This window comes from Roseomonas sp. KE2513, assembly GCF_016107305.1.
Classification (GTDB): domain Bacteria; phylum Pseudomonadota; class Alphaproteobacteria; order Acetobacterales; family Acetobacteraceae; genus Roseomonas.
This window is the reverse complement of the sequence record NZ_RCVR01000033.1, coordinates 1-52,163: the sequence shown is the minus strand read 5'-3', so window position 1 is coordinate 52,163 and position 52,163 is coordinate 1. Positions and strand designations below refer to the sequence as shown.

Here is a 52,163-nt window from a genome sequence, read left to right as displayed (position 1 = left end):
CAGTAGCTCAGCGGCGGCGCCGTTTCTGCACTCAGCCCCTGGCGCGCCGCCCTCGCGCGCACCGCACTGAATCGCACCGCTATGGCGCAGGAAGCCGTATAACACGCCTGCCCATCCCCATTATCGTCGATGCTAAGACCGTTGCGGCGGCGCGACGGCCCGCACAATCTAGGCTTCGAGGGCGATGCGGTAATGGCGGCCCTGCGCGAGGCCTTCGCGGCGGAGCACGCCCTGTAATGCGGCTATTGCACGCCGGGGATGCTGGTCACGGCGTACGATATGGTCCGCCGCCTGCCCAATGCCGACGAAGCGCGCGTGCGCGAGGAGCTTTCAGGCAATCTCTGCCGTTGCACGGGCTCTCGCGGGATCGTCGCCGCGGTCAGGCGGGTGCTGACAATACGGCTCGGCCTCGCCGAACAGGCCGCATCGCACGCGACCTGAAGCGGTGTGGCTTACCAGAGCGGGCGCATGCGCTCCGCCACTACGGCCGCGTAGGGCACGTCGGCGTCGAGAATGCCGATCGCCTGGGAGAAGCGGTTCATGCCCGCCACAAATTCCGGCGTCAGCTCCGCCCGGTAGAAGGGCAGGTCCTGGCGGATCAGCGCTTCGATGCGGTCTGCCTCCTCCGGGAAAAGCTTCTGGCCCACCTCCCGCGCACGTGACGCATCGGTGCGAAGGATGTTCTGCGCGTCCACGATGGCGCGCACCGCGGCCTCGGCCGCCTCGGGCCTCTCCGTGATCAGCCGGTCCGTCGCGGCGACCGTCGGCATGGTGTAGTTGAAGGCCTCCTCCGGCCCGTCGCCGCGGCGCACATCGAGCACGACGGTGCCCACGCCGCGGCTCACCGCGATCTCCGCGCCCATGCCGTTCGCCCAGAAGCCGTCCACCACGCCGGCCTCCAGGGCACGCACGGCCATGAGGCCGAAATTTACCCGCGGCTCCAGCGACATCGGCGTTGGGGCGATGGTTACCTCGTCGCGCGCGGGGTCGATGCCGGCTTGCATCAGGAGGTGCCGCAGTCCCATGCCGACCCACGGCGCGGCGCCGATGCGCTTGCCTTTCACCACCGCGAGATCCCCGCGCCGCGCGCCGAGGTCGGCGCGCATCACTAGGAATTAGTACATTCCCTGCGACTGCGCGCAGAGAAGCTTCGCGCCCGCCCAGCGTGGAAAAGCCGACAGCGCCGAGTGGGCCGAGCCCGCGACCAAATCCACCGCTCCGTCGCGCATAGCCTCATAGGCGCGTTCCACCGGCGACATGAGTTCGATCTGTGCGTCGATCCCGCGGGCGGCGAAGCAGCCGAGTTCCACAGCCGCTTCGGCGGGGAAGTAGGAGGGCGAGACGAGGTCGGGGATAGCGATCTTCATGGCGCCAGCCTCGTCCCATGCAGCGATCCTGAAAAGGGGCCCTTGTCCTCATGCTGCTCGCGACGTCGTGCGCGTAGAGCCAATCCCCGCCAAGACCGGTCTTCTGCGGGTTGATGAGGCCCTTGGCGAAATAGACGCCATCGGGCCAGTGGCGTGCCCAGGGCGAGGTGAGATGGTTCTTCCGCCTGCGTGAATCGTTCAGCTAATCAATGCTGGACGCCGCGGATAACTTGTCGAGGGAGACGCGCCCTCAGCCGCTGGCTAGCGGCCGGTTCGCTCCGCCTCGGGCGCTGGCTCGGTGCTGCCGGGGGGAAGCAACTCGCGCGACAGTTCGTTCAGCTCGCGCAACTGACCCCGTTCCCGCTCGTCGCCGGAAGGGGTGCCGTCCTGCCGCAGGCGCTGCTCCGTCTCGCCGCGGGTGGGCTGGTGCTGCCGGCCGTTCCAGATAGGGCTGTTGCCGGCTGTGCCCTGGGCTAGAGCCGCCGGTGCCGCGAGAAGCAGTGCGGCCGCCGAGCAGACCAGGACGCGGGACGGCTGGCGCCGGAACGCTTGCGAAAGCTTCATGGTTCAATTCCCGCGGCGGTGATCCTCGCGGCACGGAGGCCGTGCCGACGTGGCGTGGTAACGCTCAAGGGGCCGCCAAGTCTGCCGGGCTTCAGCCCCCCGGCAGCATGACGATCCGTTCACGCACGCGGCGGTCCAGCAGCGCTCCCAGCGCCTCCCGTGCCCGGGAGAGGGGATAGGTGCGGAAGGGCGGTGCGTGCAGTTTGCCCGCCTGATGAAGGGAGAAGAGCTCCTCGAAGCAGCGCCACGCGAGCGCCGGCATGCGCTTGCGATAGTCGCTGATCTGCAGCCCGCTGACCTCGATGTTCTTCACAAGGAGGTAGTTCGCCTTGACCGAGGGGATGCGCCCAGCCGCGAAGCCGATCACCACCAGTCGGCCACGCCAGGCCAGCGCTCGCAGTGCGGCGTCGAAGGGGTCGCCGCCGAGCATGTCCAGCACCACGTCCGCCCCGGCGCCGCCGGTCTCGGCTCTCACCTGGTCCCTCAGGGTGTCCCGCAGCGGCTCGCGCGAGAGGTCGATCACAGCGTCTGCCCCGGCCTCTCGCACGAGGTCGGCCTTGGCCATGGAGGAGACGCCGGCCAGCACCCGGGCCCCGAAGGCCTTGGCGAGCTGGATGGCGGCGATGCCCACCGCCCCGGTCGCTCCCAGCACCAGCACGCTCTCCCCCGGCTGCACCCGCCCGCGCTCGCGCAGCGCGAACCACGCGGTGTCAGCCGCCAGCGACATGGAAGCCGCCTCCTCGACGCTCATGCCATCGGGCAGGCGGTAGCACTGGTTGGCTGGCGCCACCGCCAACTCGGCATAGCCGCCGATCTCCGCCATGGCGAGCACGCGCTCGCCGACCGAAAGCCCCGTCACGCCTTCGCCCAGCGCAGCGATGATGCCGGCTGGTCCCTTGCCGGGGGTGAAGGGCCGTTCCGGCAGGAACTGGTAGGTGCCGCCGATGACCAGCGTGTCCACGAAGTTCGCCGCCACCGCGCCGACGCGCACCAGCACCTCGCCCCGGCCTGGCACCGGGTCCGGCCGCTGCTCCACCGAGACGGCGTCGATCCCGCCGAACTCGCGCACGACAACTGCCCTCATCGCGTGCCCTCCCTCAGGCCCGCGCCGGCAAGCGGACGGGACGGGGCTGCAGCTCGCCCGCCTCCACCCGCGCCGCCACCGCGCGCTTGAGGATCTTGCCGCTTGCCGTCAGTGGGATTTCCTCCACCAGCAGGAAGTATTCGGGCTGGTCGTATTTCGAGAGGCCGGCGGCATCGAGGTGCAGCAGGATATCTTCCGCGTCCACTACGGCGCCGGGGCGCGACATGACAGCCAGGCACACCTTCTCGCCGAGGCGCTCGTCCGGCACGGGCAGGGCGGCAGCGCGCAGCACGGCGGGGTGCTGCATAGCCAGCGTCTCGATCTTTGCGGGAAAGATGTTGTGGCCGCCGCGGATGATCACGTCCTTCTTGCGGCCGGTGATACGGATGTAACCGGCCTCGTCCACCCAGCCGAGGTCGCCCGTCATGAACCAGCCGGTCGCGTTGAAGCTGCTCTCGGTCGCGCCCTGCTCGTCGAAATAGCCGAGCATCAGGGAGGCGCCGCGCCCACCGATCTGGCCGACCTCGCCCGCCGGCAGCTCGCGCTCGGGGTTGTCCCGGTCGAAGACGCGCACCTCGTAGCCCGGGCAGACGCGGCCGGAGGTCTCCACCATCCGCTCCGGCGGGTCGTCCGGCAGGGTGTAGTGGTGGGAGGAAGCCTCGGTCATGCCGTAGCCGCTCTGCGGCGTCACGCCGTGCTCTATCAGCCCCGCGACGACTACCCGCGGCACGGCGGCGCCGGAGACGCGAAAGCCACGGACCCGGCCGAGGGTCTTCATCCCCCGCGCGCGCATCTCGTGCAGCAGGTCGATGGCATGGGTTGGAACGCCGACGAGGTAGGAGGTGTTCGTCTCCACCAGCCGGTCCAGCAGGGAGCGACCGCGCGGCAGGTCGTGGATCACGAGTTCCGCCCCGCAGAGGAGGGCGATCACCATCGAGCCGAAGCCAAGATTGTGTGAGAGCGGCGAGAGGGTGGCGATGACGTCGTCCGGGCCCAGGGACCAGTCAGCCACAATGGCGCGCGCATTGCCCAGCAGCGTGTTGTCGCTGTGCATGACGCCCTTGGGCGCGCCCGTCGTGCCCGAGGTGAAGGCCAGATAGACCACGCTGTCGGGATCGGCCATCGGCGGCGCAGGGGTGGCCCCATTCTCGGGCCAAGGCGGCGTGGCTTCCGATGCCTTCTCCAGTCGGCAGACGAGGCGGAGGGAAGTGATGGCGGAGGCCTGGGCGAAGATATCGTGCCGGTCCGCGTCGGCGCCGTAGCCGGGCTGGGCGATCAGCGCCGAAGCCCGCATGCGCGTCAGCAGCCCCGCCACCTCGGCCACCGTGTGGTCCCGGTGCAGGGAGGGGCAGAGCACCAGTCCGTCGCGCGAGCAGGCGAGGAGGGCGACGGCCACCTCCGCCCGACTGGGCAGCCAGGCTGCCACCCGCTCGCCTCGCCGCAGCCCGGCGCGGCGCAACTCGGCCGAAAGCCGGTCGGCGGCCGCGACCAGATCCCCGATAGTGATGCGCCGCCCCGCCTCGCGCAGGGCGGGCGCGCCGGGATTGCGGGCGGCGCGCTCGGCCGCCAGGGCGTAGACCGTCTCCTCGCGCCAGAAGCCGGATTCATAGCCCTCGCGCAGGCGTTCGCGGCTGAGGGTGGTGAGAAGGGTGTTGCTCATGCGCCTCGCCCGGCGGGCCGTTCCGCCCTAATGTCAGGACAATACTTCCCGAGCGCGAGGCGGTGTCAACCGCCGGGCACATTTTTCGACGCAGGACCCATCCTGGTCTAGAGGGTACGGACGTCCGAGAAAGGCCGCTATGCCCCCTGTCCATCCCCGTGCCGAGCCCGCCCGAGACGTCCCGGACCGGATTCCCGGCCGCGACGCACCCGGAGCCTTCGCACTGGAGAGCCTGCCGCCGCTCGACCTTTCAAGCGCTATGCCACTCTACATGCAACTCGCTGAGCGGCTCTCGGCGCCCATCCAGGCGCGCCACGCGGCGCTGGTGGGCCATGCCCTGCCAACCGAGCTGGAGTGCATGGCCTATTTCGGCGTCAGCCGGCCCACTGTGCGTCAGGCGATGGCGCAGCTCGTCTCCATGGGCCTCGTCGCGCGCGGGCGGGGGCGGGGCACCTTCGTGGCGCCGGAGCGGCTGAACCACGATGTCAGCCTCGCCTTCGAGGACGAGATGCGCGCCGCCCGCCGCACCGTGCGCTTCCGGCTTCTTGAACGGCGGGAGGTGCCGGCCCCCGCGGCCGTCGCCCAGCGCCTTGGGCTGAAGACCGGCGAGGCGGTAGAGCATATCGAGCGCCTGCGCTTCCTGGACGAGGAGGTCTTCGCCTTCGAGCAGCGCTACCTGCCGCTGTTCGTCGCCCGCCAGGTGACGGAGGAGATGCTGCAGGAGATGGCCATCATCTCCCTGCTGACGGCGGCGCTGGGTGCGTCGCCCGCGCGAATCACCAACACCGTGCGCTGCATCCCGACGGAGGCGCGCATCGCCCGCTCACTGGACGTGCCCGGCCGCACGCCGCTCCTGCACACGGAGCACACCTACTTCGCCGCTTCCGGCGCGCCGGTGCTGCACGGCACAGTGTGGTTCCACGGTGAGCGCTTCCAGTTCACGCTCGACTCGCCGATCCAATCGGGGGTGCGCTGAACCGTCGGGCTTGACGTAGCAACACGCCCCGCGTCAAATGTCCTGACATTATGGTGGCGGGCGCCGGCCCGCGCGGAGGCGTCCTCATGGCGATGAACCGGAGCAGGAGGCCCCTGGGCAGGGCCCTTCGCCGCGCATGAAGCCGGCCCCCTTCCGCTACCACGCGCCCCGCACCGAGGCGGAGGCCCTTTCCCTCCTGGCGGAACTGGCTCCGGAGGAGGGGCGGGTGATCGCGGGGGGGCAAAGCCTCGTGCCCGCCATGGCACTACGGGTCGCGCGCCCCTCGCACCTTGTGGACATCAACAACGTCGCCGGCTTCGACCGGCTGGCTGTCGAGGACGGATGGCTGCGCGTCGGCCCCCTCGTCCGCCACGCGGCGCTGGGGGAGGGAGCGGTGCCCGGCCCGCTCGGCCGGCTGCTGGAGGTGGTGCGCGGCCAGATCGCGCACCTACCGATCCGCACCCGCGGCACCGTCTGCGGCAGCCTGGCGAATGCCGACCCGGCCTCCGAATGGTGCCTCCTGGCCGCAACCCTCGGCGCCCGCTTCCATGTGCGCAGCCTACGGGGGGAGCGGGTAATCGAGGCCGATGCTTTCTTCGGCGGCTTCATGACCACGGCCCTCGCCCCGGACGAGATCCTGGTGGAACTGCGCCTGCCGGTCCTGTCCGACGCCGCTCACACGGGCTTCCACGAGTTCAGCCGCCGCGCGGGGGACTTCGCCCAGGCCGCCGCGCTCGCCGTTCTGGAACTGCGCGAGGGGGTGATCGCCGCGCCGCGCCTCGGGCTCGGCGCCGTAGAGGACCGTCCGCGCCGACTTTTGGAAGCGGAAGCGCTGCTCGCTGGTCGCGCGCCCTCCGAGGCGCTGTTCCGCGAGGCCGCCACCACCGCCCGTGCTGGCCTCGTGCCCGTGGACGAGGATCCTTACCGCCTCGATCTCGCCGAAACCGTCATCCGGCGCGCCCTCTCGGCCGCGGCGGGGATGCCCGCGCCATGAGCGACGCCATGCACGACCTCACCCTCACCTTGAACGGCCAGGCCCACGCCATCCGCGTGGAGGCGCGCCGCACCCTGGCCGATGCCTTGCGCGAGGATTGCGGCCTGACTGGCACGCATCTCGGCTGCGAGCATGGCGTCTGCGGCGCCTGCACCGTGCTGATGGACGGGCAGCCCGTGCGCGCCTGCCTTCTCTTCGCCGTGCAGGCGGAGGGCCGCGCGATCCGCACGGTGGAAGGTTTGGCCAAGGGCGGCGCGCTGAACCCGCTGCAGCGCGCTTTCGCCGAGAACCACGCCCTGCAATGCGGCTACTGCACCCCAGGCTTCCTCATGCTCGGAACCGCCATCTTGGAGACGGACCCTGGCATTAGCGACGAGGCGTTGGTGGAGGCGCTCTCCTCCAATCTCTGCCGCTGCACCGGTTACGCCAACATCGCACGCGCGATCCGCGCGGCGGCGGACGCGATGAGCACGGAAGGGGCTGCATGATGGATGGCATCACCCCCGAGGCTGCCCGCCACATCCTGCCCGCCGGCCCCGGCAAGGTGGTTGGCCGGGGCGTCGCTCGCATTGAGGACGGGCCGCTGCTGCGCGGCGAGGGGCGCTTCGCCGCCGACGTGAACTTCCCGCGCCAGCTCCACATGCGCGTGGTTCGCGCCGAACTCGCCCATGCCCGCCTCCTGCGCGTGGACGCCTCCGCCGCGCGCACCATGCCCGGTGTCGTCGCGGTCTGGACCGCGGAGGACGTGGCGGAGATCCCGCCCATCCCCTTCCGCGCGACGAAGGTGCGGGGCCTTGAACCGTATTGCCAGCCGGTCCTCGCGCGCGACCGGCTGCGTTATGTGGGTGAACCCGTCGCCGTCGTTTTCGCCGACGACGCCTATCGCGCCGAGGACGCGGCCGAGATGGTGGTAGTGGAGGCGGAGGAGCTTCCCGTGCTGCTCGACGCCACCGCGCCGCCGGCTGAATTCGCCCCGGGCCTCGATACGGAGCCCACGGTTGTCCGCAAGGAGTACGGCGAGGTCGGCGCCGCGTTCCGCGCGGCGCACGCGGTGGTCGAACTGGAACTCTCGGTCGGCCGCCATTCCGGCGTGCCGCTGGAGACGCGCGGCGCCATCGCCCGCTATGACGCCTCGTCCGACGTGCTGGAGCTGCACGGCACCGCCAAGAAGCAGCACTGGAACCGCGACGAGATCGCCCGCCTGCTCGGCCGCCCGCCGAACGGCGTGCACCTCTTCGAGGGGCATGTCGGCGGCGGCTTCGGCGTACGGGGCGAGCTCTATCCGGAGGACCTGCTCGTCTGCGCCGCGGCGCTGCGCCTGCGCCGGCCCATCAAGTGGATCGAGGACCGGCGCGAGCACTTCGTCGCCACCAATCACTCGCGCGAACAGCACCACCGCATCCGCGCCGCGGTGGACGCAGAGGGCCGGCTGCTCGCGATCGACGATGCCTTCTTTCACGACCAGGGCGCCTATGTCCGCACCCACGGCGCGCGCGTGGCGGACCTGGCGGCAGGCATGCTGCCCGGGCCCTATCGCCTACCGGCCTACCGCGTGGCTGGGCATTTCCGCCTGACCAACAAGACCCCCGCCGCCACCTACCGTGCCCCCGGCCGCTTCGAGACGACCTTCGTGCGGGAGCGGCTGATGGACGCCATTGCCCACCGCCTCGGCCTCGATCCGGTGGAGGTGCGGCGCCGCAACCTCGTCGCCGCCGCCGAGATGCCCTTTGCGCGCCCGCTCGACACGCTCGGCACGGACATCATCCTCGATTCCGGCGACTACGAGGGCTTGCTGGACAAGGCGCTCGCGCGCTTCGGCTGGGACGCGATGCAGGAGGAATTGGCTGCCCGACGCGCCGCCGGCGAGTGCGTCGGCGCCGGCCTCGCTTTCTTCGTCGAGAAGAGCGGCCTCGGCCCCTCGGACGGGGTGCGCATTTCCATCGATGCGACGGGTGCGGTGGAACTGGTCAGCGGCGCGGCCTCGGTGGGGCAGGGCGTCGAGACGGTCCTGGCGCAGATCTGCGCAGAGGCGTTGGGCGTCGATTACGCGCGTGTCCGCGTCGTCCATGGCCGCACGGACCGGATCGAATTCGGCAACGGCGCCCATGCCTCCCGCGTCACCGTCATGTCCGGCTCCGCCACCTGGGAGGCGGCGCTGGCCGTGCGGGAAATGGCGCTGGAGACGGCGGGCACGCTGCTGCAACTCCCTCCCTCCGAGCTGACGATCGCCGAAGGCGTGGTGTGCCGCGCCGATGGCGCGACCGGTCCTTCGGTGACGCTCGCAGAGGTCGCCCGCCGCATGGGCCCGAACGCGCCGGAGATGCGCGGCCGCACGCCCGGCCTGACCGCCGAACGGTGGTTCTGGAGCGACCACATGGCCTATCCCTACGGCGTGCACCTCGCGCAACTGCGCATCGACCGCGGCACAGGTGCGGTCACGGTGGAGCGCTACCTCGTCGCCAACGACATCGGCCGGGCGATCAACCCGGTGCTGGTGGAGGGACAGATCCGCGGCGGCTTCGCCCAGGGCCTCGGCGGCGCGCTCTTCGAGGAGTTCCGCTACGACCCGCAGGGCCAGCCGCTCTCCACCACCTTCGCCGACTACCTCATCCCCACCATCGCCGAGATGCCGGTGGTGGACGTGCTGATCGCCGAGGACGCGCCGAGCCCGCTCAACCCGCTGGGCGTGAAGGGCGCCGGGGAGGGGGGGACGAACGCGGTCGGTGCCGCCTTCGCCGCGGCCGTGGACGACGCGCTGCGCCGGCCCGGTGCCGTCACCTCCCTGCCCATCCTGCCCGCGCAGGTGCGCCGTATGCTGGACGGCGCCGCATGAAGCCCGCGCCCTTCGCCTATCACGATCCCCGCAGCATCGAGGAGGTGCTGGACCTGCTCGCCTCGCTCGACAACGCGCGGCTTCTCGCGGGCGGGCAGTCCCTGATGCCCATGTTGAACATGCGCGTCGCCTTTCCCGACCACCTGATCGACCTCAACCGCGTGGAAGGCCTGACAGGGATCATGGAGGAGGGCGGCTCGATCCGGATCGGCGCCATGACCCGCCAGCGCGACATCGAGGAGAGCGAGGTAATCCGCGCCCGCTTGCCGCTGCTGGCCGAGGCTCTCTCGCATGTTGGGCACCGCCAGACGCGCAACCGCGGCACGATCGGCGGCTCCCTCTGCAACCTCGATCCCTCCGCGGAATTGGTGGCGGTCGCCACGGCACTGGATGCGGTGCTGGAGGTGCAGGGGTCGGCGGGCATACGCGAGCTGTCCATCCACGACTTTCCAGTGGGCTTCATGACCCCCGCGCTGGCGCCGGAAGAGATGCTGACCGCTATCCGCCTTCCCGTACCCCCCGCCGGCCACGGCACAGCGTTCACCGAGTTCGCGCGCCGACACGGCGACTACGCCATCGTCTCCGCCGCGGTGCTGCTGGTCCTTGAGGGCAGCCGGATCGCGCGCGCCTCACTCACCCTCGGCGGCGTCGGGGCCGGGCCGCTGCGTCTGCGCACGGCGGAGGCAATGCTGGTCGGCGGGGCTCCTTCCGAAGCCACCTTCGGCGCTGCCGCCGCCGAATGTGCGGGCATCGAGGCAATGAGCGACCCGCAGGCCCCTGCCTGGTATCGTCGCCGCCTGTCCGCCGTGCTCACGCGGCGCGCGCTGGAGACCGCCGCCGCACGGGCCGCCGTATGACGGCGCGCCGCATCGCCCTGACCGTCAACGGCGCGCGCCACGAGGCCGAGACGCCCGTCCGCCAGCACCTCGCCGATTTCCTGCGCGGCACGCTGGGGCTGACCGGCACGCATCTCGGCTGCGAGCACGGTGTCTGCGGCGCCTGTACGGTGCTGCTGGACGGCCGTGCGGTCCGCGCCTGTCTCATCCTGGCGGTTCAGGCCGAGGGGCGGTCCGTCACCACCGTGGAGGGGCTGGCGCCCGATAACGGCCCGCTTCACCCTCTGCAGGCCGCCTTCTGCGCCAACCACGGGCTGCAATGCGGCTTCTGCACGCCGGGGATGCTGACCACCCTCGCCGAATTCCTGAAGGACAGCCCGGATCCGACGGAGGAGGAAGTGCGGGTCGCCATCTCCGGCAATCTCTGCCGCTGCACGGGCTATGACAGCATCGTCGCGGCGACGATGGAGGCCGCGCGGGCGCTGCGGGAAGCACGGGCATGACCGCCATGCCCGCAACGATGCGCCTCGTCGGCCGCGACGTGCCGCGCGTGGAGGACGCCGCGCTGATCCGCGGCCGGGGCCGCTTCGTGGACGACATTGCGCCGCCCGGCCTGCTGCACGCCGCCTTCCTGCGCTCCCCCCACGCGCACGCAGCGATTGCTCACATCGACACCGAGGCGGCCCGCGCATTGCCGGGCGTGCACGCGGTGTTCACCCTGGACGATCTCGCGCCGCACCTGAATGACACGCGTCTGGTCGTCGCGCTTCCCAGCCCAGCCTATCGGCAGGAGCTGCACCGCCCCGTGCTGGCGCAGACGGAGGTGGTGCATGTCGGCGAGGCGGTGGCGGTGGTGATCGCCGAGAGCCGCCACCTGGCCGAGGATGCCGCGGCGCTGGTGGAGGTGGAGTATGATCCCCTGCCGCCGGTCGCCGACTGCGTCGCCGCCCTGGAGCCCGACGCGCCGACCGCCCATCGTGACGCGTCCTCGAACCTCGCCGCGGAGCTGGTGCTCGAGTACGGCGCGGTGGACGCGGTGTTTGCCACCGCCCCGCACCGCTTTGCCGAGCATCTGTCGATCCATCGCGGCGGCAGCCACTCCATGGAGTGCCGCGGCGTCGTCGCCCGCCCCGACCCGCTGGAGGACCGGCTGACGGTCTGGAGCAGCACCCAGACCCCGCACACCGCGCACCGCCTCCTCTGCGATCTCCTCGGCCTGGATGAGCGGGCGATCCGTGTCATCACCCCGGATGTCGGCGGCGGCTTCGGCCCGAAGCTCATCTTCTATCCGGAGGAGGTGGTGGTCACCCTCGCGGCCCGCCTTCTCGGCCGCCCCGTGAAGTGGATCGAGGATCGCGGCGAGCATTTCGTCGCCACCACGCAGGAGCGCGACCAGTCCTGGGACGTGGAGCTGGCGACGGACGGCGAGGGCCGCATCCTCGGCCTGCGCGGCACGCTGGTGCATGACCATGGAGCCTGGACGGCGCGCGGCGTGAACATCCCGCAGGGCGCGGTCTCGGCCATGCCGCTCCCCTATGTCGTGCCCGCCTTCCGCATGGCCATGAAGGTGGCGGTGACGAACAAGGTGCCGACCACCCCCGTGCGCGGCGCGGGCCAGCCGCAGGGCGTCTTCGCCATGGAACGGCTGCTCGACAGAGCCGCGCGAGGCCTGGGCATCGACCGTGGGGAGATCCGCCGCCGCAATCTCGTACCCGGTGAGCGCATGCCCTACGCGACACCGCTGAAGACGCGCGGCGGCATGCAGGTGGTGCTGGACAGCGGCGATTACCCGCGCTGCCAGGCCATGGCCCTGGAAGGCGCCGACTGGGCTGGCTTCCCCGAACGCCAGCGCGCCGCCCGGGCACAGGGCCGCTACCTCGGCATCGGTGTCGCCAACTACGTGGAGGGGACGGGACGCGGCCCCTTCGAGCACGTCTCGGTCCGCATCGAGCCGTCCGGCCGCATTGTCGTCGCGACCGGGGCGGCGGCGATGGGGCAGTCCACCCACACCATGCTCGCGCAGCTCGTGGCCGAACAGCTCGGCGGCGACATGTCGCGCGTGCAGGTCATCGCCGGCGACACGGCGGCCGCGCCGATGGGCATTGGCGGCTCCAACAGCCGTCAGGCCGTGCTCGCGGGCAGTTCGGCGCATGTTGCCGCCACCCGCGTGCGGGAGAAGGTGCTGCACGTTGCGGCGACGATGCTGGAGGCGGCGGAGGGCGACCTCGAGATCGAGGGCGATGCCGTGCAGGTGAAGGGCGTGCCGGAGATGAAGGTCACGCTCGCCGCCGTCGCGCGCGCGGTGGCGGGCACGCCCGGCTTCGCCATCCCCGGTGGCCGCGGCCCCGGCCTCGCCGCGAGCGAGGAGGTTGTGATCGACGCCATGGCCTATGCCAACGGCACCGCGGTGGCAGAGGTGGAAGTGGATGCCGAGACCGGCGGCGTCACCATCAACAACCTCGTCTTCGCGCATGATTGCGGCAACGCGCTGCACCCGCGCATCGTGGACGGGCAACTCATGGGCGGCATCGCCCACGGCATCGGCAACGCGTTGTTCGAGCACATGCGCTACGACGAGGAGGCACAGCCCACCTCCACGACGCTCGCGGACTACCTGCTGGTGACCGCGACCGAGATGCCGCCCGTGCGCATCCTGCACATGCACAGCCCCACTCCGCTGAACCCGCTGGGCATCAAGGGCGTGGGAGAGGCGGGGGTGATCCCCGTGCCCGCCGCCATCGCCTCCGCTATCGAGGATGCGCTCTCGCCCTTCGGTGTCCGCATCGCCCAGGTCCCGCTATCGCCGGTAGACCTGCTCGCGCTCATCGATCCCCAAGCCTCCGGGAGTGCCGCGTGACCCAGCGCCTGACCATCCGCAAGCCAGACGACTGGCATCTGCACGTGCGCGACAACGAGATGATGCGCGCGGCCCTGCCCTGGACGGCCCGCCACTTCGGCCGCGCCATCATGATGCCGAACCTGGTGCCGCCGGTCCGCACCACCGCGGATGCCGCGGCGTACCGCGAGCGCCTCCTTGCCGCGCGCCCGCCCGGCTCCGACTTCCAGCCGCTGATGCCGCTTTACCTTACCGACCACACCGATCCCGACGACGTGGAGCGTGGTTTCAAGGAGGGCGTGGTCGCCGGGGTGAAGCTCTACCCCGCCAACGCCACCACCAATTCCGCAGCGGGCGTGACGGATTACGAGCTGATCCGCCCGGTGCTCGCGCGGATGGAGAAGCTCGGCATCCGCTTCCTGATGCACGCGGAGGAGGTGGACCCTGCCGTCGATGTCTTCGACCGCGAGGCCGTCTTCATCGAGCGCCGGCTGATCCCCTGGACGCGCGACTACCCGGGACTGAAGTTCATCGTCGAGCACCTCTCCTCGAAGGTCGGCGTCGACTACGTGCGCTCCGCCGCCCCGCAGGTCGGCGCCTCCATCACGCCCTACCACCTGGAGCTGAACCGGACGGATTGGCTTGGCTGGGGCAACAAGCCCTACAACTACGTCATGCCTGTCATCAAGGCGGAACCGGACCGGCTCGCACTACGCGGGGCCGCGACCTCCGGCGAGGCCTGCTTCTTCCTCGGCACCGATTCCGCGCCCCATTCCGTGGCCAAGAAGCTCGCCGTCGTCGGCGCTGCCGGCATCTTCAACGCGCCCGTGGCCATCGAGACCTACGCGAAGGTTTTCGAGGAGGAGGGCGCGCTGGACAGGCTCGAGGCCTTCGCTTCGCTCAACGGCCCCGCGCATTACGACCTGCGGCCGAACGAGGCGACGATCACGCTGGAGAAATCCTCCTGGACCGTGCCGGAGGAAATCTCGGTCGAGGGGCCGGAGGAGCGCGCCCTCGTCTATCGGGGCGGGGAGACCATGGCCTGGCGCGTGGTGGCGTCGTGATGCCGGCCTTGCTGCGGTGAGCCGCGTCCCGCTCAGCCTCTCCTGCGTCGCCTACGACCGCACGCGCGCGCTGTTCGACGGGCGCGTGACGGTCGCCGGCTGCGACCTCTACCCCGTCGCCATGTCACCGGAGGAGGCCTTCCACCGCAACTTCCGCCACCAGGAGTTCGACGTCACCGAGCTCTCCATGTCCAGCTACATGGTCCAGCTCGCGGAGGGGCGCTGCCCCTATGTCGGCATCCCCGTCTTTCCCTCGCGCCTCTTCCGCCATTCCTCCCTCTACATCCGCACGGACCGCGGCATCGCGCGGCCGGAGGACCTTCGGGGCAGGATCGTGGGCGTGCCCGAATACCAGATGACCGTCGCGCTCTGGATGCGCGGCATCCTTGCGGACCAGTACGGTGTGCAGCCGGAGGAGATGCGCTGGCGCAGCGGCGGGCTGGAGGAACCGGGGCGCGGCAATGTCGTCTCTATCAACCTCCCCGAAGGCGTCGATCTGCGCCCCATCCCCGAGGGGGAAACGCTCTCCGGCCAGCTCGCCTCCGGCGCGATCGACGCGCTTCTCTCTGCCCGCGCGCCCTCCTGCTTCGGGCGCGTGCCGGAGGTCGTGCGGCTCTTCCCCGACTACCGTGCGGCGGAGGAGGCCTATTTCCGCGAGACGCGCATCTTTCCCATCATGCATCTCGTCGGCATCCGCCGCTCCCTCGTGGAGCGCTTCCCCTGGTTGCCCGTGAACGTGCAGATGGCCTTCGAGGAAGCCAAGCGCCTCTGCCTCATCGACAACGCGAAGATCGGCCATCTCTATACCACGCTACCCTGGGCAGTGGACGAACTGGAGCGCACGCGCGCGCTCATGGGCTACGACTTCTGGCCCTATGGCGCCGCGGCGAACGCGCATGTGCTAGAACGCATGACGCACTACGCCTGGTCGCAGGGACTGACAGTGCGCCAGCTCGCGGTCGAGGAGCTTTTCCCGGCCTCCGTACAGGATCTGGCGAAGGTCTGAGGATTGCTGAGCAACGGGCTAATGTCTTGACATTATGTCCGCGCAAATGCTCGGATCGCTTGTGACACCGCGGCGCGAACCAGCCGCGCATGCACAACGGGTGGCCGCAAGAGCCGCCGTAAGACACTACGGAAGCGCGTGGCACGGTCGGCGACACCTTCGGGCGGATGGCACCCCATGCTGAAGTTGAACAGGCGCACCCTTCTCTCCGCCACGGCGCTGGCGGCTACCGGTGGAGGCCGAGCCTGGGCGCAAGATTTCCCGGACCGCCCGATCCGCCTCGTGCTGCCCTACGCGCCCGGCGGCGTGGTGGACTATGTCGGCCGCGTCTTCGCGCAAGGCCTGAGCGAACCGCTGCGCCAATCCGTCGTGGCCGAGAACCGTGCGGGGGCGGGCGGCGTCGTCGGCACCGACTACGTCGCGAAGTCGGCGTCTGACGGCTACGTGCAGCTCATCATGGACCCGGCGGTCGTCATCAATCCCTCGCTCCAGTCGCGGGTGCCCTATGATCTCTTCAAGGATCTGCGGCCGGTCTCCATCCTCACCAGCTCGCCGCTCGTTCTCGTCGTTGGGCCGGACCTTCCGGTGCGCAGCATCGCTGACTTCGTCGCCCATGCGCGCGCGAACCGGGGACGGCTGAGCTTTGCTTCCGCCGGCACCGGCACCACGCCGCACCTGGCGGGCGAGATGTTCGGCCGCATCACCGGCTGCGAGCCGACGCATGTCCCTTACCGCGGCATCGCGGCGGGCTTCACCGACATGATGACAGGGCAGGTGGCCTTCGCCTTCAGCAGCATCGCGGGCGCCCGTGGCCTGGTGAACGACGGCAAGCTGCGTGCGCTGGCCACCACCGGCCCGCAGCGCAGCGCCGCCTTTCCGGACCTGCCGACGATGCGGGAGTCCGGGATGGAAGACTTCGTCGTGGATCTCTGGCTCGCGCTGCTCGTTCCGGCCGCGACGCCGGACCGAATCATCGCACGCATGCATGCTGCGGCCATGGAGGTTATCCGTCGCCCCGAGACGGCCACAAGCCTCGAACGCGTCGGTGCGGAGGGACGCGGCAGCACGAGCGCCGAGGCTGCTGCTACCCTTCGCCAGGAATTCGAGACCTGGCGGAAGCTGATCACCGACGCCAAGATCACGGTCTAGGGTGATGGGACGCCCCTTGTTCCCCCGCCGCGCGATCCTCGCCGGCGCGGGGCTTGCCGCGCCCGCCGCGCTGCGGGCCCAGCCCATCTCCGCGCGTCCGCTGCGCCTGATAGTGGGCTTTGCCCCTGGTGGCGCGGCCGATACCGTCGCGCGGCTGATCGCGCCCGCCATGGGCGAGGTGCTCGGCCAAACAGTCGTGGTGGAGAACCGCAGCGGCGCGAGCGGCACCAACGCCGCCGCCTTCGTCGCCGCCGCGCCGCCGGATGGGCACACCGTCCTTCTCTCCACGCTCACGCAGGCCTCCAACCCACACCTCTTCAGCGGCCTGTCCTTCGACTACGCGACGGCTTTCGCCCCCGTCAGCCTGGTCGTGCTCTTCCCGACGGTACTCGCGGTGCGGAGGGATTTTCCGGTGACGGATGCGGCAGGCTTCCTCGCTCTCGCCCGCAAGCGGCCGGAGCCCATCACCTACGGCACGCCCGGCAACGCGACCGCTCAGCACATGGCGGCGGAGCTGCTGCAGCTCCGCACCGGCATCCGGTTGGAGCACGTTCCATATCGCGGCGGTGCCGACGCGGCGCGTGACCTCGCGGCCGGGGTGGTGGAGGCGAGCTTCAACTCCGTTGGTACGCTGCAGCCCGCCCTGGCCGCCGGCGCCCGCCCCCTGATGGCCGTGACCGCCGAGCGCATCCCGAGCCTGCCGGACGTGCCGACGGGCGCGGAATGCGGCATCCCCGACTATGCCCTCTCCGACATCTGCGGCCTCTTCTCGCCGGCCGCGACACCGCCCGACCGGGTGGCGCGGTTGCAAGCGGCGGTTGTCGCCGCGCTGGCTACGGAGGAGGTGCGCACCCGCCTGCGCGGCATGGAGGTGCAGGGCGTCGGCAGCACCCCCGCGGAGTTCACCCGCTTTATGCAAACGGAGAGCGCCCGGCTGGGCACGCTCATCCGCGCCGCCGGCATCAAGCTCTCTTGACCCACTCGCTCCTAACCCACTGCGGGCCCGAAAAAGGAACGGCCCGCGTCTCTCGACGCGGGCCGCCCCCAAGCGATCAGCCGTGAGCGAAGTGGCTCAGACCGAGTAGTACATCTCGAACTCGACCGGGTGCGGGGTGTGCTCGAACCGGTACACGTCCTGCCACTTCAGCTCGATGTAGCTCTCGATCTGGTCCTTCGAGAACACGTCGCCGGCCAGCAGGTACTCGTGGTCGGCCTCGAGGGACTGCAGGGCCTCGCGCAGCGAACCGCAGACCGTCGGGATGCCCTTCAGCTCCTCCGGCGGCAGGTCATAGAGGTCCTTGTCCATCGGCTCGCCCGGATGGATCTTGTTCTTGATCCCGTCCAGGCCCGCCATCAGCATCGCGGCGAAGGCGAGGTAGGGGTTCGCGCCCGGATCCGGGAAGCGCACCTCGACGCGCTTGGCCTTCGGGCTCGTCGCGTAGGGGATGCGGCAGGAGGCGGAGCGGTTGCGGGCCGAGTAGGCTAGCAGCACGGGGGCCTCGAAGCCCGGGATCAGCCGCTTGTAGGAGTTGGTCAGCGGGTTGGTGAAGGCGTTCAGCGACTTCGCGTGCTTGATGATACCGCCGATGTACCACAGCGCGTGGTCCGACAGGTCCGCGTAGCCGTTGCCGGCGAAGAGCGGCTTTCCGTCCTTCCAGATGGACTGGTGCACGTGCATGCCCGAGCCGTTGTCGCCATAGATCGGCTTCGGCATGAAGGTCGCCGTCTTCCCGTAGGAATGCGCGACGTTGTGGATGCAGTACTTATAGATCTGCATGTGGTCGGCCTGGGTGATCAGCGGGCCGAACTTGGTGCCGAGCTCGTGCTGGCTCTGCGCCACCTCATGGTGGTGCTTCTCGCCGAGGACGCCCATCTCCATCATCGTGGAGAGCATCTCGGCGCGCAGGTCCACCTCGGAGTCTACCGGGTTCACCGGGAAGTAGCCGCCCTTCACGCCGGGGCGGTGGCCCATGTTCCCCTCCGGGAACTCCTTCATGGAGGCGCCCGGGCCCTCACCGCTCTCGAGGCGGTACATGCCGTAGTTGCCGCCCGTGCCGAACTTCACGTCATCGAACACGAAGAACTCGGCCTCGGGGCCGAAGAAGGCAGTGTCGCCGATGCCGGAGGACTTGAGATAGGCCTCGGCCTTCTTCGCCGTGCCGCGCGGGTCGCGCGAGTAGAGCTGGCCGGTCGAGGGCTCGATGATGTCGCAGAAGAGAATCAGCTGCGGCTTCGCGCTGAAGGGGTCCATGCAGGCATTCAGCGTGTCCGGCATGAGGATCATGTCAGACTCGTTGATCGCCTTCCAGCCGGCGATCGAGGAGCCGTCGAACATGATCCCCTCAGAGAAGGTGTCCTCCTCGATGGTGGAGACGTGCTGGGCGGTGTGCTGCCACTTGCCCTTCGGGTCCGTGAACCGGAAGTCCACGTACTCGACGCTGTTCTCCTTGATCATCTCCATCACCTTGGAGACGCTTTCCTTACTATTCGCCATTCGATGGCCCCTATTCGGCTGAAACGCGTTAAACTTGCGGGACCGTTCCTGCCCCGCCTGGCCCGCCCGCGCCCCCTCGGGCCAGCGGGCGGGAGAGCTGCTACACGGCTTCCTCGCCGCGCTCCCCGGTGCGGATCCGCACCACGTCCTGCACCTCGGTGATGAAGATCTTGCCGTCTCCGATCCGACCCGTGCGCGCGGCGGCGGTGATCGCCTCCACGGCGCGCTCGGCTAGGTCGTCGGAGCAGATCACCTCGATCTTCACCTTCGGCAGGAAGTCCACGACGTATTCCGCGCCGCGGTAGAGTTCGGTGTGCCCCTTCTGACGGCCGAAACCCTTGGCCTCGACCACGGTCAGGCCCTGCAACCCGATCTCGTGCAGCGCATCCTTCACCTCGTCGAGCTTGAAGGGCTTGATGATCGCTTCGATCTTTTTCATCGGCTCCGTATCCCGCGGGGTCCGGGGCACCCCGCTCCTCCCGCGTCTTGGCCGCGACCCCGTACTGAGGGCCGCTGGCCGGCGGACGTTGCACGGCCCGTGCCGCCCGGGCAATGCCGCAGCCGGGCGATTCTGGAAAGCCCCTCCCGTCGGAGAAGGGGAGATGGGGCATTTTGCCCATTTAATAGGCAATTCGCCCAGGCGCGATTGCGCCAGCGGGCGCCTCACCCCATCATGGGTCCGAACCCCTCCCGGGCCCGATCCGCGCGGAACCCGCACCGCCGCCCCCTCCGGAACGTCCAGGCCAAGCATGAACGCCCCCTCCCATCCGTCCCTTAAGCCGCAGAACGCCCTTCTCTCCGGAACCGGGACGACCGTCTTCACCGTGATGTCGGCACTCGCCGTGGAGCACGGGGCGATCAACCTCGGCCAGGGCTTCCCGGACTACGAGGGGCCGGAGCCGGTGCTGCGTGCCGCGGCCGATGCCCTGCTGGACCACCGCAACCAGTACCCGCCGCTGACCGGCGTGCCGGAACTTCGCGCCGCGGTGGCGGCGGCGAACCGCCGCTTCTACGGGCTTGAAATCGACCCGGCCTCCGAGGTCGTTGTCACCTCCGGCGCAACCGAGGCGATCACCGCCAGCCTCATGGCCGTCCTCGATCCCGGCGACGAGTGCGTGCTGATCGAGCCGCTTTACGACACCTACCTGCCGGTGGTGCGGATGCTCGGTGCCATCCCGAAGCTCGTCCGCCTCACGCCGCCGAAGTGGGAGCTGCCTCGCGCGGAACTGGCCGCCGCCTTCGGCCCGCGCACGAAGGCGATCCTGCTCAATTCCCCGATGAACCCGACCGGCAAGGTCTTTACCACCGCCGAGCTCGCCTTCATCGCCGACTTGGTCCAGCGCCACGGCGCCTATGCCATCTGCGACGAGGTCTATGAACACCTCACCTTCGACGGCTGGTCCCATATCCCGCTGATGACCCTGCCAGGCATGCGGGAGCGCTGCATGCGCATCGGCAGCGCCGGCAAGACCTTCAGCCTGACGGGCTGGAAGGTCGGATACGTCACCGCCGACCGCTCCCTCGCACCCAACGTCGCCAAGGCGCACCAGCTCCTCACCTTCACCACGCCGCCTAACCTGCAGCGGGCCATCGCCGTGGGCCTCGGGCTGGATGACGCCTATTTCGCCGGGCTCTCCGCCTCGCTCGGGGCAAAGCGAGACCGGCTGGCGGCCGGGCTCTCGGCACTCGGCTTCGGGGTGCTGCCCACCCAGGGCTCCTATTTCGTGACGGCCGACTTCCGCCCGCTCGGCTTTGCCGGAGACGATGTCGCCTTCTGCCGCCACATCACCGAGGCCGCGAAGGTCACGGCCATTCCCGTCTCGGCCTTTTATGCGGGGGAGGGGGCGCCGAACCACTATGCCCGCTTCGCCTTCTGCAAGGCCGACGCCGTTCTGGACGAGGCGCTGGGCCGCCTCGCCGCCTGGAAAGGCGCCCGCGGGGCGGTCCGCGCGGCCGGCTGACCCCGGCCGGGCATAACCCCCGTTGACGGGAGCCCGTCCGGCACCCTAAACCGCGCCGCCGGCCGGAACTCCCGGTCGGTTGCCGGAACCTTCGGTTCCGGCGGTATGGCGGCCTTAGCTCAGTTGGTAGAGCGCCACGTTGTGGTCGTGGATGTCACGGGTTCGAGCCCCGTAGGTCGCCCATCTCCCCTTTTCCCCTCCAGTCCGCCCAGTCGCCCCCCTCCCGGTTGACAGCCGCGCCGCATCCTTCACGACTGGCGCCGCGAAGGATCGGAGGAACGGCCTTGCATCTCAGCCTCGAAGGGCGCCGCGCCCTGGTCACCGGCGGCTCGCGCGGGCTCGGCCTCGCCATGGCCCGCGCCTTCACCGAGGTCGGCGCCCGGGTCGCGATCGTCGCGCGGGAGGAAGGGCCGCTCGCCCAAGCCGCCGCCTCCCTCCCCGGCAGCGTGCCCGTTCAGGCGGACCTTGCCACCGCCGAGGGCTGCGAGCGCGCCTTCGCCGCCGCCGAAGCGGGGCTGGGCGGAGTGGACATCCTCGTCAACAACGCCGGCACCTCCCGCCGCGCGCCCTTCACCCGGATTACCGACGCGGACTGGCAGGCGGACCTCGACCTGAAGCTCTTCGCCGCCATCCGCCTCACCCGCCTCGCCTGGCCAGGCATGGCGGAGCGGCGCTTCGGGCGGGTGATCAATGTGCTGAACACCGGGGCCAAGGCGCCGCCCGCGGGCGGCGCCCCCACAGCCGTCTCCCGCGCCGCCGGCTTGGCCCTGATGAAGGTGCTGGCGGGGGAGGGGGCCTCGCTCGGCATCAACGTAAACGCCCTGCTCGTCGGCAAGATCGACAGCGACCAGTGGGTGCGCCGCCACGCCGCCGACCCCGCCGGCCAGACCTACGAGGAATGGAAGGAGGAGGCCGGCCGCGCCATCCCCATGGGCCGCATGGGCCGCGCGGAGGAGTTCGCCGCCATGGCTCTGGCGCTCGTCTCCGCGGCCGGCGAATACGTCACCGGCACCGCCATCAACGTCGATGGCGGCCTCTCGCCGGTTCCCTGAGGAGATTTCCGTGGAGAAGACTGTCGCGATTGCAGGCCTGGGCGCCATCGGCCTGGAACTCGCCCGGCTGCTGGACAGGCAGCCGGAAGGGCTGCGCCTCGTCGCCGTCTCGGCCCGCGACGCCGCGAAGGCCGAGGCGAACCTCGCCGGCTTCGCTTATCGCCCGAAGCTCGTCCCTCTCGCCGCGCTGGCCGATGAGGCCGCGATCGTCGTGGAATGCGCCCCCGCCGCCGTCTTCGAGGAGGTGGCGCGCCCCGCCATCGCCCGGGGGCGCCTCTTCGTCCCCGCTTCGGTCGGCGCGCTGCTACCCCGCATGCACCTCGTGGAGGAGGCGCGCCGCACCGGCGCCCGCATCCTCGTGCCCACCGGAGCCCTGCTGGGCCTCGACGCCATCCGTGCCGTCGCCGAGGGGCCGGTGGAGAGCGTGACCATCGAGACTCGTAAGCCGCCCCGCGGATTGGAGGGCGCCCCCTACCTCGCGGAGAAGGGCCTCGATATGGCCGCGGTGACGGAGCCGACCCTCGTCTTCAAGGGAAATGCCCTGGATGCGGCGCGCGGCTTCCCCGCCAACGTGAACGTCGCCGCCGCCCTCGCCCTGGCCGGCATCGGGCCGGAGCGCACGACGGTGGAGATCTGGGCCGTGCCCGGCCTGCCCCGCAACACCCACACCATCCGCGCCGAAGCCGGCGCCGCCCGCCTGACCATGACCGTGGAGGGGGTGCCGAGCGAGACCAACCCGCGCACGGGCAAGCTCACCCCTCTCTCGATCCTCTCCCTCCTGCGCGGCCTCGTCTCCACGCTCAAGGTGGGCAGCTAGGCTCCGCCACCTCCTCCAGCAGCCAGTCCGTGAAGGCGGCCACGGCCGGGCGCAGGGGGCCGGCGGGCCGGATCAGCCAGTAGTGGTCCCCGGCCGGGATGGTGTCGGGGGCCAGTCGGCGCAGGACGCGACCGCGCAACTCGCGCTCGACGAAGGCGGGGGAGCAGATCACGGCCCCCATGCCCTCCATCGCCGCCTGGATGGCCAGGGTGGTGCTCTCGAAGACCAGCGGCGCCGAAGCGGGTGCCAACCCGTGCGCCGCGTGCCATAGCGTCCAGTCATTCGGCCGGACGCGGCTGGCGAGGAGGCGCAGCCCCGCGAGCGACCGACCGCGCGCGAGGGCGGGCGCAGCGAAGGGTGCCAGTAGCACCGGCTGCAGCCGCAGCGCGCCCGGTGCGGGCGGCGTTTCGGCAGGGGAGGTGCGTACGGCCACGTCCGCTCGTGCGTCGCTCGCCGCATGCGCGTCGGTGGAAGTGGAGACCTCCACCTCCATGCCCGGATGCGCCGCGCGGAAACTTGTCAGGCGCGGAATCAGCCAGCGCAGCGCCCAGGTGGTATAGGCGAGCACCCGCACCGGGCGCGATCCCCCTTGCAGGGCGGCGGTGGCCGCACGGATCCGGGTGAAACCTTCGCCCAGCGCCTCCGCATAGGCTGCGCCAGCCTCGGTGAGCCGAACGAGGTTGGCGCCGCGCCGGAGCAGCGGCACGCCCAGCCGAGCTTCCAGCTCCCTCAGCCGCTTGCTCACGGCGGGCTGGGTGACGTTCAGCCGCGTCGCCGCCGCGCTGAGGCTGCCGGTTTCCGCCACCAGCACGAAGGCGTGGAGGGAGGCGAGGGAGGGTAGGTCATCCACCATGCGCCAGCATAACCCCAGGTTGGGGCAGCTCAACCATTCCTCCCTGGCCGCCACCCTGGTCCGCGCGCATGCTCCAGTTCCCCCAAACGAGGGGGCCGCCGGCCGCACCGGCAGGAAAGCCACCGGGACAGATCCCGGGGAGGAGGAATGCCCATGCGCCGCCGTGCCGCCCTGACCCTGCCCGCCCTTGTGATGCCCGCACTAGTCATGCCGGGCCTGATCCGCCCCGTCCGCGCCCAGGAGCGCTACCCCGACCGTCCCGTCCGCCTCGTGATCCCCTTCGCCACGGGCGGCAGCAACGACGTGGTGGGCCGGCTAGTGGCAGAGGGCATGGGCCAGCGGCTGGGCCAGACCTTCGTGGTGGAGAACCGCGGCGGCGCGGGCGGACTGATCGGCAACGATCTCGTCGCAAAGTCGAGGACGGAGGGCTACGACCTGCTGCTCGCCGGCAGTGGCAGCTTTCTCATCAGCAGCCTCGTGCAGCCGCGCGTGCCCTATGACGTGGCCGCGGACTTCACGCCGGTCGGCTTCATCGGGCAGGCGCCCAACGTCATCTGCCTCAACCCCTCCGTGCCCGCCCGCAACCTACGGGAACTGCAGGAGGTCGCGAAGAAGGCGAACCCGCCGCTCACCTACGGCTCCCCCGGCGTCGGCACCACCGGCCATGTGCTGCCCGCCATGATCGCGCTGACCCTCGGCGTGCAGATGGAGCACGTGCCCTATCGCGGCACGGGCCCTGCGCTGACCGACGTGCTGGCGGGGCGGCTGAGCATGATCACCAATGCGCTCGCGCCGCTGAAGCCGCATATCGAGTCCGGCGCCCTGCGCGCCATCGCCCTGGCCGCGGGCGCCCGCTCTGCCGTGATGCCGAACATCCCCACCACGGGAGAGGAGGGCTTCCCAACCATCCTCTCCTCCACCTGGTACGGCATCGTCGGGCCGAAGGACATGCCGGCGGACCGCGTGGCGCGGCTGCACACCGCGCTGAACGCGACGCTCGCCGACCCCGAGATTGCCCGCCGCCTGCTGGACGAGGGCGTGGAGGTGCAGCCGAGCCCCACCCCGGCCGACTACGCCCGCTTCCTGACCGAGGACCGCGAGCGGTGGGCGGACGTGGTGCGCCGCGCCAACATCAAGGCGGAGTAGCGGCCGTGCCGCTGCGCCGCATCGCGGTGCTCGACGATTTCGGCGCCGCCGCGCGCGGGTCGGCCGATTGGTCCGGCCTGCCGATCACCTTCTTCCCCGACCATGTAGCTGACGAGGCGGTGCTGGCCGAGCGGCTGGCCGGCTTCGACGCGGTGGTGCTGATCCGCGAGCGAACGCCCTTTCCCGCGTCCCTCATCGCGCGCCTGCCGGAGCTGCGGCTGGTGGTCACCACCGGGGCGAAGAACCGGCTGCTGGACCTCGCGGCCTGCGAAGCGCGTGGCATCGCCGCCTGCGGCACGCCCTCCCTCGATACGCCGACGGTGGAGATGACCTGGGCGCTCATCCTCTCCCTCGCGCGGCGGGTGCCCTTCGAGGACGCGGCGCTGCGGGCCGGAAGGTGGCAGACCGGGCCGGGACGCAGCCTGCAAGGGGCGACACTGGGAGTGATCGGCCTGGGCAAGCTCGGCCGGCAGGTGGCGGCGCTCGGCCGCGCCTTCGGCATGGAGGTGATCGCCTGGAGCAGCAACCTGACTGAGGAAGCCGCCGCGGCCGCCGGCGCGCGCCGCGTGGAGAAGGCGGCGCTGCTGGCCACATCCGATGTCGTCACGCTGCACCTCGTTCTCGGCGAGCGGTCCCGCAACACGCTCGGCGCGGCGGAACTGGTGGCGATGCGGCCGGGCGCGCTGCTCGTGAACACCGCGCGGGCGGGACTGGTGGACCAGGCGGCGCTGCTGGCGGCGCTCGAACTCGGCCATCTCGGTGGCGCCGCCATCGATGTGCACGACATCGAACCGATGCCGCCGGACCATCCTCTCCTGCGCGCACCGCGCACCATCCTGACCCCGCATCTCGGCTACGTCACCGCCGAGAACTATCGCCTCTACTTCCAGGGGGCGGTGGCCGCGCTGCGCGCCTTCGACGTCGGCCAGCCGCTGCCGCACCCGCTGACACCCCAACCGCGGGCCGCCTGACGCCCGCCCGGAGAGAGCCGTGAAAACCTACGACGCCATCATCCTGACCACAGATGGTCCCGTGGCCACGATGACGCTGAACCGCCCTCAGGCGCGAAACGCCATCGACGACGCCATGCGCTACGAGATGCTGGACGCGCTCGACCATGTCGCCAAGGAGGAGAGCATCCGCGCCCTTGTCGTCACCGGCAGCGGCAAGGGCTTCTGCTCGGGCGGCGACGTGAAGGGCATGCAGCAGCGGCTGAGCGCGCCGCAGGGAATGATCGGCATCAACGGCTGGCGGCGGCAGCACCGAACGCACCACATGCTCTCGGCGCTGCACACCCTGCCTAAGCCGACCATCGCCGCGGTGAACGGCGCCGCCACCGGGCTGGGCTGCGATCTCGCGCTGTGCTGCGACTTCGTCATCGCCTCCGAGGCCGCGATGCTGGCGATGAGCTACGTCTTGCGCGGCCTGATTCCCGACGGCGGCGGCCTCTACTTCCTGCCGCGCCGCGTCGGCCTATCCCGCGCGAAGGAGCTCATCTTCTCCGGCCGCACCGTGCAGCCGGAGGAGGCGCTGCGGATCGGCATGATCGACCGCGTGGCCGCGCCCGAGGCGCTGGTGGCGGAGGCGCAGGGCTGGGCGGCCGAGCTGTCGAAGAACGCGCCCGGGGCGGTCGCGCTCAGCAAGACCATCCTCGACCAGAGCTTCGAACTGAGCATGGAGCAGGTCTTCTCCTTGGGCAGCCAAGCCCAGGCAATCTGCTATTCATCCCAGGACCACCTCGACTCCGTCGCCGCCTTCCTGGAGCGCAGCGCGAAGCGGAAGGAGGGCTCGTCGTGAACGCCATCGCGCGCCTCCTCGCCCCCCGCAGCGTCGCCGTCATCGGCGCCTCGGCCGATGCGACGAAGATGACCGGACGGCCGGTCGGCTACCTCCGCAAGCACGGCTTTACGGGCGCGATCTACCCCGTGAACCCGCGCGTGACGGAAATCGCGGGTCTGACCTGCTACCCGGACGTCGCCTCGCTGCCGGAGGCGCCGGACGCCGCCATCGTGCTCCTCGGCCCCGAGCGCGCGGAAGCCGCCGTGCGCGACCTCGCCGCCCGCGGCACGGCGGCCGCGATCGTCCTTGCCAGCGGCTACGGCGAGACGGATGAGGAAGGGGCGCGCCGGCAGGGGGCCCTGAAGGAGGCGGCGGGCCCAATGCGCCTGCTCGGCCCCAACACGATCGGGCTGGTGAACCTGACGAACCGGATCACACTTTCCGCCACCGGCGCGCTGGAGATGGGAAATCTCCGCGCGGGCGCCATCTCCGTCGTGTCGCAGAGCGGCGGCATCCTCGGCGCGCTGCTCTCCCGCGCGACGGACCGCGGCGTCGGCTTTGCCAAGCTCGCCTCCACCGGCAACGAGGCGGATCTCGACAGCACCGACCTCATCGAGCACCTACTGGACGACGAGGCCACCCGCGTTATCGCCGTCTACATGGAGGGGCTGCGGCGCCCCGAAGCCTTCCGAGAGGTCGCGCTGCGGGCGGCGGCGATGAACAAGCCGATCGTGGTCTTCAAGGTCGGCCGCTCTGAATCCGGCGCCCGCTCGGCCAGCTCCCACACCGGCGCACTGGCGGGCGCGGACCGTGTCTACGACGCGCTGTTCCGGCAGTGCGGCGTCATCCGGGCGGAAACCTTCTCGGACCTGCTGGACATCCCCACCGCTCTCGCACCCGGCCGTCGGGCGGCGGGCAAGCGGGTCGCGATCCTTACCTCCACGGGCGGGGCGGGGACGCTGGTGGCGGACAGCCTCGGCCTCGCCGGCTTCGAAGTGCCCGTGCCCGACGCCCCCACCGCCGCGCGCCTGGCCGCACTGACGGGGGAGGCGGCTTCGGCCGGGCGCAACCCGGTGGACCTGACCCTCGCGGGCCTGCGCCCCAACCTGCTCCGCGGCGCCATCGACGCGCTCCAGGAGAGCCCGTCCTTCGACGCCGCCGTGGTGATCGTCGGGTCCTCCGCCCTTGCCCAGCCGACCCTTGCCTCTGACGCCGTGGTGGAGTGCCAGGCGCGGGGCGAGAAGCCCATCCTCTGCTATGTCAGCCCGCACGCGCCGGAGGTGACGCGGCTGCTGAACGGGCAAGGCATCCCCGCCTTCACCGCGCCCGAGGCCACCGCCTCCGTCCTCGCGGCCCTGCAGCCGCGGCCGGTGCCCCCCGCGCCGCCCCCACCCGCGGCGCCCGACCCTGCCATCGCCGCCCTGCCGGCCGGGCCGCTGAACGAGGCCGAGAGCAAGGCGCTCTTCGCCCGCTTCGGCCTGCCCGCGGCGCGGGAGGCGGTGGCGAGCGACCCTGCCGGCACCATTGCCGCCGCCGAAGGCCTGGGGGAGCGCGTAGTGCTGAAGGTTCTCTCCCGCGACATCCCGCACAAGAGCGACCTTGGCGGCGTGGCCGTGGGCCTGCCGCCAGCCGCCCTGCCGGAGGCCGCCGCCGCCATGCTGGAACGGCTGCGTGCCGCCGGCGCCCCCGCGCCCGAGGGCTTCCTCGTGCAGGAGATGGTGCGCGGCGGCGTGGAGCTGATCCTCGGCTTCCACCGCGACCCGCAGCTCGGCCCCGCGCTGCTGCTGGGCATGGGCGGCGTGGCGGCGGAACTGCTGGGTGACACCGCGCTGCGCCTGCTGCCCATTACCCGCGCCGACGCGGAGGGGATGGTTGCGGAACTGCGCACCGCCCCCCTGCTGCGAGGCTACCGCGGCGCACCCCCAGCCGATGTGCCGGCGCTGGTGGACGCGATCCTCGCCTTCGCCGCCATGGTTGGGGCGGCGGGGGAGCGGCTGCTGGAGGCCGAGATCAACCCTCTCTTCGTCCTGCCAGAAGGGGAGGGGGTGCGCGCCGTGGACGGGCTGGCCGTCCTCGGCTGAACCCGGCCCTCAGTCCCGGCTTTATCCCTGCCGGGGCAGCTGCCGCTCCACCATCGTCGCCCACCAGGAAGCGCCGAGCGGCAGCACCGCATCGTTGAAGTCGTAGCGGGGATGGTGGACCTGCGGGTCCTCCGGCGTGCGGCCGGCGCCGAGCATAAGGTAGGCGCCGTCCTTCGCGTTCAGCATGAAGGAGAAGTCCTCGCCTCCCATGGTGGGCTTGGGCAGCAACTGCACCTTCGCCTCCCCCGCCACTGCGCGCGCGGCCTCGGCGGCAAGGCCCGTGCTCGTCTCCTCGTTGATGGTCGCGGGGTACATGCGGTCGAAATGCACCTCCGCTTCCGCGCCATAGGCTGCGGCGATGCCCGTCGCGAGCGAGCGCACCTTGTTCTCCAGGATGTCGCCGACTTCCGGAGAATACCAACGGGCGGTGCCGCGCAGGTTCACCACCTCCGGGATGACGTTGAAGGCCATGCCGCCCTCGATCTTGCCGATGGTGATCACCCCGGCCTCCACCGGCTCCACGTTGCGCGCCACGATGGACTGGAAGGCCGTGACGATCTGGGAAGCGATGACGATCGGGTCGTTACCCTGGTGTGGCATCGCCCCGTGCGCGCCCTTGCCGGTCACGGTGATGCGGATATCGGCCACCGCCGCCATCACCGGCCCGACGCGCCACAGGAAGGTACCCTCGGGGGCGCCCGGCCAGTTGTGCAGGCCGAAGACGCGGTCCATCGGGAAGCGCTCGAACAGCCCCTCCTTCACCATGACCTCGCCGCCGCCGCCCATCTCCTCGGCGGGCTGGAAGATCATGTAGGCGGTGCCGGAGAAGTTCCGCGTCTCCGCGAGGTAGCGCGCGGCGCCGAGCAGCATGGCGGTGTGCCCGTCATGCCCGCAGGCATGCATGACACCCGGGGTGAGGGAGGCGTGGGGCACGCCCGATTCCTCGTGGATCGGCAGCGCATCCATGTCCGCGCGAAGGCCGATCGCTCCGCCCTCCCCGCGCCCGCGAATGACGCCCACGACGCCGGTGGTGGCGATGCCCGTGATCACCTCGTCGCAGCCGAACTCGCGCAGCTTGTCGGCGACGATCCCCGCTGTCCGCACCTCCTGGAAGTTCAGCTCGGGATGCTGGTGGAAGTCCCGGCGCCAAGCCGTCATGTCGTCGTGGAACTCGGCGATGCGGTTGATGATGGGCATGGGGTCTCCGGCAGCGGCAAAAGGGGACGGATGGTGATCGGGCAGGGGCGGGGTGCCAAGCCCCTGCTCAGGCAACCCCGCGCGAGAAGGTAAGGGCCAGACCCTCATCCAGGCCGATCGGCTCCACGCCCAGCAGCGCGCGCATCGGGCCGATGTCGAAGGCCTTGTCCTCCGTCAGCCGGCGCAGCTCGGCCGCGCGGATGCGCGGCAGGCCGGGCACCACCCGCAGCAGCGGCACCAGCGCCAGCAGCGGCCCGAGCGGCAAGGGCACCACGCGCGGCGGGCGGAACCCGGCGGCCCGGCAGACGGCGCGGAGGAAATCGGCGTAGCGGACCGGCCTCGGCCCCGCCACGACCACCGCCTCCGGCCGCTCCCAGTCCCGCCGCAGCGCTGCCATCAGGGAGCGCGTGACGTCCGACTGGTGGATCGGCTGCACGAGGGAGGTGCCGCCGCCGGGCAGGGGGGCCACCGGAAGGCGGCGGAGCAGGGTAGCCAAGCGCTGCACGTTGTCCTCCCCCTCCGCGCCGTAGATCATCGTGGGGTGCAGGATCACGCCGGGCCGGCCGCTCTCCATCAGCGCCGCCTCGCCCTGCCTTACCCCGTCCCCATGGTCGTCGCGCCACTGGGAGAAGCGGCGGGTGCTGCCCATCAGCACCAGCGGCGCGGCGGGCGGGGCGGCGGCGAGGATGGCGGGCGCGTGGCGCGCATGGGCGCAGGAGACGACGCGCGCCGCCCCTTCCAACGCGGCCCGCAGGGTGTCGGGGTCACGCAGGTCGGCGATCCGCGGCGCGCCCGGCATCCCCGTCACGGCCCATCGCTCCGCGTGGCGCACCACCGGCAGGAAGCCGATCCCTTCGGCCGCCAGAGCGCGGCAGAGGGCCAGCCCGGACCTTCCGGAGGCGCCGATGACGGCGATGGGCCCGGTGCTCATCGGCATGTTCCCCAGCCCCCGCGGTCAAGGTGGAAGTGGTCGCGATGGGCGGCGTTGTAGTCCGGCCCGAGCACCGTCGCGAAGACCCGGCACGCCGCATCCCGCGCGCGGCGGAGGAAATCGCCCGCCTGATCCGGCGCGTTCCAGTCCCGTGGCAGTCCCACGCTGCGGCCATCCGCCAGGGTGAAGCCCGCGATGTCGATCGCGTTCGCCGTCGCGTGCTGGCTGCGCCGCCCTCCCTCCTGGCCGTAGACGTTGCGGCAGTTGTAGGTGCCGAGGTGCCGCACCCCCGTCACCCGCTGCCCGAGGGAGGCAAGCGCCGCCGGCTGCAACCCGTGCCGCTCGAAGACCACCCAGGCCGCCGCGATCGGGCAGTTCACCACCGGCGCCGAGGGCAGGAAGCGCAGCTCGCTCGCGAGCCTCACCGGCTCCACGATGCCGCAACCCTCCCGTAGCGGCTGGGGCGGAAGCTGGTGGAGCGGGATGCCGGAAAGCGCAAAGGCGGCCGCGCAGGACCCGGGCTCCCGCGCCATGCGGGAGAGCTTGTAGCGCGTCAGGACGCCCGGCGGCGCCCGCAGGTCGAGCGGCGCCCAAGGGTCCCAGGCCGGCGGCAGCACCACGGCGCGCGGCAGCAGCAGCACCAGCGCCGCTAGCAGCGGCAGGAGGAGAAGGGGGAGCCAGCGGCACATCAGAAGGTGCTTGCGAAGAGGTGCGGCAAGGCCCCGACGTACTGTGGTATCATGTTACCACACATCTTTTCCTTGACGCGCTGGGCTGCCCCGGCCATATGCGGCCGACATTTCTGACTGAACACACGGATCATGCTGCAAACCCAGACCCGCTCGATCAAGCCGGCGGAGGTCCAGAAGAACTGGATCCTCATCGACGCCGACGGCCTCGTTCTCGGCCGCCTCGCCGCCATCGTGGCGGACCGGCTGCGTGGCAAGCACAAGCCCACCTTCACCCCCCATGTCGATTGCGGCGACCACGTCGTGATCATCAACGCCAAGCGCGTGCGCGTGACCGGCAACAAGGCCGAGCAGTCGGTCTTCTACTGGCACACCGGCTACGCCGGCGGCATCAAGGGCCGTACCGTCCGCGCCGGCCTCGAGGGCCGCTTCCCCGAGCGCGTGCTCGAGAAGGCCGTGGAGCGGATGATCACCCGCAACAACCTCGGCCGCGCCCAGATGCGCAACCTGCACGTCTATGCCGGCGCCGAGCACCCGCATGCCGGCCAATCGCCGCAGCCCCTCGACGTGGCCGCGATGAACCGCAAGAACGTTGCCGCCGCGAAGAAGGCCGCCTGAGCATGAGCGAGCAGACCACCGCCACTTCGCTGGCCGACCTCAAGGATCTCGTCGCCGGCACCCCCGCCAGCCCCGAGGCCGCCGTCACCCGTGAGCCCAAGCGCGACAGCCTCGGCCGCGCCTACGCGACCGGCCGCCGCAAGAACGCCATCGCCCGCGTCTGGATCATGCCGGGCAAGGGCACAGTCACGATCAACGACAAGCCGGCCTCGAAGTACTTCGCGCGCCCGGTGCTGCGGATGCTGATCGCCCAGCCCTTCCTGGTGGCCGACCGTTACCAGCAGTTCGACGTGATGTGCACGGTCGTCGGCGGCGGCCTCTCCGGCCAGGCCGGCGCGGTCCGCCACGGCCTCTCCCGCGCGCTGACCAACTACGAGCCGGGCCTGCGCTCGATCCTCAAGAAGGCCGGCTTCCTGACCCGCGACCCGCGCGTGGTCGAGCGGAAGAAGTACGGCAAGCCGAAGGCCCGACGCTCCTTCCAGTTCAGCAAGCGCTGAAGCCGGCGGGCCGGCCTCACGCCGGTCCGTTCTGGACTGTTCATCAGGAGGGGCGGCCCGCAGGGGCCGCCCCTCTTGCGTTTCCGCCCACCCCAAGTCCCAATCCCTTCCCTCCCCAGGGCGGGAGTCAGGAGAGCAAGATGGCCCAAGGCAGCATCCCGAGCGTCTTCATCGATGGCGAGGCCGGTACGACCGGCCTGCAGATCGTCGAGCGCCTCCAGGGCCGATCGGACCTCACCCTGCGCTCCCTGCCGCCCGAGCACCGCAAGGACCCCGCCGCCAAGCGTGACCTCTTTGCCGAGGTGGACCTCGTGATCCTCTGCCTGCCCGACGCCGCCGCTAAGGAGGCGACCGCGGTCGCTGCCGGTCTCGGCGAGCGGGCGCCGCGCCTCCTCGACGCCTCCACCGCGCATCGGGTGAACCCGGACTGGGTTTATGGCGTCCCCGAACTCGCGCCCGACCAGGCCGCGAAGATCGCCGCTGCCCCCCGCGTCGCCAATCCCGGCTGCTACCCCACCGGCGGCATCCTCCTTCTCCGCCCGCTCGTGGAGGCCGGGCTGTTGCCGCGCGACTACCCTGTCACGGTGAATGCCGTCTCCGGCTATTCCGGCGGCGGCAAGTCGATGATCGCGACGTTCGAAGAAGCCGATGACGCGCCGGCCTTCGAACTCTACGGCCTTGGTCTCGAGCACAAGCACCTGCCGGAGCTGCAGCACTATTCCGGTCTGACGCGCCGCCCGATCTTCGTGCCCAGCGTCGGCGACTTCCGGCAGGGGATGCTCGTCTCCGTGCCCCTGCACCTCGACCTGCTGAGCGGCCGCCCCTCGCCGGCCGCGCTGGAGAGTGCGCTCTCAGCCTATTACGCTGGCCAGGAATTCGTCCGCGTGATGCCTGCCGAGCCCGGCGGAAAGCTGGAGCCCGAAGCCCTGAACAACACGAACCTCGTTGAGCTTCGCGTCTACGGCAACGAGGCGCGCGGCCAGGCGGTGCTCGTCGCCCGTCTCGACAACCTCGGCAAGGGCGCCTCGGGCGCTGCGGTGCAGAACATGAACCTGATGCTCGGCCTATCCGGGGCCAACCAGCTGGAGCGCGCGGCATGAGCGGACCTCTTTTCCCCTTCAAGGGTAAGTGGCCCTCGATTCATCCTACTGCCTTCGTGGCCCCTACCGCCTCGGTGATCGGCGACGTGGAGCTGGGGGAGGATGCCAGCGTCTGGTACGGCTGCGTGCTGCGCGGTGACACAAACTTTATCCGGATCGGCCCGCGCACGAACATCCAGGACGGCACCATCGTCCACGTGAACGCCGGGACCATGCCGGCGGTCCTCGGCGCGGACGTGACGATCGGTCACGCCTGCATCATCCACGCCTGTACCCTGGAGGACCGCGCCTTCGTCGGCATGGGAGCCACCGTGCTGGACAAGGCGGTGATTGAGGAGGGCGGGATGCTGGGCGCTGGTGGACTGCTCTCTCCGGGCAAGGTGATCCGACGAAACGAATTGTGGCTGGGGGCTCCCGCCCGGCTGGTCCGCACCATGTCTGCCGAGGAGCGGGCCGGCTGGGACCGGACCGCGCCCCATTATGCGGAACTGGCGAAGGAACACCGCGCCAGCCTCGAATAGGAAACGCAGCATGCGACGCACCGCGCTCTCCCTCGGCCTGACCCTCCTCCTCGGCGCCTGCGCGGTGCCCTATTCCGGCACTGTCCCGCCGGTGCCGCCGCTGGCCGCCTATGGCGGTCAGACGCCAGCGCGCAATGCCATCAGCGGCGCGGCGGAAGCCTTCGGCAATACCGGCGTCCTTCTCGGCAAGCCCGCGGACGCCGCCGTCGCCGTCAGCCGGCTGGAATGGACCACTCTCGCAGTCGGCGCGGATCGCAGCTTCTTCAACTTCAGCGCCGGCACCCCTGCCGCACTCAGTGCCGCCCGCTACGAGGTGCGGCGCTATCTCGGCATCCAGACCGACGCCTCGGGAGTGGCCGTGATGAACGGGATGGAGGCCGCGGCCGCCGCGCTCGCTCGCGGGGACCGGGCCGCGGCGACGGCGGCCCTCCCGCCCCCGGTCTTCTCGCCGGACACGCTGGAGCGGCTCGGCACGATCACCCGCCTGCCCCAGGCCAACCTCGCCACCCGCCGCGCGCAGCGCGACATCGAATTCGGCCGTAGCGACGACATGGAACTCCGTTGACGCCCCCTTGGGTGACGGGGGCGGCCGCGCAGGGCATCCTGCGCGTCCCACGGTTCCGGATGCTTCCATGACGCGACGCCGCGCCCTTCTTCTTCTCGCCTCCCCGATCGTGCTGGGGGCGGCTGGGCTCGGCGGCTGCGCGGAGCTTCAGCGGCCGAACGTCCCCTGGCCTGTCCCGCCCGGCCTGCTTCCAGTAGACCAGGAGCCCGGCCGCGCTGCCGTGAACATCATGGCCCAGAGGATGCTCGGCGCCAGCAGCGGCATTAAGGACGAGCCCGGGCGCATCGCCCAGGCCGCCGGGCTGATGGAGTGGATGGCGGTGGAACTGAACAGGGCGCGCTGGAGCGCCGTGCCGCCCGATGCGCGCGCCGGCATCGGCCTCGCGCGGGACGAGATGCGCGGAGCGCTCGGGGCCGACCCGCTGGCCGACTCGCCGCGCCTCGCGGCGGCCCTTGCCGCGGCTTATCGAGCCCTGCGGAGCGGGAACCGTGCGGCCGCCGCGGCGGCCCTGCCCAGCAGCCTCTTCCCGCGGGGTGGCGATGCCACCCTGCTCCGCCTCAGCGATCCCGGCCCGCTCCCGCAGGGCGAGATCTCCACCACCTACCTCGCGGAGCGGGTGCGGGTGCTGGACGAGACGAACGGCTGGAGCGCCGACTTCGACACGCCCGTGCCAGCCGATCGCGGTGGACGCGGGCCTATCCCCCTGGCGTTCTGAGGAAGGCGGGGAGAGGAAGAACCCTTTTTCTTTCCCCCCCCCCCCCGAAGTCACCGGCGCGGGCCGCTCAGTCGCCCGCCATCACCTTCACATAGCTACCCGGCGCGTCCTCCAGCGCGGGCAAGCCGCCCTCACCAGGCTGGCGGGCGGGCACCATGCTGCGGTCCTGCGCCGTCACCCAGCGCTGCCAGTCCGGCCACCAGGAACCCGCAAGCTCCGTCGCCGTCTCAAACCAGTCGGAGGACTTCTCGGGGAAGGAGCCGTCGCGCACCCAGTGGCTGTACTTGCCGCTGTCCGGGGAGTTCACCACGCCTGCGATATGCCCGGACGCTGCGAGCACGAAGCGCACCGGCCCGGAGAAGAGGTGAGTAGCCTTGTAGCTGCTCTTCCAGGGCGCGATGTGGTCCTCGCGCGTCGCGAGGAAGTAGGAAGGCACCTTGATGTCGCGCAGGTCCAGCGCCACCCCGTCCAGCTCGACCCCGCCGGGCTTCACCAGGTCGTTCTGCTGATACATCCGCCGCAGGTAGAAGGAGTGCATCTTGGCCGGCATGCGCGTGGAATCGCCGTTCCAGAACAGCAGGTCGAAGGGGAAGGGCTCCTGCCCCAGCAGGTAGTTCTGCACGACGAAGGACCAGATGAGGTCGTTGGCGCGCAGCATGTTGAAGGTATCGGCCATTTCCGATCCTTCCAGGAATCCGCGCTGGCTCATCTTCGCCTCAATGGCCTGAAGCTGCTCCTCGTCGATGAAGACGCCGAGCTCGCCGGCCTCCTCGAAGTCGAGCATCGTCGTGAAGAAGGTGGCGGAGGCGACCCGGTCATCCCCCTTCTTCGCCATATGCGCGAGAGTCGAGGCGAGCAGCGTGCCGCCGAGGCAGTAGCCGATGGCGTTCACCTGCCGCTCCCCCGTCGCCTGCTGGATGGCGTCGAGCGCGGCATAGGGGCCGAGGCGCATGTAGTCGTCGAAGCCCATCTCGGCGAGCGACTCGTCCGGGTTCACCCAGGAGCAGACGAAGACCGTGTGGCCCTGGGAGACCGCCCAGCGCACGAAGGAGTTCTTCGGCCGAAGGTCGAGGATGTAGAACTTGTTGATCCAGGGCGGCAGGATCAGCAGCGGCCGCTTGAGCACCGTTTCGGTGGTCGGCGTGTACTGGATCAGCTCCATCAGCGCGTTGCGGTAGACCACCTTGCCGGGCGTCACCGCGATGTTCTCGCCGATCTTGAACTTGCTCTCGTCTGTCATGTTGATGCGGAGCTTGCCGTGCCCGCGCTCAAGGTCCGAGAGAAGGTTGGACAGGCCCTTAAGAAGGTTCTCGCCACCCGTCTCGGCGGTCTTCCGCAGCACCTCCGGGTTGGTCATCCAGAAATTCGTGGGGCTCATCGCGTCCACGAACTGGCGCGTGTAGAAATCCACCTTCTGCGCAGTCTTCGGCGGCAGCCCCTCCGCACCCTGCACCACGTTGGTGAAATAGCGGGAGGAGAGCAGGTAGGACTGCTTGATGAAGTCGAAGACCTCGTTCTCGCGCCAGGCGTCGTCCTTGAAGCGCTTGTCCCCCTTGCGCTCGGCGATCACCGGCTCGGCCTGGCCACCCATGATGCGGCGCGCGGTGTTCTGCCAGAGCGTGAGGTAGTCCTGCCAGAAGCCGATCTGCGCCTGCACGAGGCGCGCCGGGTTCGACATCAGCCGTGTCGTCATCTCGAGAAAGGCGTTGCCGATGTTCAACGGGTCCGCGCTAGGCCGGCCGTCGGCCTGGGCCTGGCGGCGCAGGAACTCGCCCACCAAGCGCTGCCCGCGCTCAGCCACGTCGGCCATGGTGCGGGTGACTAGGGCTGGGTCGGGCAGGCGGAAGTTTGGCGCCTCGGGTGGCGGGGGCGGCACCTCCTTCGGGGCGGCCGACGCAGGCGCGGCGGGGGCGGGGGGCGGCTCGGTGGGCGGCGCGGCTGGCCGCGGGACCTCGGCGCTTGGCGGCGGCGCCGCGGCAGGCATCTCGGCCTTCTGCTTAGGCGGTTCCGCGGCAGGCGCATGCAACTCAGGCAAGGGGGAGGAGGCCGCAACCGCCATGGCGATGCGCGAGGCCTCCGGCTCCGCCGCGGGCATGGCCGCACCCGGCGGGTTGGCTCGCACCATCGGAGCACGCTGGTCCTCCTCTGGCAGCAGGGGCACGGGCGCGGCAGCCTTCCCCCCGCGCGAGCCAGGGGACGAGGCAGGGGGCGCGACCGGCGCGGCCTCCTCGGCCTGGGCCACCGGCGCCTTCACCCGCTGGCCCTTCGGCACCGACTTCGCCACCACAGGCGCGGGCGGGCTGCCCTGTGTGGTCGCGCCGAGCGCCTCCGCACCCGACTGGGCGACTTCCGACGGAGTCCGGCCGCTCTTCCGCTTGTCGCTCATGCCTGGCTTTCCTCCTCTCTACCCGGTCGCCTACTGGGGCAGCCGGTAGAGCTCTCGTTACGTGGCTTCCGCCGGCGGTCATTCTGCGGCAAACCCCCCGGAGAGAGGAGCGTGCGATGCGAGAGAGGGCCATGCCGTCCCGGTCGGATGCCAGCCGGTTCATCGAAGCTAGGGACCTGGGTGGGGCGAAACAAGCGCACTCCCGTGCAGCGCAGGCGGCCGGCATCGGCGTATCGCTGGCCCTGGCCATGGCGCTCGGCGGCTGCATCGGCTCTCCCGGCGAGAGCGTCTTCGAGTTTTATCGCCAGATCAACGGCGAGGCCCTCGCGGGCCGCCCCCTGCCGCCCGGACTCGACAAAGGATCCCCAAACCTGGCGACCGTGCCTCAGCGCCCCTCCCGCGGGCCGTCGAGCGCGCGGGCGGAGCTGTCCACGCTGCTGGCCGCCAATCGCGCGGCGGCGGCGGCCCCGATCGTCCCAGGTGCCCCCGTGCCAGACCGCCCGGCGACGGAGGGGCTGGCCGCCGTGCCAGCCGCGCCGCCCGCGCCGCCGCGCCTCTCCGCCGCCCCGCGCATAGGCGCCGGGCCGGCCACCCTCCTCCTGCCCGGTACCGAGCCACCGAGGATCGAGGAGGAGGCCCCCACCGGGCCGCCCCCCACGCTCACCGCCCCCGCGGCACCCGATCTCGCTGCGCCACCCAGCTTCCCGTCCATCGCGCCTCGCGGGCGCTGACCGCCCCCGCTATTCTCGATCCCCACGACCCGACGAACAGAACGCCGAGCACCCGGACCATGACCGACGAGTTCCACCGCATCCGCCGCCTGCCGCCCTACGTCTTCGCGGAGGTCAACGCCGCCAAGGCCAAGGCCCGCGGCGCGGCAGAGGACGTGGTGGACCTTGGCATGGGCAATCCCGACAGCCCGACGCCGCCGCATATCGTGGCGAAGCTGATCGAGGCCGTGCAGGACCCACGCACCCACCGCTACTCCGCCTCCAAGGGCATTCCCGGGCTCCGTAAGGCCCACGCCGCCTACTACGCCCGCCGCTTCGGCGTGAAGCTGGACCCCGATACCGAGGTAATCGCGACCCTCGGCAGCAAGGAGGGACTGGCGAACCTTGCCCAGGCCATCTCCTCCCCGGGCGACACGATCCTCGTGCCGAACCCTTCCTACCCAATTCACCAGTTCGGCTTCCTGATCGCCGGCGCCTCCGTGCGCTCGATCCCCTACACGCCCGACGACGAGATGCTGCGCGCGATCGACCGCGCCGTGCGCCATTCCGTGCCTAAGCCCACGGCCGTCATCGTCAATTTCCCGTCGAACCCAACGGCGCTGGTGGCAAGCATCGAGTTCTACCGCGAGCTCGTCGCCTTCTGCCGCAAGCACGAGATCTACATCCTCTCCGACCTCGCCTATGCGGAGCTTTACTACGGCACCACCCCGCCGCCCTCCGTGCTGGAGGTCGAGGGCGCAAAGGACGTGACGGTGGAGTTCACCTCTATGTCCAAGACCTACAACATGCCGGGCTGGCGCATGGGCTTCGCGGTGGGCAACCCGAAGCTGATCGCGGCGCTGACGCGGGTGAAGTCCTACCTCGATTACGGCGCCTTCACGCCGATCCAGGTGGCGGCGACGGCGGCGCTGAACGGCCCTCAGGACTGCATCGCGGAGATGCGTGCCCTCTACAAGGATCGCCGCGACGTACTGGTGAAGGGCCTGCGCCAGGCCGGCTGGGACGTGCCCTCGCCGGACGCCTCCATGTTCATCTGGGCGCCGATCCCCGAGCGCTTCCGCCATCTCGGCAGCGTCGAGTTCTCCAAGCTGCTCCTCGCCCGCGCGAAGGTGGCGGTGGCGCCGGGCATCGGCTTCGGCGAGCACGGCGACGACCATGTCCGCATCGCGCTGGTGGAGAACAACCACCGCATCCGCCAGGGCTTGCGCGGCATCCGCTCCTTCCTGCAGGGAGACAACGCCGCGCCCGCCATGGACGAGGCCGCGAAAGAGGACGCCGTCCGCGCATGACCCGTCCCCTTGCGGTTGCCGTCGCCGGCCTCGGCACGGTCGGTGCGGGCGTGCTCGGCCTGCTGCGCCAGAACGCGGAGATCGTGGCCGCCCGCGCGGGCCGGCGCATCGCCGTCACCGCCGTCTCCTCCCGCGACCGCACGCGCGACCGCGGCATCAGCCTCGATGGACTGCGCTGGTATGACGACCCTGTCGCGCTGGCCAACGATCCTGCCGTGGATGTGGTGGTGGAAACCATTGGCGGCAGCGAGGGCCCGGCGCGCGCGCTCATCCAGGCGGCGCTGGCGGCCGGGAAGCCCGTGGTCACCGCCAACAAGGCGCTGCTTGCGATCCACGGCGCCGAGTTGGCGGAGCAGGCGGCAAAGTCCGGCGTCCCGCTCGCCTTCGAGGCCGCGGTGGCCGGCGGCATCCCCGCCATTAAGGCCATCCGCGAGGGCTTGGCCGGCAACCGCATCTCCCGCGTCACCGGCATCCTGAACGGCACCTGCAACTACATCCTGACGCAGATGCGCGAGCGGGGGCGGGAGTTCGCGGAGGCGCTGAGCGAGGCGCAGAAGCTCGGCTACGCGGAAGCCGACCCGACCTTCGACGTGGACGGCATCGACGCCGCCCACAAGCTGGCCATCCTCGCGGCCCTCGCCTTCGGCCGCCCGGTCGATTTCGCGGCCGTGCATGTGGAGGGCATCCGCGCCGTCTCCGCGCTCGACATCCGCCTCGCCGAGGAACTCGGCTACCGCATCAAGCTGCTGGGCATCGCCTCCTGCTCGGAAGGGGGCGTGGAGACGCGCGTGCATCCCTGCATGGTGCCGGCGAGCCACCCCGTGGCCACTGTGGACGGGGTCTTCAACGCCGTGGTGGCCGAGGGCGACCATGTCGGCCGCGTAGTTCTCGTCGGCCGCGGCGCCGGCGCGGGCCCCACGGCCAGTGCCGTGGTTTCCGACCTCATCGACATCGCGCGCGGTCGCCACACGCCGGTCTGGGGTGCGGAATCCTTCTCCGCGCTTCCCTCGGTTGGCATGGAGCGCCACGCGGGCGCCTACTACCTCCGCTTGATGGTGGTGGACCGCCCCGGCGTGATCGCGGACGTGACTGGCGTGCTGCGCGATGCCGGAATCTCGCTCGAATCGATGCTTCAGCGCGGCCGCGCGCCCGGTGAGGCCGTGCCGGTCGTCGTCACCACGCATGAGGCCCGCGAGGTCGCGATGCGCGAGGCCCTGGCCCGCATTGCCGCCCTCGACGCCGTTCTCGAACCCCCCGCCCTCATCCGGATCGAAACACCATGAGCATCAACCCCGACGCCCCGTTGCAGAGCGACCGCAACCTCGCGATGGAGCTGGTCCGCGTGACCGAGGCCGCCGCCATCTCCGCCTCCCGTTGGATCGGCCGCGGCGACAAGAACGCGGCCGACGGTGCCGCCGTGGACGCCATGCGCCGCGCCTTCGACAGCGTCGCCATCACCGGCACCGTGGTGATCGGCGAGGGCGAGATGGACGAGGCGCCGATGCTCTATATCGGCGAGAAGGTCGGCTCGGGCGGCCCCGAGGTGGACATCGCGGTGGACCCGCTGGAGGGCACCGCCATCTGCGCCCGCGGCATGCCCAACGCCATCGCGACCCTGGCGGTCGCAGAGAAGGGCGGCTTCCTGCACGCCCCCGACATCTACATGGACAAGCTGGCCGTCGGCCCCGGCCTGCCCGAGGGCGTGGTGCATATCGACGCCAGCCCGAAGGAGAACCTCCGGAACCTCGCCCAGGCTAAGAAGGCCTCGATCGAGGACCTGGTCGTCTGCACGCTCGACCGCGACCGCCACAAGGAGATCATCCGCGCCTGCCGCGAGGCCGGGGCGCGCATCATGCTGATCCCCGACGGCGACGTGGCCGGCGTCGTTGCCTGCTCCCAGCCTGAGGCGGGGGTGGATATGTATATCGGCTGGGGCGGCGCGCCCGAGGGCGTGCTGGCGGCCGCTGCGCTGCGCTGCATCGGCGGCCAGATGCAGGGCCGGCTCATCTACGAGGACGACACCCAGCGCGAGCGCGCGAAGTCCATGGGCATCACCGACCCCGACCGCATCTTCAACGTCGAGGACATGGCCCGCGGTGACGTGATGTTCTCCGCCACCGGCGTCACCACGGGCGCGATGCTGCGCGGCGTGCGGCGCACGGCCACCAGCGCGGTCACCCACTCGATCGTCATGCGGAGCAAGACCGGCACGGTCCGCTACATCGAGGGGCACCACAACTTCACCATCAAGCCGAACGTCTTCGTTGCCTGATCTTCCGCACCCGGACGCCGTCCTCGGCGTCACGCGCAGCGCCACCGGCCGCCGCTGGATCTGGCGCGAGAGCGACGCTCGTACGGGCCTCGCCATCGCCCAGCGCCTGGCGGTGCCGGAACTCGTCGGCCGCCTTCTCGCGGCGCGCGGCGTCGGCGTGGAGAACGCGGCCGACTTCCTCGAGCCGCGGCTGCGCGCCGCCATGCCCGACCCCTCCTGCCTGCGCGACATGGACCGCGCGGCCGAGCGCCTAGCGGAGGCCGTGCGGGCGGGGGAGAAGGTGGCCGTTTTCGCCGACTACGACGCGGATGGCGCCTGCGCGGGCGCGCTGATCACGCGCGTCCTGCGAGACCTCGGCGCCATCGTCACCCATTACGTGCCGGATCGCATCAAGGAGGGCTACGGCCCCAACGCGCCGGCCATCGCTGCGCTTTGCGATGCGGGCGCGACGCTCATCGTCTGCGTGGACTGCGGCATTGCCGCCCATGACGCGCTGGCGGCGGCGCAGGGAAGGGCGGACGTGGTGGTGCTGGACCACCACAAGGCCGAGGGCCCACCGCCGCCAGTCCTGGCTACGGTGAACCCGAACCGGCTGGACTGCGACTCCGGCCTTCGCACGCTCTGCGCCGGTGCTATTTGCTTCATGACTGCGGTCGCGCTTCACCGCAGTCTCCGCAAGTCGGGCTTCTTCGAGAACCGCGCCGAGCCGCCCCTGCTCGACCTGCTGGACCTCGTAGCCACCGCCACCATCTGCGACGTGATGCCCCTTACCGGCCTCAACCGCGCGCTCGTCGCCCAGGGCCTGCGCGTCATGGCTCGCCGCTCCCGTCCGGGCGTGGCCGCCCTGCTGGAGGTGGCAGGGGTGAAGGACATACCCAGCGCCCAGTCCCTTGGCTTCGGCCTCGGCCCGCGCCTCAACGCCTCCGGGCGTATCGGGGAGAGCGACCTCGCGCTGCGCCTCCTGTTGGAGGAGGATCCGCTAGAGGCCCGCGCCATGGCCGAGCGCCTGGACACCACCAACCGTCGCCGCCAGGAGGTGGAGGCGGAGGTGATGGAAACCGCTCTTCGCATGGCCGCCGCCGCCGCCGCCGCCGGTGACCCCGTGCTGCTCATCCTGGGGGAGGGGTGGCACCCCGGCGTCGTCGGTATCGTCGCCGGGCGGGTGAAGGAGCGCTTCAACCGCCCAGCGATCGTGGCGGGGCTGGCGGATGGTATCGCCAAGGGCTCCGGCCGCTCCGTGCCGGGCATCGACCTGGGCGCTGCCGTCATCGCCGCGCGCCAGGCAGGAATGCTGCTGACGGGCGGCGGCCACGCCATGGCCGCGGGCCTTTCCTTCCGCGCGGAGCGGCTGGAGGAGGTCCGCGCCTTCCTCAACGACCGCCTCTCCCGCGCCGCCGAGCTGCCGGACGCCGCCGCCCTGATGGTGGAGGGCACGCTGAGCGTCGCGGCAGCCAACACCGCCATGGCGGAGCAGGTCGCCCGCCTCGCTCCTTTCGGCACCGGCAACGAGGAACCCCTCTTCGCCCTTCGCCACGCCCGCGTGGTGCGCGCGGACCGCGTGGGAAAGGAGGGCGCGACGATCCGCCTCTTCCTGGAAGGGGAGGGGGGCGCGCGGCTGAAGGCCGTGGCCTTCCGCGCGAAGGAGGGACCGCTCGCCGAGCTTCTGCTGGGCCCGCGCAAGGTGCCGCTGCACCTCTGCGGCGTGCTCCGGGCAGAAAGCTGGAACGGCGAGGTCTCAACCTGCCTTCATGTGCAGGACGCAGCTCCGGCCTGAGAGGCCAATCTAGGGGTTCCGGGTTGTTCGCGACCCCGCATGGCTTTAACTCGGCCCCCTGAGCCCCCACCGACCCCTGGGACGGCGCGGGGCCCCCGCGCCGCACAGACCGCGGAGTGCCCATGCCGCCTGCCCGTTTCCTGCTCCCCCTCCTGCTCCTCGCCGGCTGTGGCAATAGCTACTCGGCCGATACCTATGCCACGCGCGCGGTGCAGCAGGTTAATCCGGTTCAGCAGGGCGTCATCATTGGCGCGCGCGAGGTCGCGATCTCCGCCGACGGCGCGACGGGCGCGGCGGTGGGCGCGGCCGCTGGCGGACTCGTCGGCGGTGCCGCGACCGGCAGCCACCTGACCTCCGCCCTGGCCGGGGTTGGCGGTGGCCTCGTCGGCGGCCTGCTGGGCACCGCGACCGAGCGCGTCGTGAACGACAACCGTGGCACCGAATACATCGTCCGCCGTACAAACGGGGAACTGGTGAACGTTACGCAGCGCGACGTGCCGCCGCTGCCGATCGGCCAGAAGGTGCTCGTGATCGCCGGCGCCCAGGCGCGAATCGTGCCTGATTATACCGTGGCCGATCCCGTGGCGGCCAAGCCTGCCGGCCAAGCCCCTGCGGTGGTGGAAGCGCCTGTGCGGGCCGACCCGCCCGCAGCCACCAGCACGCCCGCCCCTGCCGCGGCAGCGTCCGGGACGGCGGCCGGCAGTGCGCCCGCCGCAGGGCCGGAGCCGGCAGCCTCTCCCGCCTCCGCTCCTTCCCCACGGGCACCGCTCGTGCCGCCCGATACACCGCTCGCCCTCTGACGTGTCGACGCGGGTGCTGGACGCCGGCGTCTCGGCATTGTAGTGACGCCCCCGCCCCCTTTCAGGTGGGCTCTGGCCTGTCCCGTTCGTCTAGAGGCCTAGGACGCGGCCCTTTCAAGGCTGCAACACGGGTTCGAATCCCGTACGGGACGCCAGCCGCTCTCAAGTGGCTGTTGTACACAGAAACATGCGAATCAATGGCTTCCCAAGCGCCCAGTGGCACAAAGGAGTCCTACAACGGATACCATCCGTGATGTATTTGCATCGACATCCACGAACCGGGGTCTACTGGTTTCGCCGAGCCGTGCTGCTCGCGGATGGCGACGAACTGCAGCTTTAAGAGCCGCAAGATGCAGTTTCGTGACAGCTTGAAACCTAACCGCGGCTTCGGACGCGGCGGCTTCAGACATGAGGGCCAAGTAGTAGTACCTGGTCACGGCGTAAACCAAAAGAGAAGGCGCTTTGGATCGTGCGGCAGAAGCTCTCCACGAACCAAGCCATCGGCGTGGAGCATCTGTGGCCAAGTGAGGATCGCCCGGCTTCGGCTGGGGCCGCAGCTTGGCCGCGAAGTCCGAGCCAAGCTTGCGGCACCAGCACCGGATGCTCTCGTGGGTGACGGTGATGTCCCGCTCCGCTACGATCAGCTCCACGCCCTACAGGCTCAGGCTGAACACGTGATAGAGCTAGGCCGTGCGGCTTGATCTCGGCCGGAAAGCGATAACCGGCAGAGCTGGGGGCAAGCACGAGGGCAGTCATCCTACCCGACCCTTTGGTAGTGGTCCGCTCGGGCAAGCTGGCGGCCGACCAAGTTGACTGTGCCCTTTGCCTGCCCATGCGACAGTAATCATAAGGTGACGATCCTAACGCCGCAGGTTCTCAGTTCCGCCTTGTTTGCCGTCGTTGAAGGACTTTATAAATAGACGCGGCTGCTCGGTGAGTGGCTACAGAGTCTCAGCCGAAATGGAACAACTCGCCGCGGCCGCATGAGCCTTGATCTGTGTCCACTCCAGCAGGAGAAGGGCCACATGGCGATAGACGAGCCCGTACCGGCCTGGCGCGGCCATGAGGCTCTACACCGCACCGTGGGAGAGTTCGCGGACCCGGCAAAGCAATGGGAGCTGGTGGTGCAGTGCGCCGGCCCATGCACGAGGCGACGCTGCTTCGTGGCAGATTTAGTGCCGGATCTTTCCCCTGACCTGACATGGATGGAAGCCATAGCGAAGTTCCGTTGCTGCCAGTGTGGCGCCCAAGTCGACATCGCGGGTCTGGCTGCACCCCCAGCAACACCTGGAAAGGATGGAACTTGGTTGCTACTCCGGTTCGGCGTGGGACAGTGACGAAGTTGAGCGCGCGTCGTCGTGCGCCCTCGGTGAGTGGACAGGCTCAGGTCGCCATGGCGACCACCTGCTGGGCGTGTTTAACCCTCGAAATGCACCGAGTTGAGAGTGCTCAAGGGCGCTGTTGCGCAAATCAAGCTAGGGGCGTGTGTTTACCCTTCCCGCTTTGCTCAGGCGCGGGCGACGGTGTCGGGCATACCAAGGGCGTTGAAGGTGTTGAGGATGGCGGAGCGGATTTGGACCTCGGCAACCTGACGGGCTGGATCACGGGCTGATAGTCGCTCGCCAAGGCGTTTAAGGCGCGACATGGCGGTCTCGGCGAGACTGCGCCAGTCATAGCCGCTCCAGTGCTTCCAGAGACGACGTCCAAGGCGTTTGATGGCGCGCAGGCTCTCGTTGCGCTCCTTCGCACCGGTGGTTCGCGCCTTCCAGGGTTTGCCGTTGCGCCGGGGTGGCACAACCAGGGCCGCCTCGCGAGAGGTAGAGGCCTCGTAGACGCCACGGGTGTCATAGGCCCCATCACCGCTGATAACGCCGATCCGCTCCCCCTTGGGCACCTGCGCCAGCAAGTCCGGCACGATCTCGCCGTCTCCGTGCCGGTGGTCGGTCATCTCCACGGCCCGTACCTCATGGCTGTCCGCGTCGATCACCAGATGCACCTTGCACCAGATCCGCCGCTTGTCGGCACCGTGCTTCCTGACCTTCCACTCGCCCTCGCCCAGCACCTTGAGCCCTCTGCTATCGATGACGAGGTGCAGCGGCCCACCCCGAGGGCGGTAGGGAATAGCGACGGTCAGGCTCTTCTGACGCCGCGAGAGGGTGCTGTAATGAGGCATCGGCCATTCCAGCCCCGCCAGCGGATCAGAGTGCCCGCCATGCCCTGGGCTGCCCGGAGCGGCAGCTGGAAGAGCACCTTCATCGTCAGCACCGCTTGAATCGCCGCATCACTGAACGTTGGTGGCCGGCCGCGCCGACCCGTGCCCTCGGCGGCATGCCATGCCAAGTCAGGTGAGATCCAAACCGTAAGGTCACCCCGTGCGATCAGGCCCCCGTCGTACTCACGCCAGTTCCGTGTCCGATAGCGCGTCTTCGGGCGTCCGCCTCGGGCCAGTGCCTTGCTCATGCAGGCCTACCAGCAAGGTTTGTGCAACAAGGCCTTACTCAACGAGCCTTTCGCTTCCGCTCGAAAGGTAATCCGAAAGTAGGAGGCCGACGACGTGCAGGCGCCTGATGAGCGGAGTGGAGGCCTCAGAACGAGCGTGAATGCCTGCGTCAATCGCCCCTCACCGCCGAGGCCCTCTCATCAGGACGAGGAGCTTGGGGAAGGCAGCGAGCACGTCATCGATCGGCCAGGGATAAAAAAGATTACAATGCTACGTTGCTTTGGTCATAATCGACGTCAGCACGCAGCGTCCGGCCTAGTTCGTGCCTGACCAGTTTGAACACGGAATTACTTGTCCCGCGCTATTCCCTACTACCTTGCATCAAGCAAGGAGCAGAGCACAGGAGCCGACCATGGATGGGAAGGTAGGTGAGACGGTCGCGAGCGGCGGCTGCCCTGTCATGCACGGCGCCGGAAGGAAGAGCCGCCCGACGAACCGTCAGTGGTGGCCGGAAAACCTGAGCCTGACGGGCCTCAATCAGCACTCGCCGCGCTCGAATCCGTTGGGCGGAGACTTCGATTATGCCGCCGAGTTCGAGACGCTCGACCTCGATGCTGTCATCGCTGACCTCACCGCGCTCATGACCGACTCGCAGGACTGGTGGCCGGCCGATTTCGGTCATTACGGGGGCCTCTTCATCCGTCTTGCTTGGCACTCTGCCGGCACCTACCGCATTACCGACGGCCGCGGCGGCGCCGGCGGCGGCCAGCAGCGCTTCGCGCCGCTCAACTCGTGGCCTGACAACGCGAGCCTTGATAAAGGGCGCCGCCTCCTGTGGCCGATCAAGCAGAAGTACGGCCGCAAGCTTTCCTGGGCGGATCTCTTCGTGCTCGTCGGGAACGTCGCGCTTGAATCCATGGGCTTCAAGACCTTCGGCTTCGCCGGCGGCCGCGCCGACACCTGGGAGCCCGAGGAGCTGTTCTGGGGCCCCGAGGGTACCTGGCTGGGCGATGAACGCTACTCGGGCGAGCGTCAGCTCCACCCCGGGCTCGGTGCTGTCCAGATGGGTCTCATCTATGTCAATCCCGAGGGCCCTAACGGCAGGCCCGATCCGGCCGGCTCGGCGCGCGACATACGCGAGACCTTCGGCCGCATGGCAATGAACGACGAGGAGACGGTCGCCCTGATCGCGGGCGGCCATACCTTCGGCAAGACGCACGGTGCCGGCGATCCGTCATTCCTCGGCACCGAGCCGGAGGGCTCGGTGATCGAGGACCAGGGCCTCGGCTGGCGCTCGAAGTTCGAAACGGGTGTGGGCCCGCATGCCATCACCTCCGGGCTCGAGGTCATCTGGAGCCAGACGCCCACCCGGTGGTCGAACCGCTATTTCGAAAACCTCTACAAGTACGAGTGGGAACTGACAGAGAGCCCGGCGGGCGCCAAGCAGTGGGTGGCGAAGGACGCCCCGGAGGACGTGCCCGACCCCTTCGATCCGAACAAGAAGCGCCGCCCGACGATGCTCACCACGGATCTCGCGCTGCGCGCGGATCCTGAATACGACAAGATCTCGCGTCGCTTCCTGGAGAACCCGGACCAATTCGCGGATGCCTTCGCCCGCGCCTGGTTTAAGCTTACTCACCGCGACATGGGACCCGTCGGTCGCTATCTCGGCAAGCTCGTGCCGAAGGAGACGCTGATCTGGCAGGATCCTATCCCGGCGCTCGACCATCCGGTCGTCGATGAGGCGGACGTCGCGGCGCTGAAGGAGAAGATTCTCAGCTGCGGCCTCACCGTGCCGCAACTCGTCTCGACTGCGTGGGCATCGGCCTCGACTTTTCGGGGATCGGACAAGCGCGGTGGTGCCAACGGCGCGCGCATCCGCTTCGCGCCCCAGAAGGATTGGGACGTCAACAAGCCCGCCGAGCTTGCCGACGTGCTCGGTAAGCTGGAGAGGATCCGGTCCGAGTTCGAGAGCTCGGCAGAAGGCGGCAAGAAGCTCTCGATGGCCGACCTCATCGTGCTCGCTGGCTGTTCGGGCGTCGAGAAGGCGGCGAAGGACGCGGGCGTCGAAGTGACGGTGCCGTTCACGCCGGGCCGCATGGATGCTCTGGAGGAGTGGACCGACGCCCAGTCCTTCGAGGCACTCAAGCCGGCAGCCGACGGCTTCCGCAACTACTACTGGGACGGCTGCTTCATGGCCCCCGAGGAGGCACTGGTCGACAAGGCTCAGCTCCTCCGCCTATCCGTTCCCGAGATGACGGTGCTGGTGGGCGGCATGCGCGTGCTGGGCACGAATTTCGACGGCTCGAGGGACGGTGTCTTCACCGATAAGGTTGGCGCGCTTACCAACGACTTCTTTGCCAACTTGCTCGACATGAAGACCGAGTGGACGGCGACGGAAGACAAGAACCATTTCCAGGGACTCGACCGGAAGACCAAGCAGCCGACTTACACAGCCACCCGTGTGGACCTGATCTTTGGCTCGCATTCTGAGCTGCGCGCGCAGGCGGAGGTCTACGCCTCGTACGACGCAAAGGAGAAGTTCGTGCGAGATTTCGTGGCAGCGTGGAACAAGGTCATGAATGCCGATAGACTTGACATGCAGAAGCCTGCCGACGCTTTCAGCCAGAAGCTTTCTGCAGACTGAGTTGTCGGTGCCGTGAGGTGGCGACATGGCGGAACTGTAGTGCGTCCGGCTGATGAGGCAGCTGGCTGCGCTACTCAGGCGGCCAAGGGTAGGTTGGCCGACGAGCATTGAGCAAGGCTGCGGTGCTCGGCGCGGATCTGGTTCGGGGTACGGTAGCAGTGCCGGGCAACGAGCCAGGCCGCGCTGTAGTGGGGGACGAACTCCTGCAAGCCGCGGCATCGCTCTTCGATGGTGTCGAAGGTGTGCACCCAAAGGAAGTTCTCCTTCAGGCTGCGCATGAAGCGTTCGGCGGCACCGTTGCCCTCTGGCTGTTGGACGAAGGAGCGCGAGCTCTCGATGCCGAGGGAGGCGATCTCGTGTCGGAAGTCGCCTGACATGTGGTTGAAGCCGTGGTCGTGGCGCAGGGCGAGACTCCTGGCTGCGTCCTTCTCGATGCGGCCGAAGAGGCGCAACACACTCTGGCGCACTGGCTCAAGCGCCTTGAAGAGGTTAGCTGAACGGGCGGCATGGCGGCCGATGCGCTCGCCGGAGCAGTAGTCAACGGCGACGAACACCCGATCCCGGCCCTGCTTCAGGGTGACCGTCTCAGTCATATCCGTTCTCCACATCACGTCCGAGGTCGTGGTGGTGATGGTTTCTCGTAAGCGCGCCTCTCCGGGCGGCCGACCCGGTGCGGCGCTAGCAGCCTGGGCTGACCCATCAGGCACCAGACCAGCCGGGCCGAGATGCGGATGTCGGCATGACGCAGGCGGACCGAGATCTCCGGTAGCCCTCGCCATGCGCGCGAGCCGAGGGTCTGGGCGCGAAGGTGCTCGAGCAACGCGGCATCGGAGCAGGCATCGACTGGGGCTCGGCGTGGCGGACCGGCCAGGGCCGGGGGGCGGGCGCCGCGCAATGGCGGTAAGCTGTGGCGCGGGAGAGATGCCAAACCCGAGCGACCCGGGCCAGGCCGTAGGCGTGGCTCATGGCTAGGGAGATGACCTGACTCACCGCCTCAACCCCCAGCGGTCCAAAGAGCGGTCGCCCTCCAGAACCGCAATCTTCCGCTCCAGCGGCTCACCGCGCAGCGGGCGGGGGGGCGGCCACCCGCCTACCCGGAAGTGAGCCGCTGCGGTAAGCTGGCGGCAGGCCAACTTAACGGTGCCACCCTGCCGCACCTGCGCTTCTGAATCCAATCGCATCCGAGCACCTGATCAGCGCCTTGATGGACGTCGTGCGCGCCGTAGCTCATTTTAGCATTGACAGGAAGATGGCATCAGAGATGCAGGATCTGATCAGCACCTCGGCGGTGCTAGACCTGAGATCCTCGCGGACGCGGCCCGCTACGATCAGCTTCTCCGCGTGCTGCTGCCATGTCTCAGCACGGACGGACGCTAATGCACGGACAGCAGCGAGCGCTTCCTCCAAGAGAACGGCAAACTCTTCCTTGCTCAGCTCGGGGTCTGCTTCTCGCATTTGGTCGAGCGCATCGTGGAAGCGGTCGGACAGGGTGGTGATCGGATCAGCAGCCTTGAGCATCGGATGTGTCCCTTGCCAGAGATTGCGGGTCAGGAGCGGCGGGGCGCCACCATCGGCAGTCGCCTTTGTTCACCTGCCGATGTTCTGAACAGCCCGTACTTTGCAATCCGTGATCTCATCCCCTGGTTTGCAATCCTCTCCGGCCTGACCGTTAGGCGCCGCAGCATCGACGGCAGACGGTACGAAGGCTTATGCCGCATGCTATCCTCCCTGGGTCGATGGGATCGAAAAAGATGTGCAGCTTCGTCAAACGTCAGCACGTCTATGACGAGCGCAGTGCATTGACGCAGCATGTTGAGCACAGATCTTCCTTTCCTGGAGAGCATGGCGGCTAACACAATCAGGTTCATGTCTTGATCGGCGCAAACCGACGTCGTCTGCTTAGTCAGTGCGTGTGGCCGCCAGCATATCCCTTCCTCGAGCTAGGCTTTTGCTCCATCGCGGATGCGGCCTCGCCCATGATGGCTTGTATCTCGCGCGCCAGGGCGGTGCCCTTGCTCGTGCGCTGTACGAGCACGGAGCGGCGGTCCTGCGGGTCGGTCTTGCGGCGGGTGAGCTCGAACTTGCTCAGCCGGTCCAACCCGCGGGTGACTGAGGCTTTCGGGACGTTCAGCGCCGAGGCCAAGCCGCGAACGGTATGCGGTCCCTCGCCGAGATGGACGATTAAGAAGATGCTGAGCTGCCGTGCCGTGAGGTCCGGTCCATCACGGCGAACGAGGGAGACAATGGTCTCCCGTAGGATCTCGATAAACTGGTCGGGCGTGCCTTGCACGATCATCGATCTCCTACCTCAAGGTTCCCGAAGGGGCCGGGTGCTTAGGCACCCAGCCGTTGTTGCGTCACTCGCAGGTGGCGCGGTGATGCCTCGCTGAAGCCTCGGCTCAGGCGAGCGGCTTCGTGCTCCTGCGGCTGCGGACGAGA

Annotated in this window: 46 protein-coding genes, 2 tRNA genes and 2 pseudogenes; 34 read left to right on the top strand and 16 right to left on the bottom strand. The window is 69.8% G+C overall.

The features are described 5' to 3' along the window. Nucleotides 1-249: 249 nt before the first annotated feature. Nucleotides 250-441 (top strand): annotated as a pseudogene (locus D9599_RS23685) (2Fe-2S iron-sulfur cluster-binding protein); the annotation flags it as partial. 11 nt (nt 442-452) lie between these two features. On the opposite strand, the gene D9599_RS23680 reads toward D9599_RS23685, so the two are convergent. The 5 genes from D9599_RS23680 to D9599_RS23660 form a co-directional block, all read right to left on the bottom strand. Beyond that, entirely contained in the window at nt 453-1,106 is a 654-nt protein-coding gene (locus D9599_RS23680; protein WP_232480826.1) for an ABC transporter substrate-binding protein, read from the bottom strand. Nucleotides 1,107-1,115: 9 nt separating this feature from the next. Beyond that, entirely contained in the window at nt 1,116-1,367 is a 252-nt protein-coding gene (locus D9599_RS23675; protein ID WP_198383762.1) for a hypothetical protein, read from the bottom strand. A 261-nt stretch (nt 1,368-1,628) separates the two neighbouring features. Continuing rightward, a complete protein-coding gene (locus tag D9599_RS23670) occupies nt 1,629-1,931 on the bottom strand; it encodes a hypothetical protein (protein ID WP_198383761.1) in 303 nt (100 codons plus the stop codon). A 91-nt stretch (nt 1,932-2,022) separates the two neighbouring features. After that, nucleotides 2,023-3,015, bottom strand: a complete 993-nt coding sequence (locus D9599_RS23665; protein WP_198383760.1) for an NADPH:quinone oxidoreductase family protein — start codon at nt 3,013-3,015, stop codon at nt 2,023-2,025. A 13-nt stretch (nt 3,016-3,028) separates the two neighbouring features. Then, entirely contained in the window at nt 3,029-4,675 is a 1,647-nt protein-coding gene (locus D9599_RS23660) for a class I adenylate-forming enzyme family protein (RefSeq protein ID WP_198383759.1), read from the bottom strand. 139 nt (nt 4,676-4,814) lie between these two features. Between D9599_RS23660 and D9599_RS23655 the strand changes: the two genes are divergently transcribed. The 11 genes from D9599_RS23655 (at nt 4,815) to D9599_RS23605 (ending at nt 17,345) form a co-directional block, all read left to right on the top strand. Next, nucleotides 4,815-5,651 (top strand): GntR family transcriptional regulator, encoded by an 837-nt coding sequence (locus tag D9599_RS23655; protein WP_198383758.1) that lies wholly within the window; start codon nt 4,815-4,817, stop codon nt 5,649-5,651. Between the two features lie 136 nt (nt 5,652-5,787). Continuing rightward, nucleotides 5,788-6,645, top strand: a complete 858-nt coding sequence (locus D9599_RS23650; RefSeq protein ID WP_198383757.1) for a xanthine dehydrogenase family protein subunit M — start codon at nt 5,788-5,790, stop codon at nt 6,643-6,645. Beyond that, nucleotides 6,642-7,133, top strand: coding sequence for a (2Fe-2S)-binding protein (locus D9599_RS23645; protein ID WP_198383756.1), 492 nt, complete (start codon nt 6,642-6,644; stop codon nt 7,131-7,133). The genes D9599_RS23650 and D9599_RS23645 overlap by 4 nt, the downstream gene beginning before the upstream one ends. Next, nucleotides 7,130-9,478: a xanthine dehydrogenase family protein molybdopterin-binding subunit gene (locus tag D9599_RS23640; protein ID WP_198383755.1), complete on the top strand. Its 2,349-nt coding sequence runs from the start codon at nt 7,130-7,132 to the stop codon at nt 9,476-9,478. The genes D9599_RS23645 and D9599_RS23640 overlap by 4 nt, the downstream gene beginning before the upstream one ends. Then, the gene (locus tag D9599_RS23635; protein WP_198383754.1) at nt 9,475-10,335 is read left to right on the top strand and encodes a xanthine dehydrogenase family protein subunit M; all 861 of its coding nucleotides are present in this window, start codon (nt 9,475-9,477) and stop codon (nt 10,333-10,335) included. The genes D9599_RS23640 and D9599_RS23635 overlap by 4 nt, the downstream gene beginning before the upstream one ends. Further along, nucleotides 10,332-10,817 carry a (2Fe-2S)-binding protein gene (locus D9599_RS23630; protein ID WP_198383753.1) on the top strand — a complete coding sequence of 162 codons (486 nt, stop codon included), beginning with the start codon at nt 10,332-10,334 and terminating at the stop codon, nt 10,815-10,817. Before D9599_RS23635 ends, D9599_RS23630 begins: the two co-directional genes overlap by 4 nt. Then, nucleotides 10,814-13,171 (top strand): xanthine dehydrogenase family protein molybdopterin-binding subunit, encoded by a 2,358-nt coding sequence (locus tag D9599_RS23625; RefSeq protein WP_198383752.1) that lies wholly within the window; start codon nt 10,814-10,816, stop codon nt 13,169-13,171. Before D9599_RS23630 ends, D9599_RS23625 begins: the two co-directional genes overlap by 4 nt. Next, nucleotides 13,168-14,214 (top strand): dihydroorotase, encoded by a 1,047-nt coding sequence (pyrC, locus tag D9599_RS23620; RefSeq protein WP_198383751.1) that lies wholly within the window; start codon nt 13,168-13,170, stop codon nt 14,212-14,214. The genes D9599_RS23625 and pyrC overlap by 4 nt, the downstream gene beginning before the upstream one ends. Before the next feature lie 16 nt (nt 14,215-14,230). Continuing rightward, nucleotides 14,231-15,220 (top strand): ABC transporter substrate-binding protein, encoded by a 990-nt coding sequence (locus tag D9599_RS23615; RefSeq protein WP_198383750.1) that lies wholly within the window; start codon nt 14,231-14,233, stop codon nt 15,218-15,220. Between the two features lie 177 nt (nt 15,221-15,397). Beyond that, the gene (locus D9599_RS23610) at nt 15,398-16,369 is read left to right on the top strand and encodes a tripartite tricarboxylate transporter substrate binding protein (protein WP_198383749.1); all 972 of its coding nucleotides are present in this window, start codon (nt 15,398-15,400) and stop codon (nt 16,367-16,369) included. A gap of 4 nt (nt 16,370-16,373) precedes the next feature. Next, a complete protein-coding gene (locus D9599_RS23605; protein WP_198383748.1) occupies nt 16,374-17,345 on the top strand; it encodes a tripartite tricarboxylate transporter substrate binding protein in 972 nt (323 codons plus the stop codon). 96 nt (nt 17,346-17,441) lie between these two features. Here the strand turns inward: D9599_RS23605 and glnA are convergent, their stop codons facing one another. After that, the gene (gene glnA, locus D9599_RS23600; RefSeq protein ID WP_198383747.1) at nt 17,442-18,863 is read right to left on the bottom strand and encodes a type I glutamate--ammonia ligase; all 1,422 of its coding nucleotides are present in this window, start codon (nt 18,861-18,863) and stop codon (nt 17,442-17,444) included. A gap of 100 nt (nt 18,864-18,963) precedes the next feature. Further along, the gene (locus D9599_RS23595; RefSeq protein WP_043837514.1) at nt 18,964-19,302 is read right to left on the bottom strand and encodes a P-II family nitrogen regulator; all 339 of its coding nucleotides are present in this window, start codon (nt 19,300-19,302) and stop codon (nt 18,964-18,966) included. Nucleotides 19,303-19,612: 310 nt separating this feature from the next. Here D9599_RS23595 and D9599_RS23590 point away from each other — a divergent pair, with 310 nt between their 5' ends. From D9599_RS23590 to D9599_RS23575, 4 genes are all read left to right on the top strand, one after another. After that, nucleotides 19,613-20,824: an aminotransferase gene (locus tag D9599_RS23590; RefSeq protein ID WP_198383746.1), complete on the top strand. Its 1,212-nt coding sequence runs from the start codon at nt 19,613-19,615 to the stop codon at nt 20,822-20,824. Nucleotides 20,825-20,932: 108 nt separating this feature from the next. Beyond that, nucleotides 20,933-21,005, top strand: a tRNA-His gene (locus tag D9599_RS23585). A gap of 103 nt (nt 21,006-21,108) precedes the next feature. Then, nucleotides 21,109-21,876: an SDR family oxidoreductase gene (locus D9599_RS23580; RefSeq protein WP_198383745.1), complete on the top strand. Its 768-nt coding sequence runs from the start codon at nt 21,109-21,111 to the stop codon at nt 21,874-21,876. Nucleotides 21,877-21,886: 10 nt separating this feature from the next. After that, nucleotides 21,887-22,693: an aspartate dehydrogenase gene (locus tag D9599_RS23575; protein ID WP_309228697.1), complete on the top strand. Its 807-nt coding sequence runs from the start codon at nt 21,887-21,889 to the stop codon at nt 22,691-22,693. Here D9599_RS23575 and D9599_RS23570 read toward each other — a convergent pair. Further along, entirely contained in the window at nt 22,677-23,579 is a 903-nt protein-coding gene (locus D9599_RS23570) for a LysR substrate-binding domain-containing protein (protein WP_232480825.1), read from the bottom strand. The genes D9599_RS23575 and D9599_RS23570 overlap by 17 nt on opposite strands. A gap of 120 nt (nt 23,580-23,699) precedes the next feature. Between D9599_RS23570 and D9599_RS23565 the strand changes: the two genes are divergently transcribed. Genes D9599_RS23565 through D9599_RS23550 form a run of 4 tightly spaced genes read left to right on the top strand, consistent with a single transcriptional unit; the run spans nt 23,700 to nt 28,552 of the window. Further along, entirely contained in the window at nt 23,700-24,692 is a 993-nt protein-coding gene (locus tag D9599_RS23565; protein ID WP_198383743.1) for a tripartite tricarboxylate transporter substrate binding protein, read from the top strand. Between the two features lie 5 nt (nt 24,693-24,697). Next, entirely contained in the window at nt 24,698-25,663 is a 966-nt protein-coding gene (locus tag D9599_RS23560; RefSeq protein ID WP_309228696.1) for a D-2-hydroxyacid dehydrogenase family protein, read from the top strand. Between the two features lie 19 nt (nt 25,664-25,682). Next, on the top strand, nt 25,683-26,489 hold the full coding sequence (locus D9599_RS23555; protein ID WP_309228695.1) for an enoyl-CoA hydratase/isomerase family protein: 807 nt from the start codon (nt 25,683-25,685) through the stop codon (nt 26,487-26,489). Next, a complete protein-coding gene (locus D9599_RS23550) occupies nt 26,486-28,552 on the top strand; it encodes an acetate--CoA ligase family protein (RefSeq protein WP_198383742.1) in 2,067 nt (688 codons plus the stop codon). Before D9599_RS23555 ends, D9599_RS23550 begins: the two co-directional genes overlap by 4 nt. 21 nt (nt 28,553-28,573) lie before the next feature. Here D9599_RS23550 and D9599_RS23545 read toward each other — a convergent pair whose 3' ends face one another. The 3 genes from D9599_RS23545 to D9599_RS23535 all read right to left on the bottom strand — a co-directional run bounded on the left by D9599_RS23545 (nt 28,574) and on the right by D9599_RS23535 (nt 31,369). Further along, the gene (locus D9599_RS23545; RefSeq protein ID WP_198383741.1) at nt 28,574-29,749 is read right to left on the bottom strand and encodes a M20 aminoacylase family protein; all 1,176 of its coding nucleotides are present in this window, start codon (nt 29,747-29,749) and stop codon (nt 28,574-28,576) included. Between the two features lie 67 nt (nt 29,750-29,816). Next, the gene (locus D9599_RS23540; protein WP_198383740.1) at nt 29,817-30,680 is read right to left on the bottom strand and encodes an SDR family oxidoreductase; all 864 of its coding nucleotides are present in this window, start codon (nt 30,678-30,680) and stop codon (nt 29,817-29,819) included. Next, nucleotides 30,677-31,369, bottom strand: coding sequence for an extensin family protein (locus D9599_RS23535; protein ID WP_198383739.1), 693 nt, complete (start codon nt 31,367-31,369; stop codon nt 30,677-30,679). The genes D9599_RS23540 and D9599_RS23535 overlap by 4 nt, the downstream gene beginning before the upstream one ends. A gap of 132 nt (nt 31,370-31,501) precedes the next feature. Between D9599_RS23535 and rplM the strand changes: the two genes are divergently transcribed. The 6 genes from rplM to D9599_RS23505 all read left to right on the top strand — a co-directional run bounded on the left by rplM (nt 31,502) and on the right by D9599_RS23505 (nt 35,385). Further along, complete coding sequence (gene rplM / locus D9599_RS23530; protein ID WP_198383738.1) at nt 31,502-31,987, top strand: 50S ribosomal protein L13; 486 nt, start codon at nt 31,502-31,504, stop codon at nt 31,985-31,987. A gap of 2 nt (nt 31,988-31,989) precedes the next feature. Further along, nucleotides 31,990-32,484 carry a 30S ribosomal protein S9 gene (gene rpsI, locus D9599_RS23525; RefSeq protein ID WP_198383737.1) on the top strand — a complete coding sequence of 165 codons (495 nt, stop codon included), beginning with the start codon at nt 31,990-31,992 and terminating at the stop codon, nt 32,482-32,484. Nucleotides 32,485-32,624: 140 nt separating this feature from the next. Then, the gene (gene argC / locus D9599_RS23520) at nt 32,625-33,584 is read left to right on the top strand and encodes an N-acetyl-gamma-glutamyl-phosphate reductase (protein WP_198383736.1); all 960 of its coding nucleotides are present in this window, start codon (nt 32,625-32,627) and stop codon (nt 33,582-33,584) included. After that, nucleotides 33,581-34,105, top strand: a complete 525-nt coding sequence (locus D9599_RS23515; RefSeq protein WP_198383735.1) for a gamma carbonic anhydrase family protein — start codon at nt 33,581-33,583, stop codon at nt 34,103-34,105. The genes argC and D9599_RS23515 overlap by 4 nt, the downstream gene beginning before the upstream one ends. 10 nt (nt 34,106-34,115) lie before the next feature. Further along, complete coding sequence (locus tag D9599_RS23510; protein WP_198383734.1) at nt 34,116-34,670, top strand: hypothetical protein; 555 nt, start codon at nt 34,116-34,118, stop codon at nt 34,668-34,670. Nucleotides 34,671-34,737: 67 nt separating this feature from the next. After that, nucleotides 34,738-35,385 (top strand): hypothetical protein, encoded by a 648-nt coding sequence (locus D9599_RS23505; RefSeq protein ID WP_198383733.1) that lies wholly within the window; start codon nt 34,738-34,740, stop codon nt 35,383-35,385. A 67-nt stretch (nt 35,386-35,452) separates the two neighbouring features. Here the strand turns inward: D9599_RS23505 and D9599_RS23500 are convergent, their stop codons facing one another. Next, nucleotides 35,453-37,195, bottom strand: coding sequence for an alpha/beta hydrolase (locus tag D9599_RS23500; RefSeq protein WP_232480829.1), 1,743 nt, complete (start codon nt 37,193-37,195; stop codon nt 35,453-35,455). Nucleotides 37,196-37,902: 707 nt separating this feature from the next. Between D9599_RS23500 and D9599_RS23495 the strand changes: the two genes are divergently transcribed. The 7 genes from D9599_RS23495 (at nt 37,903) to D9599_RS23465 (ending at nt 44,792) form a co-directional block, all read left to right on the top strand. Then, the gene (locus D9599_RS23495) at nt 37,903-38,502 is read left to right on the top strand and encodes a hypothetical protein (RefSeq protein ID WP_198383732.1); all 600 of its coding nucleotides are present in this window, start codon (nt 37,903-37,905) and stop codon (nt 38,500-38,502) included. A 59-nt stretch (nt 38,503-38,561) separates the two neighbouring features. Next, on the top strand, nt 38,562-39,791 hold the full coding sequence (locus D9599_RS23490) for an LL-diaminopimelate aminotransferase (RefSeq protein WP_198383731.1): 1,230 nt from the start codon (nt 38,562-38,564) through the stop codon (nt 39,789-39,791). Further along, nucleotides 39,788-41,074: a homoserine dehydrogenase gene (locus D9599_RS23485; protein WP_198383730.1), complete on the top strand. Its 1,287-nt coding sequence runs from the start codon at nt 39,788-39,790 to the stop codon at nt 41,072-41,074. The genes D9599_RS23490 and D9599_RS23485 overlap by 4 nt, the downstream gene beginning before the upstream one ends. Next, entirely contained in the window at nt 41,071-42,063 is a 993-nt protein-coding gene (gene glpX / locus D9599_RS23480; protein WP_198383729.1) for a class II fructose-bisphosphatase, read from the top strand. Before D9599_RS23485 ends, glpX begins: the two co-directional genes overlap by 4 nt. Next, complete coding sequence (recJ, locus tag D9599_RS23475; RefSeq protein ID WP_232480824.1) at nt 42,056-43,837, top strand: single-stranded-DNA-specific exonuclease RecJ; 1,782 nt, start codon at nt 42,056-42,058, stop codon at nt 43,835-43,837. The genes glpX and recJ overlap by 8 nt, the downstream gene beginning before the upstream one ends. A gap of 122 nt (nt 43,838-43,959) precedes the next feature. Further along, nucleotides 43,960-44,637: a hypothetical protein gene (locus D9599_RS23470; protein WP_198383728.1), complete on the top strand. Its 678-nt coding sequence runs from the start codon at nt 43,960-43,962 to the stop codon at nt 44,635-44,637. 79 nt (nt 44,638-44,716) lie between these two features. Continuing rightward, nucleotides 44,717-44,792 (top strand) — tRNA-Glu (locus tag D9599_RS23465). 1,352 nt (nt 44,793-46,144) lie between these two features. Here the strand turns inward: D9599_RS23465 and D9599_RS23460 are convergent. Next, nucleotides 46,145-47,097, bottom strand: a pseudogene (locus tag D9599_RS23460) (IS5 family transposase). A 392-nt stretch (nt 47,098-47,489) separates the two neighbouring features. Between D9599_RS23460 and katG the strand changes: the two are divergent. After that, entirely contained in the window at nt 47,490-49,724 is a 2,235-nt protein-coding gene (katG, locus tag D9599_RS23455; RefSeq protein WP_198383727.1) for a catalase/peroxidase HPI, read from the top strand. A 74-nt stretch (nt 49,725-49,798) separates the two neighbouring features. On the opposite strand, the gene D9599_RS23450 is transcribed toward katG, so the two are convergent. The 3 genes from D9599_RS23450 to D9599_RS23440 all read right to left on the bottom strand — a co-directional run bounded on the left by D9599_RS23450 (nt 49,799) and on the right by D9599_RS23440 (nt 52,020). Next, the gene (locus tag D9599_RS23450) at nt 49,799-50,317 is read right to left on the bottom strand and encodes a DDE-type integrase/transposase/recombinase (protein ID WP_198383726.1); all 519 of its coding nucleotides are present in this window, start codon (nt 50,315-50,317) and stop codon (nt 49,799-49,801) included. A 634-nt stretch (nt 50,318-50,951) separates the two neighbouring features. After that, complete coding sequence (locus tag D9599_RS23445; protein ID WP_198383725.1) at nt 50,952-51,242, bottom strand: hypothetical protein; 291 nt, start codon at nt 51,240-51,242, stop codon at nt 50,952-50,954. Nucleotides 51,243-51,627: 385 nt separating this feature from the next. Then, nucleotides 51,628-52,020 carry a MarR family transcriptional regulator gene (locus D9599_RS23440; protein ID WP_198383724.1) on the bottom strand — a complete coding sequence of 131 codons (393 nt, stop codon included), beginning with the start codon at nt 52,018-52,020 and terminating at the stop codon, nt 51,628-51,630. Between the last annotated feature and the right edge of the window lie 143 nt (nt 52,021-52,163).

What these genes read in the sequence shown, in the direction of transcription:
- D9599_RS23680 (WP_232480826.1), bottom strand. Translation starts at nt 1,106, where the DNA reads ATGCGCGCCGACCTCGGCGCGCGGCGCGGGGATCTCGCGGTGGTGAAA.
- D9599_RS23675 (WP_198383762.1), bottom strand. Translation starts at nt 1,367, where the DNA reads ATGAAGATCGCTATCCCCGACCTCGTCTCGCCCTCCTACTTCCCCGCC.
- D9599_RS23670 (WP_198383761.1), bottom strand. Translation starts at nt 1,931, where the DNA reads ATGAAGCTTTCGCAAGCGTTCCGGCGCCAGCCGTCCCGCGTCCTGGTC.
- D9599_RS23665 (WP_198383760.1), bottom strand. Translation starts at nt 3,015, where the DNA reads ATGAGGGCAGTTGTCGTGCGCGAGTTCGGCGGGATCGACGCCGTCTCG.
- D9599_RS23660 (WP_198383759.1), bottom strand. Translation starts at nt 4,675, where the DNA reads ATGAGCAACACCCTTCTCACCACCCTCAGCCGCGAACGCCTGCGCGAG.
- D9599_RS23655 (WP_198383758.1), top strand. Translation starts at nt 4,815, where the DNA reads ATGCCCCCTGTCCATCCCCGTGCCGAGCCCGCCCGAGACGTCCCGGAC.
- D9599_RS23650 (WP_198383757.1), top strand. Translation starts at nt 5,788, where the DNA reads ATGAAGCCGGCCCCCTTCCGCTACCACGCGCCCCGCACCGAGGCGGAG.
- D9599_RS23645 (WP_198383756.1), top strand. Translation starts at nt 6,642, where the DNA reads ATGAGCGACGCCATGCACGACCTCACCCTCACCTTGAACGGCCAGGCC.
- D9599_RS23640 (WP_198383755.1), top strand. Translation starts at nt 7,130, where the DNA reads ATGATGGATGGCATCACCCCCGAGGCTGCCCGCCACATCCTGCCCGCC.
- D9599_RS23635 (WP_198383754.1), top strand. Translation starts at nt 9,475, where the DNA reads ATGAAGCCCGCGCCCTTCGCCTATCACGATCCCCGCAGCATCGAGGAG.
- D9599_RS23630 (WP_198383753.1), top strand. Translation starts at nt 10,332, where the DNA reads ATGACGGCGCGCCGCATCGCCCTGACCGTCAACGGCGCGCGCCACGAG.
- D9599_RS23625 (WP_198383752.1), top strand. Translation starts at nt 10,814, where the DNA reads ATGACCGCCATGCCCGCAACGATGCGCCTCGTCGGCCGCGACGTGCCG.
- D9599_RS23610 (WP_198383749.1), top strand. Translation starts at nt 15,398, where the DNA reads ATGCTGAAGTTGAACAGGCGCACCCTTCTCTCCGCCACGGCGCTGGCG.
- D9599_RS23605 (WP_198383748.1), top strand. Translation starts at nt 16,374, where the DNA reads ATGGGACGCCCCTTGTTCCCCCGCCGCGCGATCCTCGCCGGCGCGGGG.
- glnA (WP_198383747.1), bottom strand. Translation starts at nt 18,863, where the DNA reads ATGGCGAATAGTAAGGAAAGCGTCTCCAAGGTGATGGAGATGATCAAG.
- D9599_RS23595 (WP_043837514.1), bottom strand. Translation starts at nt 19,302, where the DNA reads ATGAAAAAGATCGAAGCGATCATCAAGCCCTTCAAGCTCGACGAGGTG.
- D9599_RS23590 (WP_198383746.1), top strand. Translation starts at nt 19,613, where the DNA reads ATGAACGCCCCCTCCCATCCGTCCCTTAAGCCGCAGAACGCCCTTCTC.
- D9599_RS23565 (WP_198383743.1), top strand. Translation starts at nt 23,700, where the DNA reads ATGCGCCGCCGTGCCGCCCTGACCCTGCCCGCCCTTGTGATGCCCGCA.
- D9599_RS23545 (WP_198383741.1), bottom strand. Translation starts at nt 29,749, where the DNA reads ATGCCCATCATCAACCGCATCGCCGAGTTCCACGACGACATGACGGCT.
- D9599_RS23540 (WP_198383740.1), bottom strand. Translation starts at nt 30,680, where the DNA reads ATGAGCACCGGGCCCATCGCCGTCATCGGCGCCTCCGGAAGGTCCGGG.
- D9599_RS23535 (WP_198383739.1), bottom strand. Translation starts at nt 31,369, where the DNA reads ATGTGCCGCTGGCTCCCCCTTCTCCTCCTGCCGCTGCTAGCGGCGCTG.
- rplM (WP_198383738.1), top strand. Translation starts at nt 31,502, where the DNA reads ATGCTGCAAACCCAGACCCGCTCGATCAAGCCGGCGGAGGTCCAGAAG.
- rpsI (WP_198383737.1), top strand. Translation starts at nt 31,990, where the DNA reads ATGAGCGAGCAGACCACCGCCACTTCGCTGGCCGACCTCAAGGATCTC.
- argC (WP_198383736.1), top strand. Translation starts at nt 32,625, where the DNA reads ATGGCCCAAGGCAGCATCCCGAGCGTCTTCATCGATGGCGAGGCCGGT.
- D9599_RS23515 (WP_198383735.1), top strand. Translation starts at nt 33,581, where the DNA reads ATGAGCGGACCTCTTTTCCCCTTCAAGGGTAAGTGGCCCTCGATTCAT.
- D9599_RS23510 (WP_198383734.1), top strand. Translation starts at nt 34,116, where the DNA reads ATGCGACGCACCGCGCTCTCCCTCGGCCTGACCCTCCTCCTCGGCGCC.
- D9599_RS23505 (WP_198383733.1), top strand. Translation starts at nt 34,738, where the DNA reads ATGACGCGACGCCGCGCCCTTCTTCTTCTCGCCTCCCCGATCGTGCTG.
- D9599_RS23500 (WP_232480829.1), bottom strand. Translation starts at nt 37,195, where the DNA reads ATGGCCGACGTGGCTGAGCGCGGGCAGCGCTTGGTGGGCGAGTTCCTG.
- D9599_RS23495 (WP_198383732.1), top strand. Translation starts at nt 37,903, where the DNA reads ATGCCGTCCCGGTCGGATGCCAGCCGGTTCATCGAAGCTAGGGACCTG.
- D9599_RS23490 (WP_198383731.1), top strand. Translation starts at nt 38,562, where the DNA reads ATGACCGACGAGTTCCACCGCATCCGCCGCCTGCCGCCCTACGTCTTC.
- D9599_RS23485 (WP_198383730.1), top strand. Translation starts at nt 39,788, where the DNA reads ATGACCCGTCCCCTTGCGGTTGCCGTCGCCGGCCTCGGCACGGTCGGT.
- glpX (WP_198383729.1), top strand. Translation starts at nt 41,071, where the DNA reads ATGAGCATCAACCCCGACGCCCCGTTGCAGAGCGACCGCAACCTCGCG.
- D9599_RS23470 (WP_198383728.1), top strand. Translation starts at nt 43,960, where the DNA reads ATGCCGCCTGCCCGTTTCCTGCTCCCCCTCCTGCTCCTCGCCGGCTGT.
- katG (WP_198383727.1), top strand. Translation starts at nt 47,490, where the DNA reads ATGGATGGGAAGGTAGGTGAGACGGTCGCGAGCGGCGGCTGCCCTGTC.
- D9599_RS23450 (WP_198383726.1), bottom strand. Translation starts at nt 50,317, where the DNA reads ATGACTGAGACGGTCACCCTGAAGCAGGGCCGGGATCGGGTGTTCGTC.
- D9599_RS23445 (WP_198383725.1), bottom strand. Translation starts at nt 51,242, where the DNA reads ATGCTCAAGGCTGCTGATCCGATCACCACCCTGTCCGACCGCTTCCAC.
- D9599_RS23440 (WP_198383724.1), bottom strand. Translation starts at nt 52,020, where the DNA reads ATGATCGTGCAAGGCACGCCCGACCAGTTTATCGAGATCCTACGGGAG.